Source organism: Phyllobacterium sp. SL163, assembly GCF_049896885.1.
Classification (GTDB): domain Bacteria; phylum Pseudomonadota; class Alphaproteobacteria; order Rhizobiales; family Rhizobiaceae; genus Phyllobacterium; species Phyllobacterium calauticae.
Window position 1 is genome coordinate 276057 of sequence record NZ_JAFCVE010000007.1, and the last position, 54469, is coordinate 330525.

Sequence of the window (54469 nt, forward strand, 5' to 3'; positions counted from 1 at the left end):
CCTTCGAAGACGGTTTTGTCGACAAGGATGGAACGCGGCACCTGAAGGGCTCCGAAGCCCACAAGGCATCCGTGACCGGCGATACGGTCGGCGATCCCTACAAGGACACGGCTGGCCCTGCGGTCAATCCGGCGATCAAGATCACCAACATCGTGGCCTTGCTGCTGCTGGCGGTGCTTGCGCACGGATAAGCGCCCCTCACGCCAAAGAAAAACCCGCGAAATCTGGTTTCGCGGGTTTTTTGTTTTCAGCGCAGGAATTACTGACCGGGAGGTCCGCCTGCGCCAATGGAACCGGGCGCCTTGCCAACGCCTGCCAGCAGCTGGCCGAGGAACGAAAGGTCCTTGCCGCCGGTCGGCGTGGTGCGGGAGATGAAGTCGAAAACCTTGCCGTCCTGCAATCCGTAATTGGAAATGCTGGCGACCTTGCTTTTCTGGTCGAAATAAACCGCAAGAATGCGACGGTCGGTCACCTTCGGCTGCATGAAGGCGACGCTGCGTTTGCGCTTCTGGGAAATGTAATAGAAGACTTCGTTGTCGAACGTTGCCGTCGAAGACGGGCTGCCAAGCGACAGGATGACCTGCTCGCGGCTGGACCCGACTGGAACGAATGCCAGCGCCTTCTCGTCGAGAATATAGCCTTCCGACAATGTTTCAGATGGATTGAGGTTGGCGGTATTACAGCCGGCAAGCCCTACGACAAAAAACAGAGTTCCGGCGAGAAGATATTCCCGGGAACGATCGGCCTTGAAAATCCGCTGCAACAACGACATCTCCATTTCAATAGTGGGGCCACGTCTTTCGCTGCCCGCAGAACTTCGGTAAACCACCTTGAAGTCCGATGCAACCGGCGACTCGTGTTGCGGCCCGACCCAAGTGAAAGCACATATATGATTCTCAATTTATTCAGCCGTAAGGCCAAAGCAAATGAGGCGATTACCACAGCCCTCTACGATGTGATCGTGGCGGCGGCGCGGCAGCCATACCTCTATTCTGACATTGATGTGCCGGATTCGCCGCTCGGACGCTATGAAATGGTATCTTTGCACGTTTTTCTTTTCATGCGCCGGATAAAGGGCAGGACGCCCGCCCTCAAGATGATCGGACAGGAAGTGACGGATGAATTCTTCCGCGACGTGGATCACTCGCTGCGGGAGCTTGGGATCGGCGACTCCGGTATCCCGAAGCGGATGAAAAAGCTGGCGCGCATGTTCTATGGCCGGGTGGAGTCCTATGACAAGGCGCTCCAGACCAATGACCATCCCGCCCTGGCGGCCGCACTGGCCCGCAATGTCCGCCCCGACACCAGCGAATGGACAGGCGCCTCTGCACTGGCCGGATACACCATCCAAGCGGCGTTGTTCCTGGAAAACCAGTCGGATGAAGATATAGCCCGCGGGCAGCTGGCCTTTCCGGACGCCAGCGCCGGTGCAGAAACCCTGCAGAATTAGGAAGGGGAGCAAAATGACAAGAAATATCGATGGCGCACTCAGTTTCCCGATCTCGGTCAAACGGCTTCCGCAGAAGGGACTGACCGTCAAGATCGAAGCGGACGAGCGCGAGCGCATAGCGCTGCGGGACTTTCACGAATTGCAGGATGTGACGTCGTTCAAGGCCGATCTGCAGATTGTTCCCTGGAAGAAGGACGGCATACGCGTGCGCGGCGTGGTGAAGGCCCGGATCGTCCAGTCCTGCGTTGTCACGTCGGATCCTGTCGATGCGGTCGTCAATGCGGAAGTGGATACGCTGTTCGTGCCGGAGAACTCAAAGCTGGCGCGTTTGCCGCTCGATGAGAACGGCGAACTGATCATCAGCGCCGACGGCCCGGATATACCGGAGACATTTTCTGGCGACACGCTGGATGCCGGTGCCATAGCCGAGGAGTTTTTCGAGCTGGCCATTGATCCGTACCCCCGCAAGGAGGGTGTATCGGATGCGCCCATCGAGGTTGTCTTCGGCGATGACGAAACAGCGGAGAAGCCTGTCAGTCCGTTTGCCGGCCTCAAGGACTGGAAACAGAAGCCTTGATTGTGACGATTTCCTAGGGCTGACTATCGAAATACTGCCCTGATGGGCTATAACAACGGAAAATACCCAAAAAGGGGCAGTGTTTTTCACAATGATTCCAGTCCATGTGCCGGAGGTCCGGCAGATTCCGGTTGTACAGCGACGGAAATTGACTATTTTCGCCGAGTCTTTGAGCAATTGATAAACCCAGCAAGCATACTCACTGAACAGGACAATCGAGAGTGATCAGAATTTCCATTGATGCCATGGGCGGTGATTTCGGTCCTGAGATCGTCATTCCCGGTCTGGCAACGGCGCTGGAGCGCCATCCTGATATCCGTTTTGTGATCTTCGGTCGTGAGGAAGAGGTAAGGCCGGTTCTCGACCGTCATCCCACGCTTGCGAGCTCGACATTCCACCACTGCGACGTGTCGGTGCGTATGGACGAAAAACCCAGTCAGGCCCTGCGCAACGGCCGCTGGAAGTCATCCATGTGGCGCTCCATCGAGGCGGTGAAAACAGGCGAGGCGGATGTCTGCGTATCGGCGGGCAATACCGGCGCGCTGATGGCCATGTCGAAATTCTGCCTGCGCACCATGGCCAATGTGGAACGCCCGGCCATTGCCGGCATCTGGCCGACATTGCGCGGTGAGAGTATCGTGCTCGATATCGGCGCGACCATCGGTGCCGACGCGCAGCAGCTGGTCGACTATGCCGTCATGGGCGCCGCCATGGCCCGCTCACTATTCGAGATCGAACGCCCGACGATCGGCCTGCTCAATGTCGGGGTGGAAGAAATCAAGGGACAGGACGACGTCAAGGATGCGGCACGCATTTTGCGTGAGATTCCCTTGCCAAGCCTTGAATATTACGGCTTCGTCGAAGGCGACGACATCGGCAAGGGCGCTGTCGACGTGGTTGTCACCGAAGGGTTTACCGGAAACATCGCGCTGAAGACGGCGGAGGGGACGGCCAAGCAGTTCGCGCAGTATCTGCGCGATGCGATGGGCCGCACATGGATGGCCAAGATCGGCTATCTCTTCGCCAAGGGGGCATTTGATCGCCTGCGCGAGAAAATGGACCCGCGCAAGACCAATGGCGGCGTGTTTCTCGGGCTGAACGGCGTTGTCATCAAGAGCCATGGCGGAACCGATGCGCTGGGCTTCGCTTCGGCAGTTGATGTCGGTTATGACATGGCCCGAAACAAGCTTTTGGAAAAGATTGCCTCGGATCTGAGCCATTTTCACAAAAGCCCGGTCGGGGTCGCTTTTCAGGGCGAGGCCGAAAATGATTCAGAAGCTGAAATAGAACCACAGGCGTAGGAAAAATAAATGATCCGGTCCGTTGTTAGAGGTGTAGGGGCGGCCAAACCGGCGCGCCTGGTCAAGAACGCCGATCTGGAAGGCATTGTCGAAACCAGCGACGAGTGGATCGTGCAGCGGACGGGCATCCGTCAGCGCTATATCGCAGGCGAGGGCGAAACAACCGCATCGCTGGGCGAGGCGGCTGCGCGTGCAGCGCTCGACAATGCCGGCATGACACCGGACGACATCGACCTGATCATTCTGGCGACCTCGACGCCCGACAATACGTTCCCGGCCTCCGCCGTCGACATCCAGGCACGCCTCGGCATGACCCATGGCTTTGCCTTCGACATGCAGGCGGTCTGCTCCGGCTTCGTCTATGCCATCAGCACTGCCGACCTCTACATTCGCGGCGGCATGGCCAAGCGCGTTCTGGTCATCGGTTCAGAGACGTTCTCGCGGCTTCTCGACTGGAATGACCGCACGACCTGCGTCCTGTTCGGCGATGGTGCTGGTGCCGTCGTGCTTGAGGGCAATGAGGGACGCGGCCTGACATCCGATCGCGGCATTCTCACCGCCAACCTGCGGTCCGACGGTTCGCACAAGCAGAAGTTGTATGTGGATGGCGGACCATCCAGCACCCAGACGGTCGGTCATCTGCGCATGGAGGGCCGCGAGGTTTTCAAGCACGCGGTCGGCATGATCACCGACGTCATCGAAGCCTCGTTCTCGGAAGCCGGGATCACCGCCGAGGATGTCGACTGGTTCGTTCCGCACCAGGCCAACAAGCGCATCATCGACGCATCAGCCAAGAAATTGAACCTCGCCGAGGAAAAGGTGGTCATTACGGTTGACCAGCACGGCAATACCTCCGCGGCGTCCGTCCCCCTGGCCCTGGCGACGGCGGTTGCCGACGGGCGGATCAAGCAGGGCGATCTTGTCCTTCTTGAAGCCATGGGCGGGGGCTTTACGTGGGGTGCAGTTCTGCTACGGTGGTGATGGTCCGGTTGGGTCAGCAGTTTGTTTTATCAACTGTTTTACCTGCTTGCCCTATCGGATTTGATCCTATAACTTCCGCTTCCACCTTGATAGTTTTGCAACAAACGAGAGCTTAGAGATCGTATGGGGGGTAAGACCATTACGCGCGCTGATCTGGCCGAAGCAGTCTATCGCAAGGTAGGGCTTTCACGCACGGAGTCAGCTTCACTCGTCGAAACCATTCTCGATGAAGTATGTGATGCCATTGTTCGTGGCGAAACGGTCAAATTGTCATCGTTCGCCACGTTTCAGGTCCGGGACAAGAACGAACGCATCGGCCGCAACCCGAAAACGGGTGAGGAGGTGCCCATTTTGCCTCGCCGGGTCATGACGTTCAAGGCGTCCAATGTGCTCAAACAGCGCATTTTGCGCTCGCATCAGGCACGCAAGAAGAAATCTGCATAGCGGATTTATGCAGGGCGCTTCGGCTCCCTGGGCGAGATTGCTGTGGGGCAATCTCGCGTTGTACTTGAAAACCACTTGATAAACCGCTGAAATGGGCGTCGAATCAGATTTTCTCCTGAAAGGGTGAAAACATGGACAAGAGTCCCGATGCTTTTAGAACCATCAGTGAAGTTGCTGAAGATCTCGATCTTCCCCAGCATGTTCTGCGTTTTTGGGAAACGCGTTTTACCCATATCAAACCGATGAAGCGCGGCGGCGGACGACGATACTATCGCCCGCTCGATGTCGATCTGCTCAAGGGCATCCGCCATCTGCTGTATGATCAGGGCTATACGATCAAGGGCGTGCAGCGGCTTTTGCGAGAGAATGGCGCGCAGTTCATCATCGCGCTCGGCAGCGGCGACACCGCTGCCGCCGAAGCCATCAGCCAGCAGAAGCAGGCGGCCGTTCGCGAGGAGGAAGCACATTCCGCCGAGCAGGAACGCGCCGACGCGGCGGAAGAAGCCGCCATCATGGGATCGCCGAAATCATCGTCCCATGGCCGGCGCCTCTTTGGCCTGATCAAGGGCGACGATGACGGGCCGGTGGCTGCCGACGGCAAGCGGTTGTCAAAAGACAACCGGACCCTGCTGCAGGAAACGCTTTTCGACCTCTTGGAATGCAAGCGCCTGCTGGATCAGGTCCGTTAGGTTCACCGCGCAATTCGCTGCTGATTTGCAGGCTGGAATAGGTTGTTCGTGGTTCGACAAGCTCACCATGAGGGCGGTTGAGGATTGCAGGGAGCCATATGCTGCAACCTATCCGATTGGCCTTGCAATCAAATGAATTCCCTCTTGGTGAGCTTGTCGAACCACGCACCACGCTCCCGCCAATAAAAAACCCAGCTTCCACGGGGAGTGAAAGCTGGGATTTGGGGTTGGCTGTGGGGTACAGCCTAGCTGGTTGGGGGACCAGTATTGTGGAAACGCCGCCATCCGCCAAAAGTTCCAAAATATTTTGAAAAAATTTGGGAACTGATTTAACGGGCCAGCATACCGATGACGATGCCGAGGCCTGCAATGACCATCAGCGTCGACACGGAATTCTGCGTCTGGATACCGCCGATTTTGCGGGCCTGATGGCCGACAGCATGTGCTGCCCGCCGTCCGCCGTCCTTGATGGCGTCAAAGGCCGAGGAATCATCGCCTTCGAGATCATCGAGCAGTTGCACGCCTTTGTCGGCGAGCGACTGCGTCAGCGCCGCCAGATCGCGCTTCAGATCTTCGATTTCACGCTGCAAACGGGCGCGATCCTCATCGTTACGGCTTGGTTCAGCACTGTCCATGGCCATCACCCTTCGTTAGCGTCTTGAAACAAGCCCGATGAGCAGGGCTGCACCCGCCACGATGGCAAGGGTTGCCAGCGGGTTTTCCTTGGCCGCATCGGCGGCATAGCGCACCTGGTTGGAGGCAACGCGTTTCACGTCGTCCAGCTTTTCGCCGCCCATGTCGGCGAGATTGGCCGTGAGTTTCGACACTTCCTTGCGCAAGGCTGCAATCTGCGCCTCGACATCGTCCTGGATATCATCGGTGGTTTTGGAAAATATTGCCATTCTTCATATGCTCCTGTGCATGACAAGCCTATAACGGGCAGGGGCCGCTTCGGTTCCCCCGGTTTTTGTCCTGATGTCAGCGCCCGGAAAAATAATTAATGCACCTGCCGGAAACTTTCCCGGTCAAGCCCTCGTTCTTGTTTGCATTCCCCAGGAAGGGGAGGCAAACGCGGAGCAATACAATGGGTAAATTGACTGCAGGTATTTTCGCCGGATTTTTGGCGGTTACAGCACTGAGCGGAGCAGCATTGGCAAAGGACAACCCGATGGTTGGCGGCGCACCGATGTATGCCAACAAGAATATCATCGAGAATGCGGTCAACTCCAAGGACCACACAACACTTGTCGCCGCGGTCAAGGCGGCCGGTCTTGTCGAAACGCTTCAGGGCAAGGGACCGTTTACGGTATTCGCGCCAACCAACGAAGCTTTCGCCAAGCTGCCAAAAGGCACTGTCGAGACGCTGTTGAAACCAGAAAACAAGGCGACGCTCACCAAGGTTCTCACCTGCCACGTGGTGGCTGCTGACGCCATGTCCATGACGATCAAGAAGATGATCAAGGACGATGGCGGCTCGCACAAGGTGAAGACGGTCGGTGGTTGCATTCTGACCGTCAGCGAAAAGGGCGGCAGAATCTCGATCAAGGATGAGAAGGGCAACGTCGCTCACGTCTCGATCGCTGATGTCAAGCAGTCGAACGGCGTCATTCACGTGATCGACAAGGTTCTCCTGCCAAAATAAGACAGCGGCAAACGCTGCTCCGGCGGACACCCCCGCATGCCCGTTATCGGTGTTCCGATAACGGGCTTTTTATTTCTCCGGTCAAAACCTACTTGGTGTCATGCTTGAAGCGCCGGTGGCTGAATCCGCCTTTGGCCAACCGCAGGATCGAAGAGAGTTTTGTCGGGTCACAGGCAATTTTAGGAATTTGCTTGCTCACCTTTTGCATCGTTTTGGGCGATGCAGGCTGTGCATGGTGCGGCGTGTGAAGAATCGCTTCTCCCATAGTTCATTCGCTCCCTGACGACGTTCCGCTCCCGGCCCATGCCGAAAGCCCAATGCTGTGGTTCGTATACGGATATTCCCGGATCATACGACGGACAGTCGATCCTTGCCTGGATCATTCAATGGAGAGGTCAGTCAACTCTTGCCGTTTACACCCGGTGCGACGGTTTCGCCTGGTACGCCAGCAAGATAATCACAATGACTGCAAGCAAGAAATCAAGATCACGCATATCCGTAACCTCCTGCATTCCAGGGCGGAATATAGCGGGAAACGTGCCGGTTTCCAAATCACAACATGTCGATCCGGCCGGCGTGCAGCGCGCGGAGCGCTGCACATGTAAAAAACGGTGAGCCGCGAAGCCCACCGTTTCAAAAAATGACGTGACTGGAGATCTCATCATCGCAGTTCAGCAATGCAGTCCTTCTCCATTGCCAAACACAATTCATATGTTTGTTGGGCCAAGGCCTGAGTATCCGGGGACGGGCCCCGGATACATCTTCAAATCCTGTTAAGGATTAGAAGTTGCGCTGGAAGCGGATCATGCCACCGAATGCATCGTCGTTACCGCCGACAGCGGGGCTGGTCGCGATATCCTTACGATGACCGTCGAACTTGGTGTAGCTGATTTCTGGCGTGATCGTGAAGCCAGGAACGAGCTCGTAAGCAACGTTCAAAGTACCAGCAACGGTGCCTTCGGATTCGTATGCAACCTGTGCATTGACAGTTGCCTTATCCGAAACCTTGGCGGACAGACCACCCCAAACAGCCCAGTCACCTTCCCAGCGGCCGAACCAGTTCAGGCTGCGGACGTGACCGGTCGTGTAATTGTCGTCGAAGTTCGACTGATAGCCACCCATGACGAATGCCTTGACAGCGTCGGTGATCTTGACGTCCAAACGAACCTTACCGGCCCATTCTTCGATAACCGAGTCATAACCAGCAACAGCCGAGATGCCGCCCCAACCCTGCTCGTACTTCACGCCACCAACTACATGCGGCATGTAGTCGTTGATGCGGTAGTCATGGCTTGCACCATCGTTGTCCGACTCAACTTCACCCTGTTCAGCACCGATCATGGCCGAGAAGCCATTGCCAGCTGCGAACGTGTAGCTAACCTGGTTGGATGTGCCGGACTGATAGTTGATCACGTCGTCGTTGATGACGCTGCCGGCATAACCGGTGAACGAACCGAACAGTTCGTCAGCAACACCGATGCGGAAACCGCCGAGCTCGATGAACGCGTTAGGAATGAGGCCACCGCTGTTGGAACCGTTCGTGTAGTTGAAACGTGTTTCAATGTACGAACGCAGTGTGCCGAGTTCTGTTTCCGAACGGGCGTCGAAACGAACAGTGGCGCGTGTGCGCTTGTAATAGGTGTCTTCGTTCAGGCCGTCGGAGCCCTTGATGCCGCTGACATGGCCGCCGGTGTATACGCTGTCGCCGCCCTTGGCGTCGTAACGGACATAGCCGCCGATCTTCAGGCAGGTCTCGGTGCCAGGAATGTAGAAGAAGCCCTTGCCGTATGCATCGCAAACGCGAACGTATTCGACAGCTTCAGGTTCGGCGACGACAACTGCGTCAGCAGCGCGCGCGCCAGTTACTGCAACCAGAGCTGCAGCGGAGCCGAGTAGCAGGCTCTTAATGTTCATTGTTGCTCTCCATGAGATTGGTAGTGACAATTCGGTATTCTGCGACTTTGGTCGTAGAGTCAAATGTCAAATTACAAATCTTTAATGCCGGGAGCGATGGGATTTTTATTGTTGCGGATTTGCAACTATAAGTTAACACGGGGTTAATATCAAGTATAATCAGTATTAATACTTTAACGTACAAGCATATCATGCTATTGTAACAAAATTGTGATAGGGTTTGTAAATATTATCAGGTTTTCGCTTGGTATTTCCGTCAGCTGCGTGGCGTCCGGCGGTCTGGTGGATCTGCTGTTCCCCGTGCCTGACCGCGCGGGATGAGTCTGGAGGCGGCCACGTCCGTTCGTGGCAGCGGGTGAGACGTCAATCAGCCCGCCCGACCCTATCCTTAAGTTGATAGCAGTCGCGCCTTGCCCTTGCGGGCAGCTTGGTTGTGGCTGATTCTGAGCGCAATTGATACGCCATTCAACAATGGCTGCAGCCAGCCGCAAGACACGCATGGGTGACATGCCACGTCCGAAATCCGGATTATCTGTGCGCAGTCAGAAGTTTAATTCTCGCCTTTCGCCGTATACGCCTGACGAGCGCCGGCACATCGACCGTGCAATCCTGAAAATTCATCTGAGCAGCGCGGCTCTGCTCCTCCGCCTGAACGATGATTTTTTCCTTGCAGCTCTGTCGTCCCAGAAACTTAATTCTTGTTCGCATGTTCCACACCCCCTCATGTCTTATGACTTTTTTTGAGAGACCTCATATATGCAATGATTCCGGATGGTTTGGAATATATCCGGGGTTCAAATGCCGGGCTGGCCATACACGAAACAGTGAATAAACCTCGGCGCGAGACTGTCGTATCGGTTGGCGCTACGGACGGAGGAGGGTGGAGACTTGGCGTTCACGCAAGATGAGATAACGGCCCACGCCCTGGTGATCGTCGATGTGCAAAATGCCCTCATCACGGGAGCCGAAGCCGTCCCGGATTGCGTCCAGCTTCAGGGGGCGGTGAAAAGGCTTCTCGAGAATGCGCGCGTGGCCAAGGTGCCGGTTGTCTTCCTGCAGAATGACGGTCCTGCCGGCGCGGTTGACGCGCCGAATACCGATGGCTGGCAATTGTTCTTTCCGCCCGAGGCGCGCGAGGTGGTGATCCGCAAGTCCAGGGATAACGGCTTCGACGGCACCGGTCTTGAGGGTGTGCTCCGGGCGCATGGGGTCCGGTCGATGGCGATCTGCGGCATGCTGTCGGAAATGTGCCTGGCGGCGACGGCACGAGCTGCGCTGGAAAAGGGATTTGCCGTGATCCTTTCCCATGATGGCCACGCAACCTACGATGTGCCGGCCGGTCCGGGCAACTCGGAGGCTGTTCCCGCTCGGTTGGCGGCGCGGGCGGCAGAATGGTCGCTGGGCGACGATATTATCCTTTTGGCCGCTGCGGGCGATATCCGCTTCCAGAAGCCCCGTCGCAGGTAAAATGCTTCCGGGGCTTGCCGTTGGCCAATGGCAGGGCGTCCCCCCTTAGCGCAAAAGGCGCAGGAAGATCGTGCTTGCGGCAACCCCGAAGGCTCCGCCGGCCGCCTTCACCGCGGCATCGAGCAGCCGGGCATGCCGGGTGGGGGCAAGCATCTGTGCCAGCTCGAAACCGAAGGCCGCGCCAACCACCAAAACCAGGATGAGCAGCCACCGCCGCGGATAGGCCGTCGCAAAGACGAAGCCAAGCACGGCAAAAGCTGCAAAGCGCTCGACATTGACCGGCAAGCCGCTCTCCGGCCGCAGGCTGATGGGGTCGACAGTGATGAAAAGTATGGCTGCGAACAGCAGCCAGGCGGCGATTTGAATGAGCTTCATGCATACCCCATAGCGCATTCAACGCCTGGTTCCAATCCGTCACAATCTGCAATTTAGGGTAAAGCTGGATGTCGGCGTGCGGGCAGCGCAAACTTCACGTTGCGCATTGCCCGTATCCTTCGGGTGAGGCCCGGCAAGGGGCATCGGGGGGTGATGGGATGCCGAGCCTCCGTTGCCCGAAGGTGACAACGTGCGGGTGATAACACGAGAACCTGAGCAGGAGATTATCCGAACCTGAGCCGAAACTGAGATGCAGTCCGGCCTCGGGGACAGCAGTCTGCCGGCGCGCGGATGCGCCTGTGGCGAGGCCCAGTGCAGTGCCGAGCGAAGGCAGGCACGCACTGGACCCCGTGCTTGGGTTGCTCAAGCGAAGCTCACTTGCCAAAGGCGTTTGTCACAATCAAGCCGTCACGTTTCCCGCGTCGTCCCATGCCGTTCCTTCAGCTGCGGTAATGGACCCGGTACCTGTCTTCGACCGGCTGTCCAACCGTTGCTTTGACCCCCAGGACGAAATGGATCGAGATGATCTTGTCGGCCTCTACACCCGCTTCAGACAGTGCGGCATTCAGCGCCTTGATCGTGGCAGCGACTTCCATCTCCTTGACCGGTATCTGCTCGTTCGTTGTCATTATTCGTTCCTTTACACAACGGGGAATGCCTTGGCCCTTACTGGGCTTGGCTCGTTTGCCCGGGCGCTGCTCATGCGCGCCCTGTCAGGCATGTCCGATGTACCGCGCTGATATACATTGGCATAATATAAGAATTGTCATATTCTAATAGGCATAGGCTATGAGTAGGTCATGCCGCCATGCGATGGGCCAATCGCGGGAAGGTGACTCAACCATTGGCCTGTATTGAAGGGAGCATGATCGTCATGACGTTGTCCGGCCTGTCGCTTCGCGATCTGGAATATGCCATTGCGGTTGCGGATCTGGGCAGCTTCGGCAAAGCCGCCGAACAGTGCCGGGTTGCGCAACCCTCGCTTTCCGTACAGGTGAGCAAGCTCGAGACCCGGCTGAAGACGGTGATCTTCGAACGCACGACGCGGCGGGTCATCGTCACGCCGCAGGGTCAGGAGCTCCTTGACCAGATGCGCCGTGTGGTGCTGGAGGCGCGCCGGCTGCTGGATCTGTCCGTCCGCTCGGCGGAGGCTTTCGGCGGCACGTTGCGCCTGTCGGCAATCGCCACGCTTGGTCCCTATTATTTCCCGCGCATTCTCCAGAGCTTGCGCGCGCACTATCCGGCGCTTGCCTTCGTGCTGGGTGAAGGGCGCACCGACGACCTCGTCACGGCTTTGCTGCGCGGTGACCTCGATGCCGTGCTCATGTCGACACCGTCCGGAGAGCCGGGCTTGAGCGAAATCCCGCTGTTTCATGAACCGTTCGTGATGGCCTGTCCCGAGGGACATGCGGCAACGCTGGCTGGCGGTGCCGGATGGAAAGATCTGTCCGCCCATGAGCGATTGCTGCTGGAGGAGGGGCATTGCCTGCGGGATCAGGCCATTGCCGCCTGTGCGGAGATCGACACCACGAACCGGCATGCGACCAGCCTGGAGACCCTGAAATATATGGTGGCCGCAGGCGAGGGATGTACCCTGCTGCCCGTCCTTGCGGTGAGTGACGTTCGTGGGCTGCACTATCTGCCGCTGCAGGGCAGCGGATATGCCCGCACCATTGTCCTGGCCTGGCGGCGCAGCGATCCCCGGACAGAGGATTTTGAACAGCTCGGCGCCAATCTGCGCCGGTTTCAACATCCCGCGATCCGCACATTTGCCTGAGCAAGGACAAGCGTCATTGGCAATGTACAGTTTTATGCAAGTTTATACTTTTATGTCATGTTGCCATTGGGATTGCGGCTTATGACCAAGGGGAATGAGAGGATATGGGGCAGGGGGAGCTCGTTTCGTGAACGCACGTCTTTCGTGGATAGCTTGTGTTTTCTTCAGCCTAAGCTTGATGGTTGTGGGGTCCGCCGCAGCGCAGGAGGCGGTTCCAGCTCTGTCAGGTGACCTTGCCGAGCTGTGTGCTCCCGATCCGCAGCATCCCCCAAGCCTATGGAAGATCAGCAAGAAATTGGATCAGGGGGCATGGCGGTCGCGTCTGTCCTGTGATTCCGGCGCTGCCACTTCGTCCGGGCCCGTGCTGCGCCTCTCCGTGCATCCGGGCGATGCCGTTGAAAAAGAGTCCGACGAAAAATCGACGGAACGCGTGGAAATCCAGATGCGAAAGGAGGTCGTCAAGTTCGATGAGCCGACATGGTACCGCTTCCGGTTCCGTCTTGAACGTCCCTGGCAGGGCATTGGCAACCGGACCGTCATTCATCAGGTAAAACAGAACATCCAGGCGCGTGACGAGAAGCCGCAAGGGGCGTGTCCCGCCGCCAATCCCCTGTTCAAGGTCGAGGCCCGCCCGTCGGCCACGGGGGCGGATTTCCTGGTCAAGGTGCGCGGAACCAGCGACTGCAATCTCGGGGAATCCAGAATAATATGCGGTCCATGGCACCTGGACCTGGATCACTGGAATGATGTGAAGGTCATGATCAAGCCCAGTCTGAAGGAAGGGGCAAGCCAGGTGCAGGTCTGGCTCAACGGGCGCGGTTGCGATCCGTACACAGGGCTTCTCGGCTATCCCGATCATGGTGCCCGTGATGATTCCGGCCGCCCGTTTATCGACGTCCAGCCGCGCTTTGGCATTTATCGTGATGCCCTGCCGGACAATGTGCAATCGATCGATTTCACGGGTATTCGGTTTTGGTCGGCAAATCCGGCAGGCGATCCCTCGTGGTCGGAAAATCCGTTGCCGATGCGATGATGCCCGGTCATCAGGACTGCTGTTCACATCTTAAGGCATTTCTAACTATCCGGTTCGGAACCATCACGGGATTCTCTAATTCTTGACGACTCTTCGCTAGGCATCTCGCCGACAACGGAGCAGGTGCCTATGCGCGAGGATATTTCAGGATTCAGTGTACCGAGATGGCGGCTGACACGCTGGTTGGCCGATGCTGGATCCAATGTGCCTGGCTATATTCGATCGGAATTGATTGCGAGCCTGTTCGGAACATTACCGATTTTTGCCGGCGGCGTTATCAATACAATTCTGGTATCGGCGTTCATCGCCTACCGGATACCGCGACCGGAATTCATCTTCTGGCTGGGATGCGAATTGCTGATTTGCGGCACGAGGCTCGTGGTGCTGCTCATCAGCCACAGGAATGCCAAAGCGGGCAAAGCCACGCCTACCGACATTTACATTCTGCTGGCTCTGGCCTGGTCAGGCGCCGTCGGTTACGGCTGTTTCATCAGTATGATGAGCGGGGATTGGGTGGTGGCAACGCTCGCCTGCCTGTCCGCCGGCGCCATGGTGGGGGGCATCTGCTTTCGCAATTTTGGCGCGCCGCGTCTTGCCTCGGTCATGATCATCTTGAGCCTTGGGCCTGCTTGCCTCGGCGGTGCGCTGTCCAGCGAGCCGATCTTATACGTCACGCTTTTGCAAATTCCGCTTTATCTCATCAGCATGGCCATGGCCTCGCACAAGCTCAACGCGATGCTGATTGCGACAAAGCTGGCTGAACGCGAAAACGAGCGCCGGGCAAATGAAGATGCGCTGACCGGCCTGTTGAACCGCACGGGTCTGCTGGCACACATCAATGATCGTTTGTCGGCGCTGCAGCAGGATCAGACAGGCTTTGCCGTGCTTTACCTCGATCTGGATGGCTTCAAACTCGTCAACGATCAATATGGCCATGCAAGCGGCGATGAGGTGCTGTTTGAAGTGTCGAGGCGGATTTTAGCCAATCTCGGGCCCGAAGACGCAGCGGCCCGTATTGGCGGTGATGAGTTTGTTGTTGTGAAAGCGGGCGAGGACGATCAGGACCTTACGGCGTTTGCGGCGTCAATCTCTGAAAACATAGGCGAGCGCATCCGCTTGAACGTCGGCAGCAGCGTGGAAGTGGGGTCCAGCATGGGAATTGCCCTTGCGCCGCGGCACGGAAGTGCGGCCGGCGTTTTATTGGATAAGGCCGACAAGGCTTTGTATCAGGCAAAAGCTGCGGGAAAGAACAGGCACGCCATCGCGCTTTAGATTCAGCCGAATATGGCACAACCCCTGTCCATTTGAGACGGGCGACGACCTTGGCTCGCCCGTCTTTCCGTGGCCCTCCCTCAGGCCTCGGGTTCGTGGCAAACCATTTCGATGTTGTGCCCGTCCGGATCAACGACGAAAGCCGCATAATAGTTCGCATGATAGCGCGGGCGCAGACCCGGCGCGCCATTGTCTTTACCGCCCGCGGCCAGAGCCGCCCGATGGAAGGCCTCGACCTGCTGGCGATTCTCGGCCGTGAACGCCAGATGAAGATGCGCCGGCTTCTCCTCGGTCTGGTACAGGCACAGGGAGGCCTTGCCCTTTGGGCTGAGCTCGGCACCCTGCGCCGGTGTCGTCCCCTCTGCGATGATAGCGATACCGAGCGGTTCGAGTGCCTTGAGATAGAACGCCTTGCTGGCTGCATAGTCGGTTACGCCGAATTTCACATGGTCAAACATGGCTTCTCCTGAAGTGTGTGGGCCTGGACGCGTCCGCCGAACCCTGAGCGGAACAGAGCGTCATGCGCCTCCTGATCGGGATCATAGCAGCAGTCCTCGACCAGGCGCACATCGTAGTCCGCATCGCTGGCCCAGGTGACGCTGGAAAGAACGACGCCGGTGGTGCTTATTCCGGCCATGACAAGGGTGCTTACACCGCGCGTCCGAAGATCGGCGTCGAGCGACGTGCCGTGAAAAACGCTGGCTCGCGGACATGCATAGAAAAGATCACCCGGTTCGATCGCAAGCCCCGCGACGGGGCGGCCGGTACGAAAATGTCCGGACGATATATAAGGCGAAATCTGGCGGTTGCTCGCCGGCGGTGCGTGTTCATAGGCTTCACCCAGCGAAAAGTTGGGGAACAGCACCGGCCGGCCGGTGGCGCGCCAGCGCTTGATCAGTGTGTTGCACCGATCCAGCAAGGGCGACGGCTCTTCCCCGAACAGGATTGCAAACACGTCGGCTTGATAGTGCATAATGACGAGGGCCGCTCTCTCGATATAGCTGCCCTGGAAATCGACCAACATCACAATCCTCCAAAATGAAATCCGAATTCGACTTTCGAATCATCCCGTTTAGCGCGGCGAGTATGAGGCAAGGCTGGGGAAGGTAAAGAAATCCGTGGGACGGTCCGTGCTGAAAACGCCCAGGCCGTGCATTTGTGTGCAGTTTGTTCTTTTTCTTCCAAATCGGCTATTGCCAAAAAAACCCCAGTATTCTAGGGGTTCGGCACCGGCGGAGCGTAGCGCAGCCCGGTAGCGCACTTGACTGGGGGTCAAGGGGTCGTCGGTTCGAATCCGGCCGCTCCGACCATTTATCCCGCCAGATCATTCATTGGTTGGATAGATCGGTTATCAAAAAGCCAGACCTCGCGTCTGGCTTTTTTGCTTGGTAAAGTGCGTCAAGGCTTGTCCGGCGTGGCACCCGTCCGCGATTCCAGCCGGTAGCGATTGCCGGGATAGACCAGATGGACCAGCGAGACCACGGTATCGCCCGACCAGGTGCGGCGGCGGATGGCAAGGCATGGCTCGCTGCGCGCAATGCCGAGCAGCTTGCGGTCGCGTGCCGATGGCATGGCAGCCTCGACGATATGCTCCGACCCGCCGAGGGGGGCAATCGCGCTTAGATAGGCGTTGGGCGTGCGCGCCGTAAAATCCTGCGCCAGATAGTCGGGAGCGGCGCGCGGATTGACGAAACGATCCTCGATCTGCACGGCGATGCCGTTTTCCCGGTGCACGATCACCGAGTGAAAGACGGGTGCGCCGGATGGCAGTTCAAGCGCATCGGCGACGGCACAGGCGGCGTTCTCCCGATTGAGACGAACCACTGACGCGCTGTGGACATGGCCGCGCTCGATGATTTCATCGGCGATGTTGCGCACTTCGAACAGCGTTGAATGACCCTTGCGCGCCGCGACAAACGAGCCGACGCCGCGGATGCGCACCAGCTCACCCTCATTGGCAAGCTCGCGCAGGGCGCGGTTGGCGGTCATCTTGCTGACGCCCAATCCGGCTACCAGCTCGTTCTCCGAGGGGACGCGATGCTCGGGCGGCCATTCGCCGCTGTGAATGCGGCCGAGGATCATCCGTTTCACATGGGCATAAAGCGGTGCACCATAGCGTGTGGCGGGTTGCTTCTTGAGCATGGCATCGGTCATCGCAGGCCCTTCATTGCCCATTCCTTGTGCAGGATCAGAATTTGCCTCGCTGTGCGACTTTCCCTCTTGCGCGGCACAGGGGATGTCATAAGGTACCATATACAACTTGCCAAAAGACAAAAGCTCAAAAGCCACCGCAGTGTGGCACGGGAACACGGGTTCAACACTTGCCAACCTCAAGAGGAGAAGGCTGATGAAACTACACAAGCTCCTGCTGTCGGGTGCGATGGCGCTTTCCGCGCTGTCCATGTCTGCGGCCCATGCGAAGGACTGGAAGACCGTCACGATCACACTGGAGGGCGCCTATGCGCCCTGGAATGTCACCAATCCGGACGGGACGCTGGGCGGCTTCGAGCCGGAACTGGCCGCACATATGTGCGCCGAGATGAAGATCGAGTGCAAACTGGTGGCTTCCGATTGGGATGGCATGATTCCAGCGCTCAACGCCGGCAAGTTCGATGTTATCATGGATGCGCTGTCGATCACCGACGAGCGCAAGCAGGTCATCGATTTCACGATCCCCTATGCCAATACCCATGCGGGTTTCGCCACCCAGAAGGACAGCCCGCTGGCCAATGCGGCCGGAACCGGTTCTGTTCTCAAGCTCACGCCGGGGCAGACCGGCGTTGCCGAAATTGAGGCGATGAAGACGGCCTTCAAGGGCAAGACCATCGGCATCCAGGCGGCGACCGTCTATGCCAAGTTCATCTATGACAATTTCGGCAGCATCGCCACCGTGCGCGAATACAAGACCGGCGCGGAGCGCGATCTCGATCTGGAGTCCGGCCGTATTGATCTTGCCTTCGACGATGCCGTGTATTTCGGCACGACATTCGAAAAGGCCAACGGCGCGCTGGTTTTCACCGGCCCTGAATTCGGCGGTACGATCTTCGGCATCGGCGAGGGGCTGGGCATCCGCAAGGCCGATACGGATCTGAAGGCCATGTTCGACAAGGCCATCACCGCCGCCCTGGCGGATGGCACAGTCAAGACCCTGTCGATGAAGTGGTTCAAGACCGACGTCAGCCCGTGATGATCGCCGCGAGGCGGTAACGCCCTCTGGATGAATGGGGCATTGTCAGAAAGGCGGGCATTTGCAGCATCTGACAATGCCCGCCTATACTCTGAAAAACCGGATCAACCGGGCGGAGCGGGAACACGGCGCATGTGGATAATCGAGGTGCTCGGATTTGGACAGCAGGGCTGGGGCGGGCTGCTTATCGCCGGTGCGCTGATGACCCTGTGCGTGACCATCGTCGCCCTGCTGCTCGGCGCTGTTCTCGGCACCATGGTCGCCTGGGCGAAACTGTCGGGAAACAGGGGTCTGAGCGCGCTCGGAAACACCTATACGACGGTGTTTCGCGGTGTTCCTGAACTTCTGATCATCTATCTCATCTATTTCGGCGGATCGGGCGCCGTCACCGCCATCGGTCGCTATCTCGGCTATGAAGGCTTTCTCGGACTGCCGTCCTTTGCCGCGGGCGCGCTGGCGGTCGGCATCATCTCCGGCGCCTATCAGGCGGAGGTCTATCGCGGCGCTTTTCTGGCCATTCCCAAGGGGGAACTGGAGGCCGCAGAGGCCATCGGCATGCATCGCGGCCTGCGCTTTCGCCGCATCATCGCGCCGCAGGTGCTGCGTTTCGCCATTCCCGGTATCGGCAATGTCTGGCAGCTGAGCCTGAAGGACTCGGCGCTGGTTTCGGTGACCGGGCTGGCGGATCTGATGCGCACAAGCCAGGTCGCCGCCGGATCGACCCGGCAATATTTCCTGTTCTTCATTGCCGGCGGCTGTCTTTATCTCGTTCTGACCAGCCTGTCGGACCGGCTGTTCAACCGGGCGGAGCGGCGCGCCAACCGCTCCATGCCGTCGTCCCTCGGTCAGGCCTGAGGAGCGGTCATGGATTTTGTCTTCATTTTCCAGACCATGAAAACCCTGCTGGCAGCGGTGCCGATGACGCTGGCGCTGTTTTTCCTCTCGATCTTCTTCGGCGGTCTGCTGGCCCTGCTGATCGTGTGGATGCGTGTCGCCAAAAACCCGATCCTCAGCAATTTTGCCAAGGGTTACATTTTCGTGTTCCGCGGCTCGCCCCTGCTGATTCAAATGTTCCTGGTGTTTTACGGCCTCGGTCAGTTCGGTTTCATCCGCTACAGCTTTCTCTGGCCGTTCCTGCGCGAACCCTTTGTCTGCGCCGTGCTTTCCCTCGCGCTGTGCACGGCGGGTTATACCGCCGAGATATTTCGCGGCGGTCTGCGGGCCGTTTCCGTCAAGGAGATCGAGGCCGCGCGCTCCATCGGCATGTCAGGTTTTCTGCTCGTCCGGCGGATCATCGGACCGATCGCGTTCCGCCATGCGCTTCCCGCCTATTCCACCGAAATCGTCATGATGGTCAAATCGACCGCGCTCGCCAGCCTCGTGACGGTGTGGGAGGTTACGGGCGTGGCACAGCGTCTCATTTCGCAGACCTACCGCACCATGGAAGTGTTTTTGTGCGCGGCGGCGATCTACCTCATCCTCAATTTCCTGATCCTGCAGGCCATGGCGCTGCTGGAACACCGGCTTTCCCACCATCGGCGCGCTGTTCCGCGTTTGCCGTAAGGAACCTTGTATTATGGTGCATGAACATTCCGCCGATCCCGCCGCAGCAACCGTCAACCGGCTTTCCGTGCGCAATATCCGCAAGAAATTCGGTTCACTGGAAGTCCTGCGCGGGATTTCGCTCGAAGCCCATGACGGCGACGTCATTTCCATTCTCGGGTCGAGCGGTTCGGGCAAATCGACGTTCCTGCGCTGCATCAATCTTCTCGAAATTGCCGATGAAGGCGAGATCTGGGTGGATGGCGAACATATCAACATGGTCAGGAAGCACGGCAGGAATGTCCCCGCGAGTTCGAAGCAGGTGGACCATATCCGCGCGGAGCTCGGTATGGTGTTCCAATCGTTCAATCTGTGGTCGCATATGACCATCCTGCAAAACCTGATCGAAGGCCCCGTTCACGTGCTCAAACGCCCCCGGGCGGAATGTATCGCAGAGGCGGAAGCGCTTCTGGAAAAGGTGGGGATCGCTGAAAAGCGCCATGCCTATCCGGCCCATCTGTCCGGCGGTCAGCAGCAGCGGGCAGCCATTGCCCGCTCCCTGGCGATGAAACCGAAGGTCATGCTGTTTGATGAGCCCACCTCGGCGCTCGATCCCGAACTGGTCGGTGAAGTGCTGCGGGTGATGCGCTCGCTGGCGGAGGAGGGGATGACGATGCTTGTCGTGACCCATGAAATGAATTTTGCGCGGGATGTTTCCAACCGCGTCGTGTTCATGCGCGAAGGGCTGATCGATTGCGATGGTTCGCCGGCGGAGATGTTCAGCGGCGCAACCTCGCCCGCATTCCGGCAGTTTATCGGTAATTTCCGGGGTTAGGGCGGATTCTGCCCTTGGCGGTTTTCCGCCGGACGAGTACGGCATTCACGGCAAATCGGGCTATCGCTTCGGCATCCCGGTTGCCGATAATGAATGCGGCACGGACAAAACGCTCCAGAATTTTCCGTTCCGGATCGTTGTCATCCTCGATCTTCAACGTCCTTGCCGCCCCGTCCAGCGCCTGCTGCATGAGTTCGCCGTCGGCCGTTGAATAATTCGGATTATCGGTATCTAAAAACGTCAATGACCATTTCCACCCATTATTTTATGTGTTGGATGCAACCGGTAGTTTATAAATTCTACTTGTATAAGAAGCTTGATTTAATCGCCTGATGCTGCGTTGAAATTGCGTCTTTCTCAAGGTAACGCACGGAGACGACATTGGAAATCCATTATAAGTGATTATCCGACTGTGGTTCCGAAGTGCCTATTTACGCTAAATATATAACGGGAATTCATAGGAAAAAAGGGCTCGGGTAAAGCGTGTCGCCACGGCTTCACCCCCTTGCTTCAGAAGCAGTGGGCGCCGGCGAATATCGGGCTTCCAGCGCGACGCAGCCCCAGATGATGCCAATAAGAATGTAGAAATGGCGCCAGTGATCGGTATCGATGACATTACCGATGGCCACATGCGAGAGATAGGTGAGATAGGCGCATAGCAGGAAGGGCTGCCAGGGCCTGTCGCGAAACAGGATGCGCAGGCCGAGACCCAGCGTCAGCATGGTCAGGGTCAGGTAGCTGACGAAGCCGATCCAGCCATAATCGAGCGCCGCCTTCAGCCAGATATTGTGGGTATCCTCGCCATAGATGGGCCCGAACTCCAGCGGTCCGATGCCGAGGGGATGATCGACCGACATCAGCAGGCCATACCAGTGACGGGCAAAGCGTCCGAACTGGGCATTGTCGTAATCCTGCACCAGTTGGGCGCGCGCAAAGAACAGTTCCGACACGCTCGGAATCTGCAGCGCGATGACGATGGCGACGAGGAGGATCGCGACCGCCAGGCCGGCAAGCAGGATGATTCTGATGCGGAAGAGGCGGCTCGGGCTGCGGATGAACAGCGCCAGGGCAAGGCCCGCAATCACCAGCACGGCCATGCCCCATGCGGCACGGGAAAACGACAGGAAAACGCCGAGGGTGAGGATGAGCGTGGGCACGAGGCGCAGCGGCAGGGTGCGCAGATCGCCAACCAATATGCCATGCACCAGCCAGGCAATCGGCAGGATCAGGAAGGGGCCGAAGACATTGGGATCCTTGAAGGCGCCCATGGCGCGGCCATAGCGCGTAAAAACCTCCGCCCCCGGGAAGGCGTCGAAATAGCCGAGAATTCCCAGCATCGTCGTACAGACCGCCGCGATCACATAGCCGTTGAAGATCGCCTGCAGAATGCGGTGGTTGCCTTCGATGATGGCAGCGAAGAACACCGACGTGAGCGCCAGAAACAGCGACACGGCCATATACATCGGTGCTGTCTTCAGATCGGCCATCTGCGCCACCGACAGCCAGCCGCCGAGATTGAACAGCACAAGCGTTGCGAGAAGAACCACCACGCTGCGCGAGAAGCGCAGGCCGAAGAGTGCCCAGCCCACGATCAGGGTGGCCATGTACAATTCGTAGGGCGCGGGTTCGTTGATGACGAACCCGCTGAGGAACACGCCGAATCCGACGGCTGTCATCGAAAACATCCGGATCAGCGCACGGTTGCCGGCGGCCCTGCCGACGCGGGCTGAATCAGTGGGGTCGTCGGCGGCGCTCAATAGGCGTTGTCCGTGTTGAGCAGGCGGACCGGTGTCAGGAACAGGATTTTCAGATCGAACCACAATGACCAGTTTTCAATGTAGTAGAGATCGAACTCCGTCCGCATCTTAATCTTGTCTTCCGTATCGATTTCACCGCGCCAGCCATTGATCTGAGCCCACCCCGTCACACCCGGCTTGACCCGGTGGCGGGCGAAATAGCCGTCCACGACCTCATTGTAGAGCAGATTGTGGGTATGGGCCGATATGGCGTGCGGCCGAGGCCCGACCAGCGAAAGCGTTCCCATCAGGGAATTGAAAAACTGCGGCAATTCGTCGACGGATGTCTTGCGGATGATGCGTCCGACCTTCGTGACGCGCGGGTCGTTCTTGACCACTGCATTGCGCGCCGTCGGATCGCACATTTCCGTATACATGGAACGGAACTTCCAGACCTCGATGATTTCGTTGTTGAAGCCGTGCCGCCGCTGCTTGAAAATGACCGAGCCCTTGCTCTCCAGCCGGATGGCGAGGGCGGTCGCCAGCATGATCGGGCTGAAGACAATGATGCCGAACAGGCTGAAGACGATATCGAATGCCCGTTTCGCCACGGAATCCCAATCATTGATGGGCTTGTCGAACAGATCGATCATGGCGATCGAGCCGATATAGGAATAGGCGCGCGGGCGGAACTGCAGATGATTGTTGTGGGCCGACAACCGGATATCCACCGGCAGGACCCAGAGCTTCTTGAGAAGCGCCAGAACGCGCTCTTCCGCCGTGATCGGCAGGGAGACAATGAGCATGTCGATATGCGCGATGCGCGCAAACTCGATCAGCTCGGAAATATTGCCCAGCTTGGGATAACCCGCGACGACGGGCGGGGAACGCTTGGCATCCCGGTCATCGAAGACGCCGCAGATGCGGATATCGTTGTAGGGCTGCTGCTCGATCGAGCGGATCAGGTCTTCGGCCGGCTTGCCGCCACCGACAATCACGGCGCGGCGTTCCATCTTGCCGTTGCGGGCCCAGCGGCGGATAAGCCGCGACATGATCACGCGAAAGGCAATGAACAGGATCAGGCCGGAGACATACCAGGTGCCCAGCCAGACCCGCGAATAGGCTTCGGAAATCTTGAGGAAAAAGGCAGCCAGCGCCATCAGCGCAAAGGTGCCGGACCACGCCATCAGCAGGCGGCCGAATCGGGTGAACGGATTGCGCATCACCGCAAGCTGGTAACTGTCCGTGAGTTCCAGGACGAGCACGCCGACAATGGCGGTTACGAGAACGGCGGAGAAATAACTGAAGATTGCCCCCCGTTGCAGGCCGACATACATCAGAAAGACCGTCATGCCGGTCAACAGGATAATCAGGAATTCCACGATGCGCATGATGCCGCTGATCATGACGGGCGAATTGCTGTTGCGCGCATATTGCGAGGCAATCTGGTAGGCGACAGGGCTGAGTTTGGCCTTTTCCGCCGGTTTGGACGATCCGGCATCGGCCGCAAGATCGCGCACGGCATCCCGCGAGAACCTGTTTTCCCCTTTTCTGTCTTTCATACTGCACCTTGAAGAGTTCGATTGATCCGTCATATCACGGATGAGCTAAGGAATGCTTGCCTGAAAAATGCATGCGGACGGGGTTCGGCCTATTCATTCAGCGCGGCGAAATATTCCGTCTCGAGCTGCGCCGCCATGCTGTCGGCACTGAAGCGTTGCCTGATCTGATCGGGACCGGGAAGGGCAGCCTGATAGGCGGCGGGATCGCCGAGAACGGCCGCCATCTTGCGGGCAAGCTCCTGCGCATCCGGTTGCACCAGGGCGACGGAATTCTCACCCACGATCTCCGGAATGCCGCCGACACGGCTGACGATGACGGGCCGACCGGCGGCCAGCGCCTCCAGGACAATGTAGGGCAGGGCTTCAGCGCGGGAGGGAATGACCACAATCCGGGCAAGATGAAACGCCATGCGCGCCTGCATGGGCGGCAGGAATCTGATGTGCGCGCGCATGCCCGTCGCTTCAGCCTGCCGGACAAGCGGATCGCGCTCGCCGCCATCGCCGACCATGACGGCAGTCGGCGCTTGTCCGCCCATGGTGCTCACGCCTGCCAGGGCATCGATAAAAATATCAGGCCCCTTCAGGCTGCGCAGTTCGCCGATGAACAGGAAATCGGCAGCATGCTTGTCCGGCCGGACGGGTTCAAAATCAGCATCCGCCAGACCGTTGTAGATCAGCGCGGATTTGCAGCGCGGTGCGCCGACCTTGGTGGTGTAGGTGTCACGCTCGAAAGCGGAGACAAAGATGATCCGGTCGGTCATCCCTTCCATGAACCGCTCGATGCGAAAAATCACGCGGCCAGCCGTGGTGGCCGGGCTGTAGTGCAGGCTGCCGCCATGCGGGGAGTAAAACCGCGCAACGCGCTTTCCCGAAAGCCGCAGCAGCGAGCCGAACAGTCTGGCATAGGTGCCGCCCTTGGCGCCGTGTCCATGCAGGATATCCGGCTGCATTGCCTTGAGCGTCTTGCGGGTGCGCACGGCCGCCATCACATCGCCGGGGCCGATCTGCCGCTGCATGGCAATGCGTTTCATCCCCAATGCCAGCTTGTCCCGCATCTGTGCCAGCAGGGCTTCTTCGAAATCTCCGCCAGTCGAGGCGTCGCAGACAACGCCGACCTGATGTCCTGTCTTTATCTGTGCATCAATGAGATCGCGCACGTGCCGGAATATTCCCCCGACAGGTGCGCGAAAGCAGTGAACAATACGAAGGGATCGGCTGTCGCTCATCTCCCGCGATCAGAAGAAGCGCTCGCGCACATAGACGGTATCGCCGGGCAGGACGGGATCGGAAATCGTCACGCGGCCGGTGAGGATTTCACCGTTGAGCTGTCGGGTGATGTCGACATCCCCCTGATTGGCCCGGGCGCTGAAACCGCCGGCAGCGGCAATCGCCTTCTGGGCGGTCATTCCCGGCACGTAGGAATACTGACCGGCAGCACCGACCTCGCCCATGACGAAGATCGGCCGGTAGCGATCGACTTCCACGGCGACATCGGGGTCACGCAAATAGCCCTTGCGCAGCTTGGCGGCCACGGCGGCTTCGATCTGCTGAATTGTCTTGCCGCGGGCAGGCACGCTGCCGATGAGCGGCACCGAGATATAACCGGCCTGATCAACGCTGTAGGTATTGGTCAAGCCTTCCTGTTCGAACACGGTCAGGCGCACCCGGTCACCCGCATCGAGCAGGTAGGGTTTGTTGATGGCGTCATGAAATGCCGCAGGGGCAGGGCGATAACTGGCGCAGCCGCCGAGTGTCATCGACACAACGCTGATCGCGACCAGAAAGATTTGCTTGCTGAACACCGTAAATACCCTTGCAACAATGGCGACGAATTCGCTCGACTCTGAGCGGGATTATCAGTTCATTAGGGTTAATGGCTGGTAAACTGCATGTGCACTTTTGTTGCGCAGTCTGCTTTATAGTGCCGGATATTTTAACCCGCTGGTTACCATGGGTCTTTACCATTGCGGCATTCAAAGTGGAGTGGGGAATGCCTCGGGCTGGCTCTGTCGATAGTGACGTGGATATTGACGTTGGTGCGCTGTTTGCCAGTTTATGGCGCAACAGGGTGCGCGTTTTGCTGGGCGCCATTCTGCTGACGCTGGCGGCGTTCCTGGTTCTTTCGCTTATTTCGCCCAAATACCGCGCGGAAACACGCATTCTCATCGAGACGCGCGAATCCGTGTTTACCCGCCCCAGCGGCGAGCAGGGTGACGACCGGCCGATTCTCGATCAGGAGGGAATCAAGAGCCAGGTGGAACTCATCGGTTCGTCCGACCTGTTGAAGCGGGTGATCGCAAAACTCGACCTGGGCAACAATGCTGAACTGGCTGCTGGTGCCGATCCTTCAGCGCTGACGCGTATCCTGGCCAAGCTTGGCCTGGCCGCCGATCCCGATGCCACGGCACGCGATGATTATATCCTGCAGGCCGTGCGCGATCGCCTGGTGGTCTACAGCGTGCAGAATTCGCGCGTCATCGTCATCCAGTTTTCCTCGAAGGACCCGACGCTGTCCGCCGCCGTGCCAAATGCCATCGCGGATGAATATGTGGCAACGCAACAGGCGTCGAAATCCCAGTCGAATGCCGATGCCACCGGCTGGCTCGAACCTGAAATTGCCGATCTGAGCAAGCGGGTAAAGGATGCCGAAGCCAAGGTTGCCGCCTATCGCAGCTCGTCTGACCTGCTGATCGGCCAGAACAATGCGGTTTTGGCCACGCAGCAACTGTCCGAACTGTCATCGGAACTGTCGCGCGTGCGCGCCAGCAAGGCGGCCAGTGAAGCCAAAGCGACGGGTATTCGCACGGCGCTCGCCAAGGGTGCCCCGGTGGAAACCCTGCCTGATGTGATGGCGTCGCCGCTGATCCAGCGGCTGCGCGAACGCCAAGTTCAGCTCAACAACGACATTGCCGATCTGTCCGCATCCCTGCTCAGCGGCCACCCGCGCATCAAGGCCCTGCGGTCGCAGCTGGCCGATCTCGATCAGCAGATCAGGCTGGAGGCGCGCAAGGTGCTTGCCAGCCTTGAAAACGAGGCGGAAACGTCCCGTCTGCGTGAGGCCGAACTGACGCGCACTCTCAACGGTTTGAAGGCGCAATCATCCAAGGCCGGCGAAGAAGAAGTGGAATTGCGCGCGCTGGAGCGCGAGGCGACGGCGCAGCGCCAGCTGCTCGAATCATACCTGACGCGTTACCGCGAGGCTTCCTCACGCACGGATCGCGGCTATCTGCCCGCCGATGTCCGGATTTTCTCCCGTGCGGACAAGCCGGTCGAGCCCTATTTCCCCAAGGTTCTCCCGATGACCGCTGCGGCCTTTGTCGCCTCGCTGCTGATCCTCAGCATCGGCACGCTGCTCAGCGCCTTGTTCAGCGGCCGAGCCCTGCGTCCTGCGCACAGTGCGGCGGCGGCAGGCGCTGACGTAGTGGAACCCAAGGTGGTCACTCCCCCGAAAATCGTGGCAGCGGCTGTGCCTCCGGTTGAAAACAGCAAGCCCCTGCATGCGGAGCCGTTGCCGGTTGCCGCACCGGTATTCACGGCGCCATCCGTTGCAGCCCCGGTTCAGGTGGCAGCGCCATCGGTAGAAAGTCCCGATCACCATGCGGATCATTCGGGTGTTGCCGGCGTTGCCGACCGCCTGATGGCAAGCGGTGCCGCCCGCGCGGTTATCGTGTCGCCGGAAGGGGACGAGGCCTCCGCGCTGACCATTTTGCTGGTGCGGGAGCTTGCCGATCGCGGTGTGCGGGTGGTCCTGATCGATATGACCGGATCGGGTGAAATCGGCCGTTCCATGCTGGATGGCCAGAATCTCGCGGGGATGACCGACCTTTTGGCCAATGAGCGGTCATTCAGCGAAGTCATCCACGCCGATCATTACTCGCAGGCGGAACTCATCCCCCTCGGCATCCACGACCCCGTCAAGGCCATGCAGTCCATCGGGCGCCTGCCGATGATTCTCAATGCCTTGCAGTCCGCCTATGATCTGGTGGTCATCGACAGCGGACCGGCCACGGCGGCCGAGCTGAAGCACATTGTCGACGATGGTTCCGAACTTGTGCTGAGCCTGGTCGATCCCGAAGACCGCGACGTCAAGGCCATATCCATGGCGCTGTTTGACGGCGAGTTCATCAAGCCCGAGCTTCTCACCCCGTTCAAGGATGGCTCGCTTGAGCTGGACGACGGGTTGATTGTCCGCGCCGCTGCCACGAGCCATCGCCACTGAGACTGTTCAGGCACGGCCAAAGAGCCGGGACCGCAGTTTTTTCACCGCGGTCCACAGGTGGTCATTTGTCTTGACGGCACGCACGAGATTGCCGCGGGCGGCGCGGTAGACGGCACAGGCGCGGCCCTTGGCCGTCAGGCTGTGCTGCGTGTCATGGAGCAGCGTTTCGACATCGCACCAGTTCCGCTTGTACGGCTCGTCGCCAACCCCGAAACTGTAGGACGCAAGGTCGGTGTTGCAACTGTCCTGAATGTCTTCGAAAAACAGGAACTCACCCGGACTGGCATTGCTCATGTCATCATCGGCAATACCGATGAAGTCGATGAAGGTCTGCGTTCTCGCCCGGGATTTGCCGAGGACCGCGCGATAACGCCCGGCGACCTCGACGGCCTTGAGCTGGAACAGGGGCTGTTCCTTCGCCGCGTGCCGGGCAAACAACTGCCGGAAGAAACGTTGGATTTCCTCGGGTTCAAACGTGTTTCTGATCCCGGATCGGGCGAACTTTTCCGCCTTGTTTGCAAGATAGTTCTCAAGCATGGCATCGGCCTCGCCTGGCACCGTTGCCGTGACAATGCGATACCCGCCGGCCTCGGCAAACTTGCCGATGCTGTTGCGGTGCTTTTTCTTCTTGCGCTTGGCATTGTGGCGCTCGAGAACCGTCTGAAAATTGCGGTCCAGCGTGACCGCCAGACTGATATTGGCATTTACCCGGTTCGGCAGTTGCAGCAGCGGGTTAGCGCAACCGTCGAGCAGCGGAAGCTGCCGTTCCAGCGTGACGAGATCGATGTCCGGCCGCGACTGGTGCAGGGCCTCGAAGAGCCGGTTCAGGTCGCCGGGGCTGACGGCATGCGCGGGGGACACAACGGGGAAATTGCAGTTGGCATGCGGTCCGCCGGGGTAGGCGGCGACCCTGAAGGGGCCGGACCGGCTGATCGCCAGCGGCAGAACGAAGACCGGTGTTTCTCCGGCGCAGAGGCAGGCGATCAGGCAATCCGCATTGACATTCGACTGCCACAGGGAAACCCAATCTTCGGACTGTGCCGGGCCGCAGACATGGTTCTGCGGCAGGGCTCGCCAGATTGTTGCGATTTCACCGGGTGCCGCAATGATTCTTGGATGGAGATGGGGTAAAGGCATGGCGGGTTCCAGTGAAAGCGGTGTTGCGTCAAATACCATGCCGTTGATCAACGATATATAAACACTTAATCTGCATGAAATGACGGTCACGATCCCGTTTCAACATGCCTATTAGCGCGAATTGGTGAAGGAATGGTCCACGCGGCCGACTTGATACGAAAGGCCGTGATGCGACTGGCGTGGCACACCGGTTTTGCGTCGACGGCGCGCGAGCATTTTGGCGGGCTGGGCTCGATCATCATGCTGCATCGCGTCCGTCCGGACTGCGTCAGCCCGCTTGGCGTGACGCGCTCCCTGTCCATCACGCCAGCGTTCCTTGAACAGATCATCGTTTCGCTCAAATCCGAGGGAACCGAGTTCATCTCCATGGACGAGGTGGTCGAACGGGTGAAGAGCGGCAAACGTTCCGACCGGCGTTTCGTCGCGGTGACGCTTGACGATGGCTATGACGATAATTTCCACCACGCCTATCCTGTCTTCCAGAAGCATTCGGTGCCGTTCGTCGTGTATGTCGCGCCGGGTTTCATCGAAGGGGCGGCGGTGCTGTGGTGGGAAGTCGTCGAAAGTCTTGTCGCCAAGGCGGATTTCATCCGAATCCCCGACGGGCCGGAATGGCGATGCGGGACGCTTTCCCAGAAAAGGTCGGCTTTTCATGCCATTATGCGGTATTTCTCATATACGCTGACCGAACTGGAACAGATGCCTGTCCTGCGCGAGATGTGCGCGGCGCAGGATATGGTGTGCAGCGTCGCGCCGGACCGCGATGTCATGAGCTGGAACGAGATCCGCCAGATGGACCGCGATCCGCTGTGCACCATCGGCGGCCATACCGTGCACCACTACAATCTGAAAAAGCTGACGGCGGGCATGGTCGCGCAGGAAATGCATCTGTCGGCAGGCATGATCGAGGACCAGCTCGGACGGCGGCCACAGCATTTTGCCTATCCCTACGGCTCGGCCAAGGCTGCCGGGCGGCGGGAAGCCGACATTGCGGCATCGGAAGGTTTTCTGTCGGCAGTCACCACGCGCCACGGCACCATCCATACCGAGCACAGCAACAATCTGCATGCCCTGCCGCGCATTTCGATCAATGGCCGTTTTCAGAAGCTTGTCTATGCGAAGACGATGATGAGCGGTGTGACAACGCCGATCGCTAATGCAGGGCGGCGCGTCATCCAGGCCTGAGTTAGGCCTTCTTCTTCGGTGCCTTTTCCATCCAGCTGATGATGAACATGGCGGGAATGACCCAAAGCAAGCCGGTGCCAAGAAAATAGATCAGGTGGATCCACGGGCTGGCATTGGCAAGCAGCGCCACGGCGAAGATCGTGGCGACGATGGCGTAGACGCAAACCAGGGTAACCAGCAGGATGGTTCCGATGAGTTTCTTGAGCCTTACGGGCATGAATCCATTCCAGTTCTGGTCTTTTTCATCTGCAACACGTGCGCAAGGGTCTCATCTAACCGGTTAAGCCGCGGGCGAAAAGCAAAAAAGCCCCCCTTGCGGTAAAAACGCGACGGCTTGTCGCGTAAACCCGGCTTGTCATCCCGGCGCATATGCTGCACCTATCCGGCCAGTTACAGGAGTGTTTTGAATGGCCGCCCACACCCTATCCGAAGGCGCTGTGTCCTCCGCCGGAGATCGCGAAGCGCGCAACCGCAGACTGATCCGCGTGTGGCTCTATCTCGTTCTGCTTGTGCTCGCCACGATCGTTCTGGTCGGCGGTGCGACGCGCATGACCGGTTCGGGCCTTTCAATCACCGAATGGAAGCCGATCCACGGCATCATCCCGCCCTTGAACCACGCCCAATGGCTGGAAGAGTTCGAGAAATACAAACTCATTCCCCAGTACGAACAGCTCAACAAGGGCATGAGCCTTGGTGAATTCCAGCGCATTTTCTGGTGGGAGTGGTCGCACCGGTTCCTGGCGCGGGGCGTCGGTTTCCTCGTCGCCATTCCGCTTGCCTTCTTCTGGCTGACCGGCCGGCTTGAACGGCTGCTGAAGCCGCGCATGATCGGCATTCTGGCGCTCGGCGGCCTGCAGGGCGCCGTGGGCTGGTGGATGGTTGCGTCGGGCCTCAGCGGCCGCGTCGACGTCAGCCAGTACCGGCTGGCGACGCACCTGACACTGGCCTGCATCATTTTTGCCGCCGTGATGTATGTGGCACGCGGGCTTGCCGTCTATTCGGAAAGCTCCGCTGGCCGGAGCACCCAGCGTCTGGCCGGATGGTTCGTGGTGTTTGTCTTCATCCAGATTTACCTCGGGGCCCTGGTTGCCGGGCTGGATGCCGGTCTTTCCTACAATACCTGGCCGCTGATGGATGGGGCCGTTGTTCCCGGCGACATGTTCCCGATCCAGCCCATCTGGCACAATTTCTTCGAGAATCCGAAGACCGTGCAGTTCGTTCACCGCTGCTTCGCCTATTTCGTGCTGCTTGCGGCGCTGTGGCAGGCGGTCTCGACGGTGCGGCGTCTGCCGGGTACAACCCATGCGCGGCGCGCGATATTCCTGGTGGTCCTTGTCCTCACGCAGGCAGCCATCGGCATCACCACGCTGCTGATGCAGGTGCCGATGAGCCTGGGCCTCTTGCATCAGGGATTTGCCATCGTCATCCTTGGCTTTGCCGTTGCCCATTGGCGTGCCACCAAGGGCGCCTATCCCTTGCCAACGGAAATCACCACTGCACGCTCGTAGCGGCTGTCTTTGCGCAAAGACTCGGTGTAGTGATTCGAGAGCTTCGCTGGCTACGGACAGCGGGGCATTCCCGCCGTATCGAAAGCAATCATCATGATTCTCAGCGCAAGACGCTCACTGGCCGCCGTTACAGGTCTGGGTGTCACGCAGATCGTCAGCTACGGCACGCTCTATTACAGTTTCAGCATTCTCGAACCGGCCATGGCTCAGGAGTTCGGCCAGTCCCGCCAATGGCTGTTTGCGGCCTTCTCCGGCACGCTTCTGATCGGCGGCATCATCTCGCCATGGTCCGGCCGCTGGGCCGACCGCTTCGGAGCAGGGCGGGTGATGACATTCGGCTCGCTGGCGGCAGCCCTGTCGCTCATCCTCTGCGTCCTGGCGCCAAGCTGGGTCTGGTTCGCTCCGGCGCTCGTGACAACGGGGATGGCCACACCGTTCATCCTCTACAACACGGCCTTCGCGGTGCTTGTGCAGATCGATCCGCAGACGGCGCCGCGCCGGATCACCTATCTGACGCTGATAGCCGGGTTTTCCTCGACCTTGTTCTGGCCGCTGGCAACACGTCTGCTGACAGTGTTTACATGGCGGGAGATTTACCTGTTCTATGCGGGATTGCAGGTCTTCATCTGTTTTCCCATCCATTTCTGGTTGTCGCAGATGACGCGGCGCTCGCCAAAGCTGCATGAGGAACGCGCGGATGAACCTGCCAGGGGCGTCGGCGGGCAGTTGCCCGCCGAGAACAGGCGTCCGGCGCTGCTGCTGATCATGGCGGGGTTCTCGCTGGCAAGCTTTTCGCTGTCGGCCATGCTCGTGCATCTGGTGCCTGTTCTGGCTGCCGTGGGTGTCGGCACGTCTGCCGTTCTGGTCGGCGCCATCTTCGGGCCGTCGCAGTTCGCCGCACGTCTGGTGAACATGGTTTTCGGCACCAAGCTGTCGGCGATGTCGATCGCCGTGCTGTCGACAGCCTTGATCCCCCTGTCGTTCCTGATGCTGATCGCGCCGTTGCCGGTGCCGCTGGTGGCGGGCGCCGTGGTCTTCGCCATGCTCTTCGGCATGGGATCAGGGCTCAACAGCATCGTTCAGGGCACCCTGCCGCTGGCACTGTTCGGGCATCAGGGCTATGGCGAAATTCTGGGCAAGATCACCTCGGCGCGGCTGATCGTGTCGTCATCCGCGCCGTTCATTTTCGCCTTCATCATGGAAAAGCTCGGGCCGACGCTGGCCTTGTCGGTTGCCGCCACGGTAGGCATTCTCGGCGTCCTGACATTCCTTGCGGTCGCCCGCCTGATCAGGCGTTCAACCCAGTGAGGCCATCACCCGTTGCACTGCCCGTGCGACGCCGAGGCTCCGCTCCGCTTCCTCGAAGTTTTTGTCTTCCGTGTGCCACGAGGCCGACAGCGCCGCATGCGACATGGCATAGCCGAGGATGGTGCGGATATCGCGGTTGAAGGCGCGGGAGAAGGTGAGGGCCATGGTGGCAACACGCTGGTCGCTGGCGCGCAAATCCTGCCGTTCCAGCGGGTTGTAGAACATGTTGGCGGCATCGTACATCGGATCGCCGAGAAGCCCCTGCGGGTCGATGACAAGCCAGCCCCGATCGCCCAGAAGGATGTTCTCGTGGTGGACGTCGCCATGGAGCGGCTGAACGTCGACCGGGTTGCTGAGCAGCGTGTCGGCTATCCCCGCTGCTTCGACATAGATGCTGGCATCGCCGTTGTTCCGGTCGATTTCCGCTTTCTTGAACAGGCTGGCATATTGTTCGCGCAATGGCCGCAGGTCCGGTGCGACGGATTTGCCCTTGCCATTATTGCCCAGCAGTTTCAGCAGGACATCGACAGCAATCGCAGTGGCCGCATCGTCGCCATGCGCGTTCAGATGGTCCAGCAGCGTGCGGCTGCCGGCATGTTCGAGCAGCAGCAGATTGCCTTTTTCGGCCAGCACGCGGATGGAGCCGTTGCCGTCGTGCCAGTCGAGATAGTGCACGCCGCGCAACTCTTCCCGCATGCCGGTTTCGTTGAGTGCCTTCACCACGGCGTGTGTGCCGTCAGCCAGCCGCACCATGATGATGCGGCTGGTATGGGTTTCAACGAACAGTTCCGGAGACGATATCTGCCACTCGGCCGGGAACGTCTCGTGGATGCTGTCAGCCATGGTTCAGCATGAGGTCGAGATTCTGCACGGCCGCGCCGGAAGCGCCCTTGCCGAGATTGTCGAGCAGCGCCACGAGGTTCACCTGTCCCTGGCCTTCGGTGCCGAGCACGAACAGCTTCATGATGTCGGTATCGCGCAGTTCCTCCGCATCGATTCTTGCAAGGGATGCGCTCTCCGCCAGCGGCACCACCTGCACGATGTCCTGGCCTGCATAATGGGCAGTCAGGGCGGCATGGATGGATTCCAGCGAGGCATTGCCGTTGAGATCGCCGGTGAACACGGGAACCTGCACGATCATCCCCTGGGCAAAGCGGCCGACGCTCGGACTGAAGATCGGACGCCGGTCGAGATGGCCGTGCGTCTGCAGTTCCGGCACGTGCTTATGCTTGAGCGGCAAGCCGTAGAGGAAATTGTTGGCGCTGATATGGTCCGGATTGGCGGGATCTTCCATCTGCGCGATCATCTGCTTGCCGCCGCCGGTATAGCCGGAAACCGCATTGACGGTGATCGGGTAATCGCCGGGAAGAATGCCGGTATCGCGCAGCGGCCGCACCAGCGAAATCGCGCCGGTCGGATAGCAGCCGGGATTGGCCACCAGCCGTGCATCGGCGATCTTCTGCCGCTGAGCCCGGTCAAGCTCGGCAAAGCCATAAGCCCAATCAGGATGAATCCGGTGTGCCGTCGATGTATCGATGATCCGCGTGGAATTATGGCCCTCAAGGATGGCAACGGCTTCCTTCGACGCATCGTCCGGCAGGCAGAGGATTGCCACGTCGGCGCTCTTCAGGAAGTCGGCGCGCATGTCCTTGTTGCGCCGCTCGGCTTCCGGAATGGAGAGGACGTCCAGATCATGACGGCCGGCCAGCCGTGTCCGGATTTGCAGTCCTGTGGTGCCGTGTTCGCCGTCGATAAAGATTTTCGGTTTCATGGGAAATGCCTTTGAAGCTTGGTATTCAGAGAGTTAGCGAGAAAACCGGATTCGATATGTAAGAACCCTGAATCAGAATGTCAGCTTCGTCGCTTGGCTTTTTTCTCCGCAAGAATACCAAGATAGTACATCGCTATTGTGGCACCGGCGATGGCCGTCACATCCGCATGGTCATAGGCGGGGGCGACCTCCACCACGTCGGCGCCGACGATGTTGAGTTCGGTCAGATGGCGCAGCACCGAAAGGATTTTGGCCGAGGACGGGCCGCCGGCAACGGGCGTGCCGGTTCCGGGCGCAAAAGCCGGGTCGAGGCAATCGATGTCGAAGGTGAGATAGACGGGTTTGCCCGCGGTGCGCTTGATGATCGCCTTGGCGATCTCGGCAGCCGACATTTCCTCGACCTCGTAGCCATAGACAATCTGCAGGCCGCAATCATCCGGCGCGTGGGTGCGGATGCCGACCTGAATCGAATGCGCGGGGTCGATGACGCCGTCGCGCGCTGCCCGGCCGACAAAGGAGCCATGATCGATGCGCTTGCCGTCATCGTACCAGGTGTCCTGATGCGCATCGAACTGCACCAGCGCCACGGGGCCGTGCTTGGCCGCATGCGCCTTCAGGATGGGCCATGTGACGAAGTGATCACCGCCCATGGAGAGCAGGAACGCGCCCGATTTGACGATCTTGGCCGCTTCACGCTCGATTGTGGCCGGGGTCTTCTGGTGATTGCCGTAGTCGAGCAGGCAATCGCCGTAGTCGATCACGGCGAGGTCTTCGAACAGATCGCGCTGGAAGGGATATTGCGGGTCATTGTCGAAAATAGCCGATGCCCGCCGGATGGCCTGCGGGCCGAACCGCGCACCCGGCCGGTTGGAAACCGCCGCGTCGAAGGGAATGCCCCAGACGACCACTTCCGCACCGTTCAGATTCTTCGTATAACGCCGGCGCATGAAGGACAGCGCCCCCGCATGCGTGGGATCGGTCGCAGCGCTGGTCAGGGTCCGTGCGGTGAAGGCGTGATCGATGGTCTTCGATGGCATTGGATTTCTAACTCCGGGATAATGCATCTTCAGCTTGGCGGCGAAGCTACCGCAAACGCATTTATTGGCAACAAAAAAGCGGACCCGAGGGCCCGCTTTCTGTTCTGTCCAATGGAAACGCTGGATTAGCGCTTCGAGAACTGGAAGGAACGACGGGCCTTCGCCTTGCCGTACTTCTTGCGTTCAACAACGCGGCTGTCGCGTGTGAGGAAACCACCCTTCTTCAGAACACCGCGCAGGGCAGGTTCGAAGTAGGTGAGGGCCTTGGAAATGCCGTGACGAACGGCACCGGCCTGACCGGACAGACCACCACCGGCGACGGTCGCGATGATGTCGTACTGGCCGGCGCGGTTGGCGGCAACGATTGGCTGCTGCAGGATCATCTGCAGAACCGGACGGGCAAAATACTTGCCGTATTCCTTGTCGTTGATGACGATCTTGCCGGAACCTGGCTTGATCCAGACGCGGGCGACCGCATCCTTACGCTTGCCTGTTGCATAGGCACGGCCATTGGCGTCGAGCTTCTGGACATGAACCGGTGCAGCTGCCTGCGTCGATGCGGCGGCAGTACCGAGATCTGCGAGCGAATTGAGCTCAGCCATTCTTATGCGCTCCTTTTGTTCTTGGAATTCAGCGCGCCAACGTCGAGAACGACGGGTGCCTGCGCTTCATGGGGGTGATTGGAACCTGCGTAAACGCGCAGATTCTTCATCTGGCGACGGCCGAGCGGACCACGGGGAACCATGCGCTCAACAGCCTTTTCGACGACGCGTTCCGGGAAACGGCCTTCGAGCAGCTGACGGGCAGTGCGTTCCTTGATGCCACCTGGGTGGCCGGTGTGCCAGTAGTAAACCTTGTCGGTAAACTTCTTACCGGTGAAGGCAACCTTTTCAGCATTGATGATGATGACATTGTCGCCATCGTCAACGTGAGGGGTGAAGGTTGCTTTGTGCTTGCCGCGCAGGATGTTGGCAACGATGGTGGCGAGACGGCCGACGACGAGACCTTCGGCGTCAATCAGGATCCACTTTTTCGTCACATCTGCCGGCTTCTGGGTGAAGGTAGCCATTTGTGTTCGTCCTTGAGATCATCCTTCACATAGGAAGGCTTTTCTTGTTGCTTGCGTTGTGTGAATGGCGAACATCCGCACAACAGTTAAATGCGGCAGGAAGAACCTACCGCAGTCGAGGGGTTCAATACCGGCCCAACAGGATTACGTCAAGCAGATGTTTTTGGCTGTTTTGACAAATACTCTTTATAAAACAATGGCTTATGAAAAAGGTATTATATTACCACATGCTTCTCGTCCGGATTTGCCACGTTTTGCGGGATTTTAAGCCCGCTTGCAGCCCTAGCTGCGCGGCGGAATCGAATAGGTCGCCGTGGCATGGGCCACCAGTTCGTTGTCTTCGCCATTGGTGAGCGCGATATCCATCACCGCGAGCCGTTTGCCCAGCTTGAGCACCTTTGCCGTGGCGTCGATGGGCCCGAGTTGCGGCTTGCGCAGGAAGTTGATGTTGAGATTGGTCGTCACCGCCAGGGCGACCGGCCCGATCTGCGCGAGGATCGCCACATAGGCGGCGATATCGGCAAGGGCAAACAGGGTGGGGCCCGATACCGTGCCGCCGGGGCGCAGGTGCCGGTCCGCCGGATCAAGCCGCATCGTGGCATAACCTGGCCCGGCACCGGTAACGGTGTAGGCAACCCCGTCGGCATTCACCTGTGGAAACTCCCGCTCGAGAAAGGCCGTTAACGCTGTTACATCCATTGCCGTTTCCAAAGGGCACTCCATCTGTTCTCTGGCGATGATCGCTGGTATTCCTAATCATCCGCGTCTTCTTTGCAAGGAAGCCAGTTATGACTTTGCTTCGATCCCTATCCGGCTCGCTGATTATCATGGCCGGGCTCGCTGTTGCGGCTCCAGTGCCGTCCTTTGCACAGACCGCGCCGCAGATCGAACCCTTCAGCCTGCCGGTCCGGCCCGTGGCGCTGACCCAGGACATCATCAAGCGCTTTCTCTACAGCTTTGCTCCCGTCGGCGCGCAGATGAAGGAAGAAGCGGCGGGCAGTTCCGTCCTTTCACCGGAAGCAACGGCGCGGTTGAACAAGAAGGCCGCGGAATACGGCTTCAAGGATTTCAACGACTGGGGCGAAACCACAAGAACGATCATGGTGACCTATCATTGGGTGACCAATCCGGAACCGCGCGAGGAGGTGGAAAAGGCCATCGCCTCCATTCCATCCATGCCCAACCTGACCGACAAGCAGAAGGCGGAAATGATCGACGGCCTGAAGAGCGGGTTGGCAACGGTCGAGAAAGCACGCCCGTCGGCGGAGAATCTCGCTATTGTCAAAAAGCACGTGAGTTCGATCAAACCACTCTATAAACAATGGACCAGCCTTTGACCGGGTTGCAAGCGCTGGGGAATGAGGAGCGATATGGGAGAAGTTCACATTATCCGCAAGGATGAACCAATCGTCGGATATGAGCTTGCCTCGGGCGTTCTGCGCCTGACATTGCAGAATCCGCCCGCCAATGCGCTCTCGCTCGCCATGATGCGCCTGCTGCTCGATCATCTGCATGCGGCGCGGGATGACAAGGCGGTGCGCGTGATCATCATCGATTCGGCGCAGAAGCTGTTTTCGGCGGGCCACGACCTGAAGGAACTGACGGCGCACCGGCAGGATGCCGACCGGGGCCGGGCCTTTTTCGAGAAGACGATGCTGCTCTGCGCCGAGCTGATGCAGGCCATCGTGCACCATCCGAGACCCGTAATTGCTGCGGTCGGCGGCCTTGCCACGGCGGCGGGCTGCCAGCTTGTCGCCTCCTGCGATCTGGCGATCTGCTCGGACAAGGCGACATTCTGCACGCCGGGCGTCAATATCGGCCTGTTCTGCTCGACGCCCATGGTGGCCCTGTCGCGCAATGTCTCGCGCAAACAGGCCATGGAAATGCTCCTCACCGGCGAGACCATCGATGCCTCGACGGCACGGGAGTTCGGTCTGGTCAACCGCGTCGTGCCGGAGGAGTACCTGAATCCGATTGTCAGGAAATACGCGCAAGCCATTGCGGAGAAATCGACTTTAACTGTCAAGACAGGCAAGGAAGCCTTTTACCGGCAGGCCGAAATGGGACTTTCCGAGGCCTATGCCTATACGGCGCAGGTGATGGTGGAAAACATGCTGGCGCGCGATGCGGAGGAAGGCATCAACGCCTTCATCGAAAAGCGCAAGCCGGAATGGACGGGCGAATAAGCGCATGGATCACGATCATTACCCGGACGCCTATATCAGCGGCATTCTTTCATCCGTCAAAACCATTGCCATGGTGGGCGCATCAGCCAATGAGGTGCGGCCAAGCTTCTTTGTCATGAAATACCTGATCGACAAGGGCTACCGGGTCATACCGGTCAATCCGGGACAGGCGGGCAAGGACATTCTCGGCCAGAGGGTTTTTGCGCGCCTCGCCGATATCCCTGAAGCCATCGACATGGTCGACGTGTTCCGCGCCTCCGAGGCCGTGCCGGCGATTGTCGATGAGGTCTTGACGCTGACGCCGCTGCCGAAGGTCATCTGGACGCAGTTGACGGTTCGCCACGACGAAGCGGCACGCAAGGCGGAAGCTGCGGGTATTCAGGTGGTAATGAATCGCTGCCCGAAGATCGAATATGCGCGGCTGTGCGGCGAGATCGGTTGGAGCGGCGTCAATTCGCGCATCCTGTCGGCGAAAAAACCGCAGATGCGGCAGGGCTTCCAGAGTTTTGGCCTCAGATCGCCAAAATAGGTTGGCGGCAAAGCCGCGATCCCATAGCGTGTAGCAAAATCAGGAATGACAGGGAGATGAACCATGGCGCACCGCGCACCCGGAATTGAAACTCTTGCCGTGCATGCGGGCGCCCAGCCCGATCCGGCAACCGGCGCGCGCGCCACGCCGATCTACCAGACGACGGCCTTTGTTTTCGACGATGCCGACCACGCCGCATCGCTGTTCGGCCTGAAGGCCTTCGGCAACATCTACACCCGCATCACCAACCCGACCAACGCGGTGCTTGAAGAGCGCGTGGCGGCACTGGAAGGCGGCACTGCGGCGCTGGCGGTTGCATCAGGCCATGCGGCACAGTTCCTGGTGTTTCACACTCTCATGCAGCCAGGCGACAATTTCATTGCCTCCAGAAAGCTCTATGGCGGCTCGATCAACCAGTTCGGCCAGTCGTTCAAGTCCTTCGATTGGCATGTGCGCTGGGCGGAACCCGACGATCTCGCCTCGTTCGAATCGCAGATTGATGACCGGACGCGCGCGATCTTCATCGAAAGTTTTGCCAATCCCGGCGGCATCGTCACCGATATCGAGGCCATCGCTGCCATCGCACATAAGCATGGCCTGCCGCTGATTGTCGACAACACGCTGGCGTCGCCCTATCTCATCCGTCCCATCGAACACGGTGCCGATATCATCGTGCATTCCATGACCAAATTCCTCGGCGGCCATGGCAATTCCATGGGTGGGGTGATTGTCGATTGCGGCACGTTCGACTGGTCGAAGTCGGGCAATTATCCGCTGCTGTCCGAGCCGCGCAGCGAATATAACGGCATCGTGCTGCACGAAACCTTCGGCAATTTTGCCTTTGCCATTGCCTGCCGCGTCCTCGGCCTGCGCGATCTTGGACCGGCGCTGTCGCCGTTCAATGCGTTCCAGATCCTGACGGGGATCGAGACCTTGCCGCTGCGCATGCAGCGCCATGCGGACAATGCGCTGAAGGTGGCGCAGTGGCTTTCCAGTCACGCAAAGGTGGCCTGGGTCAGCTATGCCGGGCTGCCGGACGATCCCTATCATGCCCTGCAGCAGAAATATGCGCCGCGCGGCGCCGGTGCGGTTTTCACTTTCGGGCTGAAGGGCGGTTACGAAGCCGGGGTCAAGCTGGTCGAACATCTGCAGCTGTTTTCGCATCTGGCCAATATCGGCGATACCAAATCCCTGATCATTCATCCCGCATCGACCACGCATCGGCAATTGAGCGATGCGCAGAAGATCGCCGCAGGTGCGGGGCCGGATGTGGTGCGGCTGTCCATCGGAATCGAGACCGTCGAGGATCTGATTTCCGATCTCGACCAGGCACTGACGAAGGCGGGATAGACCCATGGCATCGTCGCATTTTGTCACCATCGATTTCGGCAGCATCGATCCCGAACACGGCGCCCCGGCTGCCGACCGGATTATTTCAGGCGATCCGCAATTCCGCACCTGGAACTGTGACGAGGCCGATGGCGGCCTCTACGCCGGGATCTGGGAAGCAACGCCGGGCAAATGGCGCATCGTCTATGACGAGTGGGAGTTCTGCCACATTCTCTCCGGCCGCTCGATCGTCACCGAAGAGGGCGGCAAGGAGCAGCATTTGCAGGCCGGGGACAGTTTTGTGCTGCGCCCCGGCTTTCGCGGCACCTGGGAAGTCATCGAAACCACGCGCAAGGAATACGTGATCAGGTTGTGAGTTTTTGCATTGCCACTGTGCGTGGTTCGACAAGCTCACCATGAGGGAGTTGGCTAGCTTTGCAATCAGACCAACTCCCTCATGGTGAGCTTGTCGAACCACGCATGATGGTTGTGCAAGCGTTCTTCACACTCACCACTCCACGTCCAACCGCTCCAATCCATGGAAATGATAGGTATCCCTGAAGCGCGGGGCTTCCTTGAAATGCAGTCCGGGAAGCCGGTCGAACAGCACTTTGAGCGAGACCTGCAGTTCCAGCCGCGCCAGCGGTGCGCCGATGCAGAAATGGATGCCGGCGCCGAAGGAAAGGTTTTTCTGGTCTGACCGTCCCGGCAGGAAAGCGCCGGCATCGGCAAAGGCGTTGGGATCGCGGTTGCCCGCGCCCAGCATCAGGCCGATCTGGTCGCCGGGCTTGACTGCAATGCCATCGCCAAGATCGATTTCTTCATAGGCATAGCGCGTGAACATGTGCAGCGGCGCGTCGAAACGCAGACATTCCTCGACGGTCTGCGCCGTCGAATCGGCATCGCAGAACAGGTCAGCGGCACTGCGTCCGCTTTCCACAATGGTTTTGACCGCATTGCCGGTCTGGTGCACCGTGGCTTCGTGCCCGGCATTGAGCAGCAGGATCGCCGTGGTGATCAGTTCATCTTCCGACAGTTTCGCACCATCCGCCTCGGCCGCCAGCAGCAGGCTGAGAAGATCGTCGGCGGGTTCGCTGCGCCGCCGTCCGGCATAGTCCCTGAGGAAGCCGGAGAACTCGGCGGCGGCGGCGTTGGCGCTGTCTTCCGACCGGCGGTTGCGGCCGTGCATGTACATCGCCACCATCCGGTGTGACCAGTCGAGAAGCCGGGGTGCCGCTTCCGTCGGCACACCGAGCATTTCGGCAATCACGGTGACGGGAATGGGCGTGGCGAAATCGGCGATGAGATCGGCTTTGCCCTTTGCTTCGAAGCGGTCGATCAGCGCGTGCGCCAGCGTTTCGATGCGCGGACGCAGCCGTTCCACCTGCCGGGAGACGAAGGCCCGGTTCACCAGCGTGCGCAGCCGGGTATGGGTGGGCGGCTCCAGCTCCAGCATCGAGAATTTTTCGACGTGGTCGAAATCCTTCAGATGCGCGCGATCACCGGTATTGCCCTGGGAATCGGCGATGCCATGGCGGTTTTCCCGGCCGAAGCGGCGATCGCGCAATAGTCTGTTGACGCCGTCATAGCCGATGAAACACCAGAAGCCGTATTCCTCCCAGAAGAACGCCGATGTCTGCGCGTGCAGCGCGGCATAGGTGCCGTAGGGATTCTGCACGAAGACCTGGTCGTGCGGATCGAGCCGCAGATGGCGGGTGGCAGGAGCGAACTGGAATGAGGCGGGCGTGGCAGGGGTCATGATCAGATATACCGTGGGTCAGACGAAGGAAGCACAGGGAACAGGCGGGTCGCCGCCTTGCAGGAGGGAAAGCCGCAGGTCGCGGCAAACACAGGATGAAAGCTTTCCATGTCGAAAATGTTTGAGCAATCGATGCGAATGGTTTCATATTGCATGCGAATCTCCCTCCTTCAGCAGTCATAGCAGGACCCCATCATGAAAATCACCATCGTCGGAGCAGGAATTGCCGGACTGTCCAGCGCCTGGTCGCTGACCAAGGCCGGTCATGCGGTGACGTTGATCGAGCAGGGGCCGATTCCCAATCCGCTGGCCGCCTCGGGCGATCATCACCGCATCATCCGCCGCGCCTATGGTGCCGCGGGCGGTTACGCGGATGCGATTTCGGAGGCCTATGCGGCCTGGGACGAGCTGTGGCAGGACATCGGCACGAGCCATCTCGATCCGCGCGGCTTCATCTGCATATCGCGCGACGCGGGCGATGAAGCCGAGGAATACCGCAAGGGGCTCGAGCAGGGCGGCTATCCCCTCGAGCTTTATGAGCCCGCCGAGGCCATAAAGCGCTATGGCTATCTGGAAGCGGGCACGTTCCGCTATGCGTTCTTCTCGCCGGAGGGCGGCGCGCTGCATTGCCGCAGGATCGCCGGGGATATGGCGCGCTGGCTGCGCGCGCACGGCGCCACGCTTCTGGAAAACACCGGAGTGACCGCCGTCGACAGCGCCGCAGGGACGGTGACCTTGGCCGATGGTACGGTCATTGCTGCTGACCGGGTGGTCGTCACGGCGGGTGCCTGGGTGACAAAACTGTTCCCCGATCTCGTCTCTTCGCTCACCACCTACCGGACGGCCGTGGTCTATCTCGAACCGCCGGCGGATTTGCAGGCGGCCTGGGAGCATTCTCCCGTCGTGCTCGATGTGGGCGGGCGTACCGACGGTTACATCATTCCGGCCAGCGGCGGCGGCGGCCTGAAATTCGGCTCTGGCCTGCACAAGCGCAAATCGACGGATGCCGACGCCGCACGCGTTGCGGAACCGGGCGAGGGCGAAGCGATCCGCGATCTCTTCGCTCCGCCGCTGCAGCGGATCGGCGAATACAGGGTAAGCAGTGTTGTCACCTGCGCCTATACATTCACCGCCGATGAACGGTTTTTCGCCGTGGAACGGGACAAATGCCTCGTCGTCTCGGCCTGTTCCGGACATGGGTACAAATTCGGCGCGGCAGTCGGGCGGCGGGTTGCGCAAACGCTGGGAACCGGCGATGTGCCGCTGCTGCAGCGCTGGTTGCGGGCGGAAGCCGCCTAAAAAGCGGTTCTGCGCTTGCGCTCCTTCCCGGATGGCGGCAGAACATCTTGCGGAACAGGGTGGCAACACCCTATGTATCGAAAGTGTAATCCACGAATCTTGGGGGCGTTCAAACCCCTTGTTCTCCAAAACGCTGAGGCCCACCGATGAGAGATCCAATCGAAACAGCAATGAACCTCGTACCCATGGTCGTCGAGCAGACCAACCGGGGCGAGCGGGCCTATGATATTTTCTCGCGCCTGCTGAAAGAACGCATCATTTTCATTACCGGACCCATCGAGGACGGCATGGCGACGCTGATCTGCGCCCAGCTTCTGTTCCTTGAATCGGAAAATCCGAAGAAAGAGATCAACCTCTACATCAATTCACCCGGCGGCGTCGTCACGTCGGGCATGGCGATCTACGACACCATGCAGTTCATCCGTCCGGCCGTCTCGACCCTGTGCTTCGGTCAGGCCGCGTCGATGGGCTCGCTGCTGCTGACAGCCGGTGAAAAGGACATGCGCTTCGTGCTGCCCAACGCCCGCATCATGCTGCATCAGCCATCCGGCGGTTTCCAGGGCCAGGCATCCGACATCGAGCGTCATGCCCAGGACATCATCAAAATGAAGCGCCGCCTCAACGAGATCTACGTCAAGCACACGGGCCGCGACTACGAGACAATCGAGAAGACTCTCGACCGCGACCACTTCATGACGGCACAGGAATCACTCGAGTTCGGTCTTATCGACAAGGTGCTCGAATCCCGTGCGATCATCGAAGGGGATGCAAAGTAACCGGCTAAATGGCCGCACCGGGTCGAGAATGAACTTTTTTTGACCCGGATGCGGACTTTTTGCCACACATCCGGCTTGCATGCAGGCCAACAGACGCTACGTTAAGTGATTGGTGAGTAGAGGAAGCCTATTCTTCGAATTACTACTCGAATCATTCCCCGCAGGGCAGAGTCCCGAAGGGGGTGAACGGTTCCCGGCCAAACAGGGCGCCGATACTGAAAGGAAACTGCAATGAGCAAAGTCAGCAACGGCGGCGGTGATTCAAAGAATACGCTTTATTGCTCGTTTTGCGGGAAGAGCCAGCACGAAGTTCGCAAGTTGATTGCGGGCCCGACTGTTTTCATCTGCGATGAATGCGTCGAGCTGTGCATGGACATCATCCGCGAGGAAAACAAATCCTCGATGGTGAAATCCCGCGAAGGCGTTCCGACGCCGCAGGAAATCATGGCGGTGCTCGATGATTACGTCATCGGCCAGAACCATGCCAAGCGTGTTCTCTCTGTCGCGGTGCACAACCACTACAAGCGGTTGGCCCACGCATCGAAAAACAATGAAGTCGAACTGGCCAAGTCCAACATCCTTCTCGTTGGTCCTACCGGTTGCGGCAAAACCTATCTGGCGCAATCGCTCGCCCGCATCATCGACGTGCCGTTCACAATGGCAGACGCGACGACGCTGACGGAAGCCGGTTATGTCGGTGAGGATGTCGAGAACATCATTCTCAAGCTGCTCCAGTCGGCCGACTACAATGTCGAGCGGGCTCAGCGCGGCATCGTCTATATCGACGAAGTCGACAAGATCAGCCGCAAGTCCGACAACCCGTCGATCACCCGCGACGTGTCGGGTGAGGGCGTGCAGCAGGCGCTGCTGAAGATCATGGAAGGCACGGTCGCTTCCGTTCCGCCGCAGGGCGGGCGCAAGCATCCGCAGCAGGAATTCCTGCAGGTGGACACGACCAACATCCTGTTCATCTGCGGCGGTGCCTTTGCCGGTCTTGACAAGATCATCTCGGCACGCGGCGAGAAGACGTCCATCGGCTTCAGCGCTGCGGTGAAGGCGCCGGATGATCGCCGCGTTGGCGCGATCTTCCGCGAGCTTGAACCGGAAGACCTCCTGAAATTCGGTCTCATCCCCGAATTTGTCGGCCGTCTGCCTGTCATCGCCACGCTCGAGGATCTCGACGAAGCTGCCCTGGTGCAGATTCTGTCGGAACCGAAGAACGCCCTGGTCAAGCAGTACCAGCGCCTGTTCGACATGGAGAACGTCGAGCTGACGTTCCATGAAGACGCGCTGAAGGCAATCGCCCTCAAGGCCATTGCCCGCAAGACCGGTGCACGCGGGCTGCGTTCGATCATGGAAAAGATCCTGCTCGACACGATGTACGAACTGCCGACGCTGGACGGCGTTCAGGAAGTCGTGATCTCCGGCGATGTGGTCGAGGGCAATTCGCGCCCGCTCTACATCTATGCCGAGCGCAAGGAAGAAAAGGGCAATGTTTCGGCGTAAGGCGCCGAACCAGTGTCTGGAAAGCAGGGCTCCGCGTCAGCGGGGCCTTTTGCATTTTTGCCCTGGCATTTGTTGCGGGTCTTAATTGCGCCACGAAACAATATTTACGGTTGATTAACCATAAGGGGCGCACAATTTTTGCAGAGCAGCGTCGGTAAGACAGTGTAGGCCGGGCAGTATCGCCCCCGTCGACAGATGATTTCCACGAAAATCATCCTCTTCAGAGGTGTGCTGCATCGCAAAAGATTGCGCTTGGAGTTTGGTAGGAGCAGGATAGATTACGATTCTGTGACCGAGCTTGAAACCGGGGCGCTTGAAACCGGAGCCCCGCCACTCCAAGTAAAGGTTAAGCTGCACAGCCGGTCGTATGCCGCTCTTCGCATGATCCCCAAAATGGATCCCGATTTTGGACAAGATCATGCAACCAAAGGGTACCCGGATGTGGCGATCTAGGCCGATTGGCCTGAGAAAGGACATGAAATGACGGTTGCAAGCAAGAAGACACTGGCGGGTGGAGAAAGCGGGCTTTATGCCGTTTTGCCATTGCGCGATATCGTTGTCTTCCCACACATGATCGTTCCGCTCTTTGTCGGTCGCGAAAAATCCATTCGCGCACTCGAGGAAGTGATGGGCGTCGACAAGCAAATCCTGCTTGCCACACAGAAGAACGCTGCGGATGATGATCCGCAGGCGGATGCCATCTACAACATCGGCACCATTGCCAATGTCCTGCAGTTGCTGAAACTGCCGGATGGTACGGTCAAGGTTCTCGTCGAAGGTATTGCCCGCGCTGAAATCACCAGTTTCAGCGACCGCGAGGATTACCACGAAGCCAATGCCACGACGCTGTCGGAACCCGCCGAAGACGCGGTTGAAATCGAAGCCCTGGCCCGCTCGGTCGTGTCGGACTTTGAAAACTACGTGAAGCTGAACAAGAAGATTTCGCCAGAGGTCGTTGGCGCTGCCGGACAGATCGAGGACTACTCGAAGCTGGCCGATACGGTCGCCTCGCATCTTGCGATCAAGATTCCCGAGAAGCAGGACATGCTGTCGATCCTGTCCGTGCGTGCACGGCTGGAAAAGGCCATGTCGTTCATGGAGTCGGAAATTTCCGTTCTTCAGGTGGAAAAGCGTATCCGTTCGCGCGTCAAGCGCCAGATGGAGAAGACCCAGCGCGAGTACTACCTCAATGAACAGATGAAGGCGATCCAGAAGGAACTCGGCGACGGCGAAGACGGCCGCGACGAGGCAGCCGAGCTGGAAGAGCGCATCAAGAAGACGAAGTTCTCCAAGGAAGCGCGCGAAAAGGCCAATCAGGAGCTGAAGAAGCTTCGCCAGATGAGCCCGATGTCCGCCGAAGCGACGGTTGTGCGCAACTATCTCGACTGGCTGCTCACCATTCCGTGGGGCAAGAAGTCGAAGGTGAAGAACGACCTGAACCTCGCCGACGAGATCCTGGATGCCGAGCATTACGGCCTCGACAAGGTGAAAGACCGGATCGTGGAATATCTCGCCGTGCAGTCGCGGTCGACCAAGATCAAAGGTCCGATCCTGTGCCTCGTTGGTCCTCCCGGCGTCGGCAAGACTTCGCTGGCCCGCTCGATCGCCAAGGCAACCGGCCGTGAATATGTCCGCATGTCGCTTGGCGGCGTGCGTGACGAGGCTGAAATCCGCGGTCACCGCCGCACCTATATCGGTTCGATGCCCGGCAAGGTCATCCAGTCGATGAAGAAGGCAAAGAAGTCCAATCCGCTCTTCCTGCTCGATGAAATCGACAAGATGGGCCAGGATTTCCGCGGTGATCCGTCTTCGGCTCTGCTCGAGGTGCTCGATCCGGAACAGAACTCAACCTTCATGGATCACTATCTTGAGGTCGAATATGACCTCTCGAACGTGATGTTCGTGACGACGGCCAATACGCTGAACATCCCGGGTCCGCTGATGGACCGCATGGAGATCATCCGTATTGCCGGTTACACGGAAGACGAGAAGGTCGAGATCGCCAAGCGGCACCTCTTGCCCAAGGCCATCCGCGACCATGCGTTGCAGCCGAAGGAGTTTTCCGTATCGGAAGGCGCGATCCGTGCCATCGTCCGCGATTACACGCGGGAAGCCGGCGTGCGCAGTCTCGAACGGGAGCTGATGAAGCTTGCCCGCAAGGCAGTGACGGAAATTCTGAAGTCGAAGACCAAGAAGACGGTGAAGGTCACCGAGACCAACATCAACGACTATCTCGGCGTGCAGAAATTCCGCTTCGGCCAGATCGACGGTGAAGATCAGGTAGGCGTTGTCACAGGTCTTGCCTGGACTGAGGTGGGCGGCGAACTGCTGACCATCGAAGGCGTCATGATGCCCGGCAAGGGCCGCATGACCGTCACGGGCAACCTGCGCGACGTGATGAAGGAATCGATTTCCGCAGCGGCATCCTATGTCCGCTCCAGAGCCATCGATTTCGGCGTCGAGCCGCCGCTGTTCGACCGCAGGGACATCCACGTGCACGTGCCGGAAGGCGCGACACCGAAGGACGGTCCGTCGGCCGGTATCGCGATGGTGACAGCCATTGTCTCGATCCTGACCGGTATTCCGGTGCGCAAGGATATCGCCATGACCGGCGAGATCACGCTGCGCGGACGGGTCCTGCCGATTGGCGGCCTGAAAGAGAAGCTGCTTGCCGCCCTGCGCGGTGGCATCAAGACGGTTCTGATCCCGGAAGAAAACGCCAAGGATCTGGCGGAAATTCCGGACAATGTGAAGAACGGCCTTGAGATCATCCCGGTATCGCGTGCCGGGGAAGTGATCAAGCATGCGCTCGTGCGTCAGCCGGAGCCGATCGAGTGGACGGAGCCGGTCAATGTGCCTGCCGCCGCCGTGGTCGAGGATGATGCTTCGGCGCAGATCGCGCACTGACACCATCGGAAATAAACAAACACAAAGCCGGGCCAGCAATTGCCCGGCTTTTTGATTCGGCATTCGAATTGTTCAGAGCGCGCCTGTCAGGATGCCGACGCCCGCGAGCGCCGCCAGGCCGCCAATGATTCGCACCGCACTGGGGCCGGCGCGCTGGCTGATTCTGCCGATGGCAAAGCCGATGCCGATACCGGCGACGTGGAGCAGGGCAGTGGCGGCCATGAAGCCGCCCGCATAGGCGAGGCCGCCGGCGCTTTCCGGCATTTCCGCGCCATGGGCATAGCCATGAAAAATGGCGAAGAGGCCGACAAGGGCGGTTGCAATGGCCACAGGCGCCTGAATCTCGAAGGCGACGGCTGCTCCGAGCACAATCACCGAGAGCGCGATGGCGAGCTCGACGAAGGGCAGGCTTACTCCGGCAGTGCCGAGCGCGCCGCCAGCGGCCATCATCCCGACAAACGCTGCCGGAACGAGCCACAGAGCGCGTCCGCCCAGCTGGAAGGCAAGGATGCCGACGAGAATCATCGCCAGGACGTGATCGAGGCCGGACATGGGGTGGGCGAAGCCATGGGTAAAGCCGCTGGTGTCACCCACGCCGACATGCGCATGGGCAAGGGCAGGGTAAAGCGTGGCGAATGAAAGGATTGCGATTCGTGCTGCGCGGTTGTTTGGCATGTGATGTTCCCGTTTTCTGGTTTGCTCTTGGAAGGAGGAGAACATTGTTGCCGCAGAAAATTGCTGGCGCAAAGGATAAAATATTGCAGTTGCTCACTGCGGGCGGGAAAAATCCGCAAGCGGCGAAACCCGATCACGCACGCATGTCGGCTGCGATGTGAACAGACCAGTTTATCTCGGCTTGAAGAAAAGGAAGAAAACATCCCGCTGGGGAATGGTGGGCGATGAGAGACTCGAACTCCCGACATCTTCGGTGTAAACGAAGCGCTCTACCAACTGAGCTAATCGCCCCCTCACAAAGGGTGTGTGGGGAGCGTTTAGGCGTTTCGTGCGATATTGGCAAGAGGGTATGAGACACTTTTATGATTTGTTTGAAGAGTTTTTCACAATCGCATTTTTCCTGTCGACTAGCGCTTGACACTCCCCCGCGAACCCCTTAAACGACCGCTCACACCAGATGAATTTCTGGTTTGCAAAGTGCGCGGGTGTAGCTCAGTTGGTTAGAGTGCCGGCCTGTCACGCCGGAGGTCGCGGGTTCGAGCCCCGTCACTCGCGCCACTTTCCCTCTCAAGCAATTGATGTAAATGCTTGATATTATGGAAAGTGGTGCCCCGCACGCTTGCATCTCTTCTCTCCCGAATGTTCCCATGGTCCACTGCCCGCCGCTCTCCGGCTCGCCCCTCTGGCGCCTGCCGGTTTCTGATGCGGCTTAGGAAAATCAGTCCTGTCTGTTTTTCCGCTGGCATGCGGACGGCGAATCTTTTCCGCTGTTTTTCAACGCGTGGATACGATTCGCCGCCGGGATGAATCGCCCCGCATAAATGCATTGCTGCGTTGCACAAAAATCAGTTGTGAAACCTTTGTGGACTAGGCAGCATGATTCCCTACTCCAGCTCCGATGGTTGCCGCCCATGCCCTTGCCGATTCTCGCTCTTGCCATTGCCTCCTTCTGCATCGGCACAACCGAATTCGTGATCATGGGTCTGTTGCCGGAAGTGGCGGCCGACCTGCATGTCACCATTCCCCATGCGGGCCTGCTGGTGACCGGCTATGCGCTTGGCGTTGTCATCGGTGCACCCATCATCGCCATTGCCACGGCATCCCTGCCGCGCAAGCCCGTACTCATTGGTCTCGCGATGCTCTTTGTCGTCGGCAATCTGTTCTGCGCCATTGCCCCCAATTACTGGATGCTGATGATCGCCCGCGTGGTCACCGCCTTCGGCCACGGCGCTTTCTTCGGCATCGGGTCGGTGGTGGCCGCCAGCCTCGTGCCGCGCCACAAGCGCGCCAGCGCCATCGCGCTGATGTTTGCCGGGCTGACACTTGCCAATATCCTCGGCGTGCCCGCCGGAACCGCCCTCGGCGAGCTCTATGGCTGGCGCTCGACCTTCTATGCGGTCGTCGCCATCGGTGTCGCTACGGTCATCGCCATCGCGCTGCTGGTTCCCGCGGCGGGAGAAGAACAGAAGGGCGGCGGCATTCTCAGCGAGATCAAGGTTCTCGGCAAACTGCAGGTCTGGCTTGCCATGCTGATCTCGGCGCTCGCCTCCGGCAGCCTGTTTGCCGTCTTTACCTATATCAAGCCGATCCTCACCGATGTGTCTGGCCTGTCGACCGCGGCGGTAACCTGGGTTCTGCTGCTGTTCGGGGCCGGGATGACCGTCGGCAACGTCATCGGCGGCAAGCTTGCCGACTGGAAGCTGATGCCCACCGTCATCGGCACCCTGGTCACCGTGGTGTTCACCCATGCCCTGCTGGCGGAAGTCAGCGGCACGGCGGCGGCGGCAATCGCCGTGGTGTTCCTGTGGGGCATGCTGACCTTTGTCATCGTTCCGCCGTTGCAGATGCGGGTGGTCGAAACCGCGAGCGAAGCGCCCAATCTGGCGGCCACGCTCAACCAGGGCGCCTTCAACGCGGGCAATGCCGCCGGTGCCTGGGTTGGCGGCGCGGCGCTCACCTGGGGCGTGTCCTATCAGAACCTGCCCTTTGTGGGGTCGGCGCTTGCCTTGCTCGGTCTTGGCGTGGCCGTCTGGTCGCTGCTGCTCGACCGCAGGGCGCAGAAGCAGCAATATCTATCCGAAGAGGGGGAAAGGTTCAGTCTGGAGCCTCTCGCGGGTCTCTAAGCGCCCCTCTTTCCCAAACTCTGCACAACAGCATTCGCGCCCTGACGTGCGTGCTGTTTGCACGCGCGCGGCATATCTGCATTTTGTCCTAAATCGTTTATAGGACCGAATGTCGCAGTTCTGAAAACCACGTCGCGGACAAACAGGCCGGCAAGGCACATTAATATCATTCTAAAGAGTGATTCAGCTGTGTTTTGCGGGCCAAACTGGCTCAAAACTGCGAAATTCGCGGCTTTTTATGGATATGCGTCACGAAATGGTGACAAAAAACCGGTGGTATTGGGGCGATTGTTGCACTTGCGCGCATGGCGCTAACGCGCTAACCCTCGCCGCATCGTACCGGTGTCAAAGCTGGTGCGGTCTGTCGCGTATTGGTGGCAGTCATGTGCATAACATGGCATTCTTGTCAGCCTGAGTTCACAAGGCGGAAAAAGTCGGATCATGAACGAGCTTTTAAGTTCCTACCTGCCCATCGTTATCTTCATCGGGGTAGCGCTGGTAATCGGTTTGGCACTGTTGGTTGCGCCTTTTCTGGTCGCATACAAGTCGCCAGACCCGGAAAAATTGTCGGCCTATGAGTGCGGCTTCAACGCATTCGATGATGCCCGCATGAAATTTGATGTCCGCTTCTATCTTGTCTCGATTCTGTTCATCATCTTCGATCTGGAAGTTGCCTTCCTCTTTCCGTGGGCCGTGGCCTTCAGCAAGATCGGCTGGTTCGGTTTCTGGTCGATGATGATCTTCCTCGGCGTTCTGACAATCGGCTTTATCTATGAGTGGAAAAAGGGAGCGCTGGAATGGGATTGACCGCTAGCCAAACCACCCTCGTGGCACCGAAACCCAAAGGCATTCTTGATCCCGGTACGGGCAAGCCGATCGGTTCCGATGATGCGTTTTTCGGTGAGATCAACAATGAGCTCGCCGACAAGGGATTTCTCGTAACCTCCGCCGATGCGCTGGTCACCTGGGCGCGTACCGGTTCGCTGATGTGGATGACCTTCGGCCTTGCCTGCTGCGCGGTCGAAATGATGCACACCTCCATGCCGCGCTATGACGGCGAGCGGTTCGGCTTTGCCCCGCGCGCGTCACCGCGTCAGTCCGACGTGATGATCGTTGCCGGCACGCTGACCAACAAGATGGCCCCGGCGCTGCGCAAGGTCTATGACCAGATGCCTGAGCCGCGCTACGTCATCTCCATGGGCTCGTGCGCCAATGGCGGCGGTTACTATCACTATTCCTATTCGGTGGTGCGTGGTTGCGACCGCGTCGTGCCGGTGGATATCTATGTGCCGGGCTGCCCGCCCACGGCCGAAGCGTTGCTCTATGGTGTTCTGATGCTGCAGAAGAAAATCCGCCGCACCGGCACGATCGAACGATAGGAGAGGGCGATGTTTGAAGAAGCATTGAATGAACTCTCCAGCTACCTCCAGGAAAAGCTGGGTGCGTCGCTGAATTCGGTGGCCCTGGCCTATGGCGATCTGAGCGTTGAAGTCGACGCGGCAAAACTGCTGGATGTTCTGACCTTCCTGCGTGACGACGTGCAGTGCCAGTTCATTTCGCTGATCGATATCAGCGGCGTGGACTATCCCTACCGCTCGCATCGCTTTGACGTGGTCTATCACCTCCTGTCGCCGCGCCAGAATCTGCGCATCCGCATCAAGGTGGCGACGGACGAAGATACACCCGTGCCTTCCGCCACGCCGGTCTATCCCGGTGCCGACTGGTATGAGCGCGAGACCTACGATCTCTATGGCGTGCTGTTCTCCGGTCATCCGGATCTGCGCCGCATCCTGACCGACTACGGTTTTGACGGCCATCCGCTGCGCAAGGACTTCCCGCTGACAGGCTTCGTCGAAGTCCGTTATGACGACGAGGTCAAGCGCGTCGTATATGAACCTGTCGAACTGCGGCAGGAATTCCGCAATTTCGACTTCCAGTCACCCTGGGAAGGCACGGATTATGTGCTGCCGGGTGATGAGAAGGCCAAAGCGAATTGAATGCGTGCGAATACAGACGTGTAAGACGCCAGGAAGCGAAATATGACTGAACACAGCGTCCGCAACTTTAACATTAACTTCGGCCCGCAACATCCTGCGGCGCACGGCGTTTTGCGCCTTGTGCTTGAACTGGACGGTGAGGTGGTCGCGCGCGTTGACCCGCATATCGGGCTGTTGCATCGCGGCACCGAGAAGTTGATGGAAGCCAAGACCTATCTGCAGGCCGTGCCCTATCTCGACCGCCTCGACTACGTGGCGCCGATGAACCAGGAGCATGCCTATGCGCTGGCCGTCGAGCGCCTGCTCGGCATTGAGGTGCCCAAGCGCGGCCAGCTGATCCGTGTTCTGTTCTCGGAAATCGGCCG

Annotated in this window: 60 protein-coding genes and 3 tRNA genes (2 of these 63 only partly in view); 36 read left to right on the forward strand and 27 right to left on the reverse strand. The window is 59.1% G+C overall.

The window, feature by feature from the left end; translation table 11 throughout:
• A protein-coding gene (locus ACP7B1_RS17450) for a sodium-translocating pyrophosphatase (RefSeq protein WP_346306621.1) crosses the window boundary here: on the forward strand, positions 1 to 191 show its final stretch. The gene continues 1966 nt to the left of window position 1, outside the view; 191 of the gene's 2157 nt are visible here — the last part of the coding sequence; its start codon lies off the left edge, out of view; it ends in the stop codon at positions 189 to 191.
• Between the two features lie 68 nt (positions 192 to 259).
• Here ACP7B1_RS17450 and ACP7B1_RS17455 read toward each other — a convergent pair whose 3' ends face one another.
• Positions 260 to 766 (reverse strand): outer membrane protein assembly factor BamE, encoded by a 507-nt coding sequence (locus tag ACP7B1_RS17455; RefSeq protein WP_346306623.1) that lies wholly within the window; start codon positions 764 to 766, stop codon positions 260 to 262.
• 123 nt (positions 767 to 889) lie between these two features.
• Here ACP7B1_RS17455 and ACP7B1_RS17460 point away from each other — a divergent pair, with 123 nt between their 5' ends.
• The 6 genes from ACP7B1_RS17460 (at position 890) to ACP7B1_RS17485 (ending at position 5442) form a co-directional block, all read left to right on the forward strand.
• Positions 890 to 1450 (forward strand): ubiquinol-cytochrome C chaperone family protein, encoded by a 561-nt coding sequence (locus tag ACP7B1_RS17460; RefSeq protein WP_288193387.1) that lies wholly within the window; start codon positions 890 to 892, stop codon positions 1448 to 1450.
• A 13-nt stretch (positions 1451 to 1463) separates the two neighbouring features.
• Positions 1464 to 2027 carry a YceD family protein gene (locus ACP7B1_RS17465; RefSeq protein WP_346306620.1) on the forward strand — a complete coding sequence of 188 codons (564 nt, stop codon included), beginning with the start codon at positions 1464 to 1466 and terminating at the stop codon, positions 2025 to 2027.
• 221 nt (positions 2028 to 2248) lie between these two features.
• A complete protein-coding gene (gene plsX, locus ACP7B1_RS17470; protein ID WP_346306619.1) occupies positions 2249 to 3328 on the forward strand; it encodes a phosphate acyltransferase PlsX in 1080 nt (359 codons plus the stop codon).
• 9 nt (positions 3329 to 3337) lie between these two features.
• Positions 3338 to 4309: a beta-ketoacyl-ACP synthase III gene (locus tag ACP7B1_RS17475; RefSeq protein ID WP_105735591.1), complete on the forward strand. Its 972-nt coding sequence runs from the start codon at positions 3338 to 3340 to the stop codon at positions 4307 to 4309.
• Positions 4310 to 4432: 123 nt separating this feature from the next.
• Positions 4433 to 4753: an integration host factor subunit alpha gene (locus ACP7B1_RS17480; RefSeq protein WP_091883889.1), complete on the forward strand. Its 321-nt coding sequence runs from the start codon at positions 4433 to 4435 to the stop codon at positions 4751 to 4753.
• Positions 4754 to 4884: 131 nt separating this feature from the next.
• Positions 4885 to 5442 carry a MerR family transcriptional regulator gene (locus ACP7B1_RS17485; RefSeq protein WP_403172928.1) on the forward strand — a complete coding sequence of 186 codons (558 nt, stop codon included), beginning with the start codon at positions 4885 to 4887 and terminating at the stop codon, positions 5440 to 5442.
• Positions 5443 to 5771: 329 nt separating this feature from the next.
• Here ACP7B1_RS17485 and ACP7B1_RS17490 read toward each other — a convergent pair whose 3' ends face one another.
• Together ACP7B1_RS17490 and ACP7B1_RS17495 are read right to left on the reverse strand one after the other, a co-directional pair.
• Positions 5772 to 6077 carry a hypothetical protein gene (locus ACP7B1_RS17490; protein WP_288193316.1) on the reverse strand — a complete coding sequence of 102 codons (306 nt, stop codon included), beginning with the start codon at positions 6075 to 6077 and terminating at the stop codon, positions 5772 to 5774.
• A gap of 15 nt (positions 6078 to 6092) precedes the next feature.
• Positions 6093 to 6344 (reverse strand): DUF883 C-terminal domain-containing protein, encoded by a 252-nt coding sequence (locus ACP7B1_RS17495; RefSeq protein WP_346307114.1) that lies wholly within the window; start codon positions 6342 to 6344, stop codon positions 6093 to 6095.
• A gap of 182 nt (positions 6345 to 6526) precedes the next feature.
• Between ACP7B1_RS17495 and ACP7B1_RS17500 the strand changes: the two genes are divergently transcribed.
• Positions 6527 to 7084, forward strand: coding sequence for a fasciclin domain-containing protein (locus ACP7B1_RS17500; RefSeq protein ID WP_346307113.1), 558 nt, complete (start codon positions 6527 to 6529; stop codon positions 7082 to 7084).
• Between the two features lie 88 nt (positions 7085 to 7172).
• On the opposite strand, the gene ACP7B1_RS17505 is transcribed toward ACP7B1_RS17500, so the two are convergent.
• Positions 7173 to 7349: a hypothetical protein gene (locus tag ACP7B1_RS17505; RefSeq protein WP_158531326.1), complete on the reverse strand. Its 177-nt coding sequence runs from the start codon at positions 7347 to 7349 to the stop codon at positions 7173 to 7175.
• A 515-nt stretch (positions 7350 to 7864) separates the two neighbouring features.
• A complete protein-coding gene (locus ACP7B1_RS17510; RefSeq protein ID WP_426137153.1) occupies positions 7865 to 8998 on the reverse strand; it encodes a porin in 1134 nt (377 codons plus the stop codon).
• Positions 8999 to 9886: 888 nt separating this feature from the next.
• Between ACP7B1_RS17510 and ACP7B1_RS17515 the strand changes: the two genes are divergently transcribed.
• Positions 9887 to 10465: an isochorismatase family protein gene (locus ACP7B1_RS17515; protein WP_346306738.1), complete on the forward strand. Its 579-nt coding sequence runs from the start codon at positions 9887 to 9889 to the stop codon at positions 10463 to 10465.
• 45 nt (positions 10466 to 10510) lie between these two features.
• Here ACP7B1_RS17515 and ACP7B1_RS17520 read toward each other — a convergent pair whose 3' ends face one another.
• Together ACP7B1_RS17520 and ACP7B1_RS17525 are read right to left on the reverse strand one after the other, a co-directional pair.
• On the reverse strand, positions 10511 to 10840 hold the full coding sequence (locus ACP7B1_RS17520; RefSeq protein WP_346306739.1) for a VanZ family protein: 330 nt from the start codon (positions 10838 to 10840) through the stop codon (positions 10511 to 10513).
• A gap of 440 nt (positions 10841 to 11280) precedes the next feature.
• The gene (locus tag ACP7B1_RS17525) at positions 11281 to 11469 is read right to left on the reverse strand and encodes a hypothetical protein (RefSeq protein WP_223615732.1); all 189 of its coding nucleotides are present in this window, start codon (positions 11467 to 11469) and stop codon (positions 11281 to 11283) included.
• Positions 11470 to 11705: 236 nt separating this feature from the next.
• Between ACP7B1_RS17525 and ACP7B1_RS17530 the strand changes: the two genes are divergently transcribed.
• The 3 genes from ACP7B1_RS17530 (at position 11706) to ACP7B1_RS17540 (ending at position 14922) form a co-directional block, all read left to right on the forward strand.
• The gene (locus ACP7B1_RS17530; RefSeq protein ID WP_346306740.1) at positions 11706 to 12617 is read left to right on the forward strand and encodes a LysR substrate-binding domain-containing protein; all 912 of its coding nucleotides are present in this window, start codon (positions 11706 to 11708) and stop codon (positions 12615 to 12617) included.
• A gap of 178 nt (positions 12618 to 12795) precedes the next feature.
• On the forward strand, positions 12796 to 13650 hold the full coding sequence (locus tag ACP7B1_RS17535; protein WP_346306741.1) for a heparin lyase I family protein: 855 nt from the start codon (positions 12796 to 12798) through the stop codon (positions 13648 to 13650).
• Between the two features lie 129 nt (positions 13651 to 13779).
• Positions 13780 to 14922 carry a diguanylate cyclase gene (locus tag ACP7B1_RS17540; RefSeq protein WP_403172977.1) on the forward strand — a complete coding sequence of 381 codons (1143 nt, stop codon included), beginning with the start codon at positions 13780 to 13782 and terminating at the stop codon, positions 14920 to 14922.
• 80 nt (positions 14923 to 15002) lie between these two features.
• Here ACP7B1_RS17540 and ACP7B1_RS17545 read toward each other — a convergent pair whose 3' ends face one another.
• The gene (locus ACP7B1_RS17545; protein ID WP_346305778.1) at positions 15003 to 15380 is read right to left on the reverse strand and encodes a VOC family protein; all 378 of its coding nucleotides are present in this window, start codon (positions 15378 to 15380) and stop codon (positions 15003 to 15005) included.
• Positions 15365 to 15946, reverse strand: a complete 582-nt coding sequence (locus ACP7B1_RS17550) for an isochorismatase family cysteine hydrolase (RefSeq protein ID WP_346305779.1) — start codon at positions 15944 to 15946, stop codon at positions 15365 to 15367. The genes ACP7B1_RS17545 and ACP7B1_RS17550 overlap by 16 nt, the downstream gene beginning before the upstream one ends.
• A gap of 209 nt (positions 15947 to 16155) precedes the next feature.
• On the opposite strand from ACP7B1_RS17550, the gene ACP7B1_RS17555 reads away from it, so the two are divergent.
• Positions 16156 to 16232: transfer RNA gene (locus tag ACP7B1_RS17555), tRNA-Pro, on the forward strand.
• An 88-nt stretch (positions 16233 to 16320) separates the two neighbouring features.
• On the opposite strand, the gene hutC is transcribed toward ACP7B1_RS17555, so the two are convergent.
• A complete protein-coding gene (gene hutC, locus ACP7B1_RS17560) occupies positions 16321 to 17076 on the reverse strand; it encodes a histidine utilization repressor (protein ID WP_346305780.1) in 756 nt (251 codons plus the stop codon).
• Positions 17077 to 17269: 193 nt separating this feature from the next.
• Between hutC and ACP7B1_RS17565 the strand changes: the two genes are divergently transcribed.
• The 4 genes from ACP7B1_RS17565 to ACP7B1_RS17580 all read left to right on the forward strand — a co-directional run bounded on the left by ACP7B1_RS17565 (position 17270) and on the right by ACP7B1_RS17580 (position 20486).
• Positions 17270 to 18109 (forward strand): transporter substrate-binding domain-containing protein, encoded by an 840-nt coding sequence (locus ACP7B1_RS17565; RefSeq protein ID WP_223615739.1) that lies wholly within the window; start codon positions 17270 to 17272, stop codon positions 18107 to 18109.
• Between the two features lie 132 nt (positions 18110 to 18241).
• Positions 18242 to 18964, forward strand: a complete 723-nt coding sequence (locus ACP7B1_RS17570) for an ABC transporter permease (protein WP_346306001.1) — start codon at positions 18242 to 18244, stop codon at positions 18962 to 18964.
• A gap of 9 nt (positions 18965 to 18973) precedes the next feature.
• Positions 18974 to 19672, forward strand: coding sequence for an ABC transporter permease (locus ACP7B1_RS17575; RefSeq protein ID WP_346306002.1), 699 nt, complete (start codon positions 18974 to 18976; stop codon positions 19670 to 19672).
• 13 nt (positions 19673 to 19685) lie between these two features.
• Entirely contained in the window at positions 19686 to 20486 is an 801-nt protein-coding gene (locus tag ACP7B1_RS17580; protein WP_223615742.1) for an ABC transporter ATP-binding protein, read from the forward strand.
• Here the strand turns inward: ACP7B1_RS17580 and ACP7B1_RS17585 are convergent.
• The 5 genes from ACP7B1_RS17585 to ACP7B1_RS17605 all read right to left on the reverse strand — a co-directional run bounded on the left by ACP7B1_RS17585 (position 20464) and on the right by ACP7B1_RS17605 (position 25541).
• Positions 20464 to 20730, reverse strand: coding sequence for a hypothetical protein (locus ACP7B1_RS17585; protein ID WP_426137154.1), 267 nt, complete (start codon positions 20728 to 20730; stop codon positions 20464 to 20466). The genes ACP7B1_RS17580 and ACP7B1_RS17585 overlap by 23 nt on opposite strands.
• 253 nt (positions 20731 to 20983) lie before the next feature.
• Positions 20984 to 22162, reverse strand: coding sequence for an O-antigen ligase family protein (locus tag ACP7B1_RS17590; RefSeq protein ID WP_426137155.1), 1179 nt, complete (start codon positions 22160 to 22162; stop codon positions 20984 to 20986).
• A gap of 77 nt (positions 22163 to 22239) precedes the next feature.
• Positions 22240 to 23784, reverse strand: a complete 1545-nt coding sequence (locus tag ACP7B1_RS17595; RefSeq protein ID WP_346305542.1) for an undecaprenyl-phosphate glucose phosphotransferase — start codon at positions 23782 to 23784, stop codon at positions 22240 to 22242.
• An 89-nt stretch (positions 23785 to 23873) separates the two neighbouring features.
• Positions 23874 to 25010 (reverse strand): glycosyltransferase family 4 protein, encoded by a 1137-nt coding sequence (locus tag ACP7B1_RS17600; RefSeq protein WP_426137156.1) that lies wholly within the window; start codon positions 25008 to 25010, stop codon positions 23874 to 23876.
• 9 nt (positions 25011 to 25019) lie between these two features.
• Entirely contained in the window at positions 25020 to 25541 is a 522-nt protein-coding gene (locus ACP7B1_RS17605) for a polysaccharide biosynthesis/export family protein (RefSeq protein ID WP_223615777.1), read from the reverse strand.
• Positions 25542 to 25774: 233 nt separating this feature from the next.
• On the opposite strand from ACP7B1_RS17605, the gene ACP7B1_RS17610 reads away from it, so the two are divergent.
• A complete protein-coding gene (locus ACP7B1_RS17610; RefSeq protein ID WP_346304986.1) occupies positions 25775 to 28003 on the forward strand; it encodes a GumC family protein in 2229 nt (742 codons plus the stop codon).
• 6 nt (positions 28004 to 28009) lie between these two features.
• Here ACP7B1_RS17610 and ACP7B1_RS17615 read toward each other — a convergent pair whose 3' ends face one another.
• On the reverse strand, positions 28010 to 29140 hold the full coding sequence (locus ACP7B1_RS17615) for a GNAT family N-acetyltransferase (RefSeq protein WP_346304985.1): 1131 nt from the start codon (positions 29138 to 29140) through the stop codon (positions 28010 to 28012).
• A 168-nt stretch (positions 29141 to 29308) separates the two neighbouring features.
• Between ACP7B1_RS17615 and ACP7B1_RS17620 the strand changes: the two genes are divergently transcribed.
• On the forward strand, positions 29309 to 30325 hold the full coding sequence (locus tag ACP7B1_RS17620) for a polysaccharide deacetylase family protein (protein WP_346304988.1): 1017 nt from the start codon (positions 29309 to 29311) through the stop codon (positions 30323 to 30325).
• 1 nt (position 30326) lies between these two features.
• On the opposite strand, the gene ACP7B1_RS17625 is transcribed toward ACP7B1_RS17620, so the two are convergent.
• Entirely contained in the window at positions 30327 to 30542 is a 216-nt protein-coding gene (locus ACP7B1_RS17625; protein WP_105735541.1) for a DUF2842 domain-containing protein, read from the reverse strand.
• 190 nt (positions 30543 to 30732) lie between these two features.
• On the opposite strand from ACP7B1_RS17625, the gene ACP7B1_RS17630 reads away from it, so the two are divergent.
• Both ACP7B1_RS17630 and arsK read left to right on the forward strand, forming a co-directional pair.
• The gene (locus ACP7B1_RS17630; RefSeq protein ID WP_346304984.1) at positions 30733 to 31833 is read left to right on the forward strand and encodes a COX15/CtaA family protein; all 1101 of its coding nucleotides are present in this window, start codon (positions 30733 to 30735) and stop codon (positions 31831 to 31833) included.
• Positions 31834 to 31926: 93 nt separating this feature from the next.
• Positions 31927 to 33141 carry an arsenite efflux MFS transporter ArsK gene (gene arsK / locus ACP7B1_RS17635; RefSeq protein WP_346304983.1) on the forward strand — a complete coding sequence of 405 codons (1215 nt, stop codon included), beginning with the start codon at positions 31927 to 31929 and terminating at the stop codon, positions 33139 to 33141.
• On the opposite strand, the gene ACP7B1_RS17640 is transcribed toward arsK, so the two are convergent.
• The 6 genes from ACP7B1_RS17640 to ACP7B1_RS17665 all read right to left on the reverse strand — a co-directional run bounded on the left by ACP7B1_RS17640 (position 33130) and on the right by ACP7B1_RS17665 (position 37717).
• Positions 33130 to 33984 carry an aminoglycoside phosphotransferase family protein gene (locus ACP7B1_RS17640; protein WP_346304982.1) on the reverse strand — a complete coding sequence of 285 codons (855 nt, stop codon included), beginning with the start codon at positions 33982 to 33984 and terminating at the stop codon, positions 33130 to 33132. The two genes, arsK and ACP7B1_RS17640, sit on opposite strands and share 12 nt — an antisense overlap.
• On the reverse strand, positions 33977 to 34912 hold the full coding sequence (gene argC, locus ACP7B1_RS17645; protein ID WP_346304981.1) for an N-acetyl-gamma-glutamyl-phosphate reductase: 936 nt from the start codon (positions 34910 to 34912) through the stop codon (positions 33977 to 33979). Before argC ends, ACP7B1_RS17640 begins: the two co-directional genes overlap by 8 nt.
• Positions 34913 to 34992: 80 nt before the next feature.
• Complete coding sequence (gene speB, locus ACP7B1_RS17650) at positions 34993 to 35949, reverse strand: agmatinase (protein WP_346304980.1); 957 nt, start codon at positions 35947 to 35949, stop codon at positions 34993 to 34995.
• A 125-nt stretch (positions 35950 to 36074) separates the two neighbouring features.
• Complete coding sequence (gene rpsI, locus ACP7B1_RS17655; RefSeq protein WP_105735530.1) at positions 36075 to 36551, reverse strand: 30S ribosomal protein S9; 477 nt, start codon at positions 36549 to 36551, stop codon at positions 36075 to 36077.
• 2 nt (positions 36552 to 36553) lie between these two features.
• A complete protein-coding gene (gene rplM / locus ACP7B1_RS17660; RefSeq protein WP_105735528.1) occupies positions 36554 to 37018 on the reverse strand; it encodes a 50S ribosomal protein L13 in 465 nt (154 codons plus the stop codon).
• Between the two features lie 282 nt (positions 37019 to 37300).
• Complete coding sequence (locus tag ACP7B1_RS17665; protein WP_288193347.1) at positions 37301 to 37717, reverse strand: PaaI family thioesterase; 417 nt, start codon at positions 37715 to 37717, stop codon at positions 37301 to 37303.
• Positions 37718 to 37806: 89 nt separating this feature from the next.
• On the opposite strand from ACP7B1_RS17665, the gene ACP7B1_RS17670 reads away from it, so the two are divergent.
• The 5 genes from ACP7B1_RS17670 (at position 37807) to ACP7B1_RS17690 (ending at position 41438) form a co-directional block, all read left to right on the forward strand.
• On the forward strand, positions 37807 to 38355 hold the full coding sequence (locus ACP7B1_RS17670; protein WP_346304979.1) for a hypothetical protein: 549 nt from the start codon (positions 37807 to 37809) through the stop codon (positions 38353 to 38355).
• Positions 38356 to 38388: 33 nt separating this feature from the next.
• Positions 38389 to 39204 (forward strand): enoyl-CoA hydratase, encoded by an 816-nt coding sequence (locus ACP7B1_RS17675; RefSeq protein WP_346304978.1) that lies wholly within the window; start codon positions 38389 to 38391, stop codon positions 39202 to 39204.
• Between the two features lie 4 nt (positions 39205 to 39208).
• Complete coding sequence (locus tag ACP7B1_RS17680) at positions 39209 to 39733, forward strand: CoA-binding protein (RefSeq protein ID WP_426137157.1); 525 nt, start codon at positions 39209 to 39211, stop codon at positions 39731 to 39733.
• 63 nt (positions 39734 to 39796) lie between these two features.
• On the forward strand, positions 39797 to 41083 hold the full coding sequence (locus ACP7B1_RS17685) for an O-acetylhomoserine aminocarboxypropyltransferase (protein ID WP_223615757.1): 1287 nt from the start codon (positions 39797 to 39799) through the stop codon (positions 41081 to 41083).
• A gap of 4 nt (positions 41084 to 41087) precedes the next feature.
• Positions 41088 to 41438 carry a cupin domain-containing protein gene (locus tag ACP7B1_RS17690; RefSeq protein WP_426137158.1) on the forward strand — a complete coding sequence of 117 codons (351 nt, stop codon included), beginning with the start codon at positions 41088 to 41090 and terminating at the stop codon, positions 41436 to 41438.
• 132 nt (positions 41439 to 41570) lie between these two features.
• Here the strand turns inward: ACP7B1_RS17690 and ACP7B1_RS17695 are convergent, their stop codons facing one another.
• Both ACP7B1_RS17695 and ACP7B1_RS17700 read right to left on the reverse strand, forming a co-directional pair.
• On the reverse strand, positions 41571 to 42821 hold the full coding sequence (locus tag ACP7B1_RS17695) for a cytochrome P450 (protein ID WP_346304975.1): 1251 nt from the start codon (positions 42819 to 42821) through the stop codon (positions 41571 to 41573).
• Between the two features lie 2 nt (positions 42822 to 42823).
• Positions 42824 to 42976 (reverse strand): hypothetical protein, encoded by a 153-nt coding sequence (locus ACP7B1_RS17700; protein ID WP_346304974.1) that lies wholly within the window; start codon positions 42974 to 42976, stop codon positions 42824 to 42826.
• A 40-nt stretch (positions 42977 to 43016) separates the two neighbouring features.
• Between ACP7B1_RS17700 and ACP7B1_RS17705 the strand changes: the two genes are divergently transcribed.
• The 4 genes from ACP7B1_RS17705 to lon all read left to right on the forward strand — a co-directional run bounded on the left by ACP7B1_RS17705 (position 43017) and on the right by lon (position 49309).
• A complete protein-coding gene (locus ACP7B1_RS17705; RefSeq protein ID WP_346304973.1) occupies positions 43017 to 44120 on the forward strand; it encodes an NAD(P)/FAD-dependent oxidoreductase in 1104 nt (367 codons plus the stop codon).
• 146 nt (positions 44121 to 44266) lie between these two features.
• Positions 44267 to 44896 carry an ATP-dependent Clp protease proteolytic subunit gene (locus ACP7B1_RS17710; protein ID WP_091883799.1) on the forward strand — a complete coding sequence of 210 codons (630 nt, stop codon included), beginning with the start codon at positions 44267 to 44269 and terminating at the stop codon, positions 44894 to 44896.
• A gap of 231 nt (positions 44897 to 45127) precedes the next feature.
• The gene (clpX, locus tag ACP7B1_RS17715) at positions 45128 to 46402 is read left to right on the forward strand and encodes an ATP-dependent Clp protease ATP-binding subunit ClpX (protein ID WP_105735507.1); all 1275 of its coding nucleotides are present in this window, start codon (positions 45128 to 45130) and stop codon (positions 46400 to 46402) included.
• 480 nt (positions 46403 to 46882) lie between these two features.
• On the forward strand, positions 46883 to 49309 hold the full coding sequence (lon, locus tag ACP7B1_RS17720) for an endopeptidase La (RefSeq protein ID WP_346307361.1): 2427 nt from the start codon (positions 46883 to 46885) through the stop codon (positions 49307 to 49309).
• Between the two features lie 72 nt (positions 49310 to 49381).
• Here the strand turns inward: lon and ACP7B1_RS17725 are convergent, their stop codons facing one another.
• Together ACP7B1_RS17725 and ACP7B1_RS17730 are read right to left on the reverse strand one after the other, a co-directional pair.
• The gene (locus tag ACP7B1_RS17725) at positions 49382 to 49984 is read right to left on the reverse strand and encodes a HupE/UreJ family protein (protein ID WP_346307362.1); all 603 of its coding nucleotides are present in this window, start codon (positions 49982 to 49984) and stop codon (positions 49382 to 49384) included.
• A 215-nt stretch (positions 49985 to 50199) separates the two neighbouring features.
• Positions 50200 to 50275 (reverse strand) — tRNA-Val (locus tag ACP7B1_RS17730).
• Between the two features lie 190 nt (positions 50276 to 50465).
• On the opposite strand from ACP7B1_RS17730, the gene ACP7B1_RS17735 reads away from it, so the two are divergent.
• The 6 genes from ACP7B1_RS17735 to ACP7B1_RS17760 form a co-directional block, all read left to right on the forward strand.
• A tRNA-Asp gene (locus ACP7B1_RS17735) sits at positions 50466 to 50542 on the forward strand.
• 353 nt (positions 50543 to 50895) lie between these two features.
• Entirely contained in the window at positions 50896 to 52107 is a 1212-nt protein-coding gene (locus ACP7B1_RS17740) for an MFS transporter (protein WP_346307733.1), read from the forward strand.
• Between the two features lie 441 nt (positions 52108 to 52548).
• Positions 52549 to 52914 carry an NADH-quinone oxidoreductase subunit A gene (locus ACP7B1_RS17745; RefSeq protein ID WP_091883778.1) on the forward strand — a complete coding sequence of 122 codons (366 nt, stop codon included), beginning with the start codon at positions 52549 to 52551 and terminating at the stop codon, positions 52912 to 52914.
• On the forward strand, positions 52905 to 53486 hold the full coding sequence (locus ACP7B1_RS17750; RefSeq protein ID WP_223615194.1) for a NuoB/complex I 20 kDa subunit family protein: 582 nt from the start codon (positions 52905 to 52907) through the stop codon (positions 53484 to 53486). The genes ACP7B1_RS17745 and ACP7B1_RS17750 overlap by 10 nt, the downstream gene beginning before the upstream one ends.
• Before the next feature lie 9 nt (positions 53487 to 53495).
• Positions 53496 to 54104, forward strand: a complete 609-nt coding sequence (locus ACP7B1_RS17755) for an NADH-quinone oxidoreductase subunit C (protein ID WP_346306525.1) — start codon at positions 53496 to 53498, stop codon at positions 54102 to 54104.
• 42 nt (positions 54105 to 54146) lie between these two features.
• Positions 54147 to 54469, forward strand: partial view of an NADH-quinone oxidoreductase subunit D gene (locus ACP7B1_RS17760; RefSeq protein ID WP_346306524.1) — the 5' end (the start) only. It continues 868 nt past the right edge of the window; the window shows 323 of its 1191 coding nt (coding positions 1-323); it begins with the start codon at positions 54147 to 54149; its stop codon lies off the right edge, out of view.

Coding starts and splice junctions, on each gene's coding strand:
- ACP7B1_RS17620 (WP_346304988.1), top strand. CDS start 29,309: ATGCGACTGGCGTGGCACACCGGTTTTGCGTCGACGGCGCGCGAGCAT.
- ACP7B1_RS17595 (WP_346305542.1), bottom strand. CDS start 23,784: ATGAAAGACAGAAAAGGGGAAAACAGGTTCTCGCGGGATGCCGTGCGC.
- ACP7B1_RS17615 (WP_346304985.1), bottom strand. CDS start 29,140: ATGCCTTTACCCCATCTCCATCCAAGAATCATTGCGGCACCCGGTGAA.
- lon (WP_346307361.1), top strand. CDS start 46,883: ATGACGGTTGCAAGCAAGAAGACACTGGCGGGTGGAGAAAGCGGGCTT.
- ACP7B1_RS17725 (WP_346307362.1), bottom strand. CDS start 49,984: ATGCCAAACAACCGCGCAGCACGAATCGCAATCCTTTCATTCGCCACG.
- ACP7B1_RS17570 (WP_346306001.1), top strand. CDS start 18,242: ATGTGGATAATCGAGGTGCTCGGATTTGGACAGCAGGGCTGGGGCGGG.
- ACP7B1_RS17550 (WP_346305779.1), bottom strand. CDS start 15,946: ATGTTGGTCGATTTCCAGGGCAGCTATATCGAGAGAGCGGCCCTCGTC.
- ACP7B1_RS17695 (WP_346304975.1), bottom strand. CDS start 42,821: ATGACCCCTGCCACGCCCGCCTCATTCCAGTTCGCTCCTGCCACCCGC.
- ACP7B1_RS17605 (WP_223615777.1), bottom strand. CDS start 25,541: ATGACACTCGGCGGCTGCGCCAGTTATCGCCCTGCCCCTGCGGCATTT.
- ACP7B1_RS17580 (WP_223615742.1), top strand. CDS start 19,686: ATGGTGCATGAACATTCCGCCGATCCCGCCGCAGCAACCGTCAACCGG.
- hutC (WP_346305780.1), bottom strand. CDS start 17,076: ATGACCGATGCCATGCTCAAGAAGCAACCCGCCACACGCTATGGTGCA.
- ACP7B1_RS17590 (WP_426137155.1), bottom strand. CDS start 22,162: ATGACAGCCGTCGGATTCGGCGTGTTCCTCAGCGGGTTCGTCATCAAC.
- ACP7B1_RS17630 (WP_346304984.1), top strand. CDS start 30,733: ATGGCCGCCCACACCCTATCCGAAGGCGCTGTGTCCTCCGCCGGAGAT.
- ACP7B1_RS17525 (WP_223615732.1), bottom strand. CDS start 11,469: ATGACAACGAACGAGCAGATACCGGTCAAGGAGATGGAAGTCGCTGCC.
- ACP7B1_RS17675 (WP_346304978.1), top strand. CDS start 38,389: ATGGGAGAAGTTCACATTATCCGCAAGGATGAACCAATCGTCGGATAT.
- ACP7B1_RS17510 (WP_426137153.1), bottom strand. CDS start 8,998: ATGAACATTAAGAGCCTGCTACTCGGCTCCGCTGCAGCTCTGGTTGCA.
- rpsI (WP_105735530.1), bottom strand. CDS start 36,551: ATGGCTGAGCTCAATTCGCTCGCAGATCTCGGTACTGCCGCCGCATCG.
- ACP7B1_RS17690 (WP_426137158.1), top strand. CDS start 41,088: ATGGCATCGTCGCATTTTGTCACCATCGATTTCGGCAGCATCGATCCC.
- ACP7B1_RS17565 (WP_223615739.1), top strand. CDS start 17,270: ATGAAACTACACAAGCTCCTGCTGTCGGGTGCGATGGCGCTTTCCGCG.
- ACP7B1_RS17740 (WP_346307733.1), top strand. CDS start 50,896: ATGCCCTTGCCGATTCTCGCTCTTGCCATTGCCTCCTTCTGCATCGGC.
- ACP7B1_RS17520 (WP_346306739.1), bottom strand. CDS start 10,840: ATGAAGCTCATTCAAATCGCCGCCTGGCTGCTGTTCGCAGCCATACTT.
- ACP7B1_RS17465 (WP_346306620.1), top strand. CDS start 1,464: ATGACAAGAAATATCGATGGCGCACTCAGTTTCCCGATCTCGGTCAAA.
- ACP7B1_RS17745 (WP_091883778.1), top strand. CDS start 52,549: ATGAACGAGCTTTTAAGTTCCTACCTGCCCATCGTTATCTTCATCGGG.
- ACP7B1_RS17495 (WP_346307114.1), bottom strand. CDS start 6,344: ATGGCAATATTTTCCAAAACCACCGATGATATCCAGGACGATGTCGAG.
- ACP7B1_RS17610 (WP_346304986.1), top strand. CDS start 25,775: ATGCCTCGGGCTGGCTCTGTCGATAGTGACGTGGATATTGACGTTGGT.
- ACP7B1_RS17460 (WP_288193387.1), top strand. CDS start 890: ATGATTCTCAATTTATTCAGCCGTAAGGCCAAAGCAAATGAGGCGATT.
- ACP7B1_RS17530 (WP_346306740.1), top strand. CDS start 11,706: ATGATCGTCATGACGTTGTCCGGCCTGTCGCTTCGCGATCTGGAATAT.
- ACP7B1_RS17540 (WP_403172977.1), top strand. CDS start 13,780: ATGCGCGAGGATATTTCAGGATTCAGTGTACCGAGATGGCGGCTGACA.
- argC (WP_346304981.1), bottom strand. CDS start 34,912: ATGAAACCGAAAATCTTTATCGACGGCGAACACGGCACCACAGGACTG.
- ACP7B1_RS17670 (WP_346304979.1), top strand. CDS start 37,807: ATGACTTTGCTTCGATCCCTATCCGGCTCGCTGATTATCATGGCCGGG.
- ACP7B1_RS17535 (WP_346306741.1), top strand. CDS start 12,796: ATGGTTGTGGGGTCCGCCGCAGCGCAGGAGGCGGTTCCAGCTCTGTCA.
- ACP7B1_RS17490 (WP_288193316.1), bottom strand. CDS start 6,077: ATGGACAGTGCTGAACCAAGCCGTAACGATGAGGATCGCGCCCGTTTG.
- ACP7B1_RS17485 (WP_403172928.1), top strand. CDS start 4,885: ATGGACAAGAGTCCCGATGCTTTTAGAACCATCAGTGAAGTTGCTGAA.
- ACP7B1_RS17755 (WP_346306525.1), top strand. CDS start 53,496: ATGTTTGAAGAAGCATTGAATGAACTCTCCAGCTACCTCCAGGAAAAG.
- arsK (WP_346304983.1), top strand. CDS start 31,927: ATGATTCTCAGCGCAAGACGCTCACTGGCCGCCGTTACAGGTCTGGGT.
- ACP7B1_RS17705 (WP_346304973.1), top strand. CDS start 43,017: ATGAAAATCACCATCGTCGGAGCAGGAATTGCCGGACTGTCCAGCGCC.
- ACP7B1_RS17505 (WP_158531326.1), bottom strand. CDS start 7,349: ATGGGAGAAGCGATTCTTCACACGCCGCACCATGCACAGCCTGCATCG.
- rplM (WP_105735528.1), bottom strand. CDS start 37,018: ATGGCTACCTTCACCCAGAAGCCGGCAGATGTGACGAAAAAGTGGATC.
- ACP7B1_RS17680 (WP_426137157.1), top strand. CDS start 39,209: ATGGATCACGATCATTACCCGGACGCCTATATCAGCGGCATTCTTTCA.
- ACP7B1_RS17665 (WP_288193347.1), bottom strand. CDS start 37,717: ATGGATGTAACAGCGTTAACGGCCTTTCTCGAGCGGGAGTTTCCACAG.
- ACP7B1_RS17625 (WP_105735541.1), bottom strand. CDS start 30,542: ATGCCCGTAAGGCTCAAGAAACTCATCGGAACCATCCTGCTGGTTACC.
- ACP7B1_RS17600 (WP_426137156.1), bottom strand. CDS start 25,010: ATGAGCGACAGCCGATCCCTTCGTATTGTTCACTGCTTTCGCGCACCT.
- ACP7B1_RS17575 (WP_346306002.1), top strand. CDS start 18,974: ATGGATTTTGTCTTCATTTTCCAGACCATGAAAACCCTGCTGGCAGCG.
- ACP7B1_RS17500 (WP_346307113.1), top strand. CDS start 6,527: ATGGGTAAATTGACTGCAGGTATTTTCGCCGGATTTTTGGCGGTTACA.
- ACP7B1_RS17710 (WP_091883799.1), top strand. CDS start 44,267: ATGAGAGATCCAATCGAAACAGCAATGAACCTCGTACCCATGGTCGTC.
- speB (WP_346304980.1), bottom strand. CDS start 35,949: ATGCCATCGAAGACCATCGATCACGCCTTCACCGCACGGACCCTGACC.
- ACP7B1_RS17475 (WP_105735591.1), top strand. CDS start 3,338: ATGATCCGGTCCGTTGTTAGAGGTGTAGGGGCGGCCAAACCGGCGCGC.
- ACP7B1_RS17750 (WP_223615194.1), top strand. CDS start 52,905: ATGGGATTGACCGCTAGCCAAACCACCCTCGTGGCACCGAAACCCAAA.
- ACP7B1_RS17685 (WP_223615757.1), top strand. CDS start 39,797: ATGGCGCACCGCGCACCCGGAATTGAAACTCTTGCCGTGCATGCGGGC.
- ACP7B1_RS17700 (WP_346304974.1), bottom strand. CDS start 42,976: ATGCAATATGAAACCATTCGCATCGATTGCTCAAACATTTTCGACATG.
- clpX (WP_105735507.1), top strand. CDS start 45,128: ATGAGCAAAGTCAGCAACGGCGGCGGTGATTCAAAGAATACGCTTTAT.
- ACP7B1_RS17480 (WP_091883889.1), top strand. CDS start 4,433: ATGGGGGGTAAGACCATTACGCGCGCTGATCTGGCCGAAGCAGTCTAT.
- ACP7B1_RS17640 (WP_346304982.1), bottom strand. CDS start 33,984: ATGGCTGACAGCATCCACGAGACGTTCCCGGCCGAGTGGCAGATATCG.
- ACP7B1_RS17545 (WP_346305778.1), bottom strand. CDS start 15,380: ATGTTTGACCATGTGAAATTCGGCGTAACCGACTATGCAGCCAGCAAG.